This is a genomic window from Flavobacterium sp., assembly GCF_027531705.1.
Classification (GTDB): Bacteria; Bacteroidota; Bacteroidia; order Flavobacteriales; family Flavobacteriaceae; genus Flavobacterium.
Genome location: NZ_JAPZSP010000018.1, coordinates 288357 through 345579, shown reverse-complemented (window position 1 = coordinate 345579; position 57223 = coordinate 288357). Strand labels below are relative to the sequence as shown.

At 33.9% G+C, this 57223-nt stretch carries 66 protein-coding genes (2 of these 66 only partly in view); 60 read left to right on the top strand and 6 right to left on the bottom strand.

The genetic code is table 11. From position 1 onward, the window contains the following. The 13 genes from O9267_RS07390 to O9267_RS07330 form a co-directional block, all read left to right on the top strand. Window positions 1-1080, top strand: partial view of a tail fiber domain-containing protein gene (locus tag O9267_RS07390; protein ID WP_298177680.1) — the 3' end only. 2802 nt of this gene lie to the left of the window's left edge; the window shows 1080 of its 3882 coding nt (coding positions 2803-3882); its start codon lies beyond the left edge, outside the window; the stop codon is at window positions 1078-1080. Window positions 1081-1152: 72 nt separating this feature from the next. Then, entirely contained in the window at window positions 1153-1434 is a 282-nt protein-coding gene (locus tag O9267_RS07385; protein ID WP_298177678.1) for a hypothetical protein, read from the top strand. Window positions 1435-1459: 25 nt separating this feature from the next. Next, window positions 1460-3388: a sensor histidine kinase gene (locus O9267_RS07380; protein WP_298177676.1), complete on the top strand. Its 1929-nt coding sequence runs from the start codon at window positions 1460-1462 to the stop codon at window positions 3386-3388. Window position 3389: 1 nt separating this feature from the next. Further along, window positions 3390-4037, top strand: a complete 648-nt coding sequence (locus tag O9267_RS07375; RefSeq protein WP_298177675.1) for a response regulator transcription factor — start codon at window positions 3390-3392, stop codon at window positions 4035-4037. Between the two features lie 99 nt (window positions 4038-4136). Continuing rightward, complete coding sequence (locus tag O9267_RS07370; protein ID WP_298177673.1) at window positions 4137-4832, top strand: hypothetical protein; 696 nt, start codon at window positions 4137-4139, stop codon at window positions 4830-4832. Window positions 4833-4837: 5 nt separating this feature from the next. Next, window positions 4838-6133: a hypothetical protein gene (locus O9267_RS07365; RefSeq protein ID WP_298177671.1), complete on the top strand. Its 1296-nt coding sequence runs from the start codon at window positions 4838-4840 to the stop codon at window positions 6131-6133. A gap of 5 nt (window positions 6134-6138) precedes the next feature. Further along, complete coding sequence (locus tag O9267_RS07360; RefSeq protein WP_298177669.1) at window positions 6139-7038, top strand: hypothetical protein; 900 nt, start codon at window positions 6139-6141, stop codon at window positions 7036-7038. Window positions 7039-7180: 142 nt separating this feature from the next. Beyond that, a complete protein-coding gene (locus O9267_RS07355) occupies window positions 7181-7432 on the top strand; it encodes a hypothetical protein (RefSeq protein WP_298177667.1) in 252 nt (83 codons plus the stop codon). Window positions 7433-7441: 9 nt separating this feature from the next. Beyond that, complete coding sequence (locus tag O9267_RS07350) at window positions 7442-9358, top strand: sensor histidine kinase (RefSeq protein ID WP_298177664.1); 1917 nt, start codon at window positions 7442-7444, stop codon at window positions 9356-9358. A gap of 2 nt (window positions 9359-9360) precedes the next feature. Next, window positions 9361-10008 (top strand): response regulator transcription factor, encoded by a 648-nt coding sequence (locus tag O9267_RS07345; RefSeq protein WP_298177663.1) that lies wholly within the window; start codon window positions 9361-9363, stop codon window positions 10006-10008. 72 nt (window positions 10009-10080) lie between these two features. Further along, the gene (locus O9267_RS07340; protein ID WP_298177661.1) at window positions 10081-11061 is read left to right on the top strand and encodes a hypothetical protein; all 981 of its coding nucleotides are present in this window, start codon (window positions 10081-10083) and stop codon (window positions 11059-11061) included. A gap of 22 nt (window positions 11062-11083) precedes the next feature. Further along, window positions 11084-12739 (top strand): T9SS type A sorting domain-containing protein, encoded by a 1656-nt coding sequence (locus O9267_RS07335; RefSeq protein ID WP_298177659.1) that lies wholly within the window; start codon window positions 11084-11086, stop codon window positions 12737-12739. Between the two features lie 6 nt (window positions 12740-12745). Then, window positions 12746-14482, top strand: coding sequence for a hypothetical protein (locus O9267_RS07330; protein WP_298177657.1), 1737 nt, complete (start codon window positions 12746-12748; stop codon window positions 14480-14482). Between the two features lie 72 nt (window positions 14483-14554). Here O9267_RS07330 and O9267_RS07325 read toward each other — a convergent pair whose 3' ends face one another. Next, window positions 14555-14863, bottom strand: a complete 309-nt coding sequence (locus tag O9267_RS07325) for a rhodanese-like domain-containing protein (RefSeq protein ID WP_298177655.1) — start codon at window positions 14861-14863, stop codon at window positions 14555-14557. A 140-nt stretch (window positions 14864-15003) separates the two neighbouring features. Between O9267_RS07325 and O9267_RS07320 the strand changes: the two genes are divergently transcribed. From O9267_RS07320 to O9267_RS07230, 19 genes are all read left to right on the top strand, one after another. Continuing rightward, entirely contained in the window at window positions 15004-15573 is a 570-nt protein-coding gene (locus O9267_RS07320; RefSeq protein WP_298177653.1) for a TetR/AcrR family transcriptional regulator, read from the top strand. A gap of 151 nt (window positions 15574-15724) precedes the next feature. Beyond that, window positions 15725-16798 (top strand): 1,2-phenylacetyl-CoA epoxidase subunit PaaE, encoded by a 1074-nt coding sequence (gene paaE, locus O9267_RS07315; protein WP_298177651.1) that lies wholly within the window; start codon window positions 15725-15727, stop codon window positions 16796-16798. Between the two features lie 256 nt (window positions 16799-17054). After that, the gene (gene paaA / locus O9267_RS07310; protein ID WP_298177648.1) at window positions 17055-18011 is read left to right on the top strand and encodes a 1,2-phenylacetyl-CoA epoxidase subunit PaaA; all 957 of its coding nucleotides are present in this window, start codon (window positions 17055-17057) and stop codon (window positions 18009-18011) included. 77 nt (window positions 18012-18088) lie between these two features. After that, window positions 18089-18370 carry a 1,2-phenylacetyl-CoA epoxidase subunit PaaB gene (gene paaB, locus O9267_RS07305; RefSeq protein ID WP_298177646.1) on the top strand — a complete coding sequence of 94 codons (282 nt, stop codon included), beginning with the start codon at window positions 18089-18091 and terminating at the stop codon, window positions 18368-18370. A gap of 91 nt (window positions 18371-18461) precedes the next feature. Further along, window positions 18462-19214 (top strand): 1,2-phenylacetyl-CoA epoxidase subunit PaaC, encoded by a 753-nt coding sequence (paaC, locus tag O9267_RS07300; RefSeq protein WP_298177643.1) that lies wholly within the window; start codon window positions 18462-18464, stop codon window positions 19212-19214. A gap of 59 nt (window positions 19215-19273) precedes the next feature. Beyond that, the gene (gene paaD / locus O9267_RS07295) at window positions 19274-19774 is read left to right on the top strand and encodes a 1,2-phenylacetyl-CoA epoxidase subunit PaaD (protein ID WP_298177642.1); all 501 of its coding nucleotides are present in this window, start codon (window positions 19274-19276) and stop codon (window positions 19772-19774) included. Window positions 19775-19870: 96 nt separating this feature from the next. Then, window positions 19871-20656 (top strand): enoyl-CoA hydratase-related protein, encoded by a 786-nt coding sequence (locus O9267_RS07290; RefSeq protein WP_298177640.1) that lies wholly within the window; start codon window positions 19871-19873, stop codon window positions 20654-20656. A gap of 28 nt (window positions 20657-20684) precedes the next feature. Further along, window positions 20685-21839, top strand: coding sequence for a 3-hydroxyacyl-CoA dehydrogenase NAD-binding domain-containing protein (locus O9267_RS07285; RefSeq protein WP_298177636.1), 1155 nt, complete (start codon window positions 20685-20687; stop codon window positions 21837-21839). Window positions 21840-21874: 35 nt separating this feature from the next. Beyond that, entirely contained in the window at window positions 21875-22252 is a 378-nt protein-coding gene (locus tag O9267_RS07280; protein WP_298177634.1) for a four helix bundle protein, read from the top strand. 46 nt (window positions 22253-22298) lie between these two features. Beyond that, window positions 22299-22679 (top strand): hotdog fold thioesterase, encoded by a 381-nt coding sequence (locus O9267_RS07275; protein ID WP_298177632.1) that lies wholly within the window; start codon window positions 22299-22301, stop codon window positions 22677-22679. Between the two features lie 139 nt (window positions 22680-22818). Next, window positions 22819-23268 carry a hypothetical protein gene (locus tag O9267_RS07270; RefSeq protein ID WP_298177630.1) on the top strand — a complete coding sequence of 150 codons (450 nt, stop codon included), beginning with the start codon at window positions 22819-22821 and terminating at the stop codon, window positions 23266-23268. Window positions 23269-23324: 56 nt separating this feature from the next. After that, complete coding sequence (gene pcaF, locus O9267_RS07265) at window positions 23325-24533, top strand: 3-oxoadipyl-CoA thiolase (protein WP_298177628.1); 1209 nt, start codon at window positions 23325-23327, stop codon at window positions 24531-24533. A gap of 93 nt (window positions 24534-24626) precedes the next feature. Beyond that, entirely contained in the window at window positions 24627-27122 is a 2496-nt protein-coding gene (gene paaZ, locus O9267_RS07260) for a phenylacetic acid degradation bifunctional protein PaaZ (RefSeq protein WP_298177626.1), read from the top strand. A 161-nt stretch (window positions 27123-27283) separates the two neighbouring features. Continuing rightward, entirely contained in the window at window positions 27284-28036 is a 753-nt protein-coding gene (locus tag O9267_RS07255; protein WP_298177624.1) for an enoyl-CoA hydratase/isomerase family protein, read from the top strand. 73 nt (window positions 28037-28109) lie between these two features. Continuing rightward, complete coding sequence (locus O9267_RS07250) at window positions 28110-28706, top strand: transferase hexapeptide repeat family protein (RefSeq protein WP_298177622.1); 597 nt, start codon at window positions 28110-28112, stop codon at window positions 28704-28706. Window positions 28707-28745: 39 nt separating this feature from the next. Further along, window positions 28746-30044, top strand: coding sequence for a dihydrolipoamide acetyltransferase family protein (locus tag O9267_RS07245; RefSeq protein ID WP_298177620.1), 1299 nt, complete (start codon window positions 28746-28748; stop codon window positions 30042-30044). 4 nt (window positions 30045-30048) lie between these two features. Beyond that, window positions 30049-31116, top strand: a complete 1068-nt coding sequence (locus tag O9267_RS07240) for a branched-chain amino acid aminotransferase (RefSeq protein WP_298177618.1) — start codon at window positions 30049-30051, stop codon at window positions 31114-31116. A 104-nt stretch (window positions 31117-31220) separates the two neighbouring features. After that, window positions 31221-33266, top strand: a complete 2046-nt coding sequence (locus tag O9267_RS07235) for an alpha-ketoacid dehydrogenase subunit alpha/beta (protein ID WP_298177616.1) — start codon at window positions 31221-31223, stop codon at window positions 33264-33266. Between the two features lie 332 nt (window positions 33267-33598). Next, window positions 33599-34357, top strand: coding sequence for a rhomboid family intramembrane serine protease (locus O9267_RS07230; RefSeq protein WP_298177614.1), 759 nt, complete (start codon window positions 33599-33601; stop codon window positions 34355-34357). 4 nt (window positions 34358-34361) lie between these two features. On the opposite strand, the gene rlmB is transcribed toward O9267_RS07230, so the two are convergent. The 5 genes from rlmB to O9267_RS07205 form a co-directional block, all read right to left on the bottom strand. After that, complete coding sequence (gene rlmB, locus O9267_RS07225) at window positions 34362-35096, bottom strand: 23S rRNA (guanosine(2251)-2'-O)-methyltransferase RlmB (RefSeq protein ID WP_298177612.1); 735 nt, start codon at window positions 35094-35096, stop codon at window positions 34362-34364. A gap of 63 nt (window positions 35097-35159) precedes the next feature. After that, the gene (locus O9267_RS07220) at window positions 35160-36041 is read right to left on the bottom strand and encodes a hypothetical protein (protein ID WP_298177609.1); all 882 of its coding nucleotides are present in this window, start codon (window positions 36039-36041) and stop codon (window positions 35160-35162) included. Window positions 36042-36058: 17 nt separating this feature from the next. Further along, window positions 36059-37777, bottom strand: a complete 1719-nt coding sequence (locus tag O9267_RS07215) for a SusD/RagB family nutrient-binding outer membrane lipoprotein (protein ID WP_298177607.1) — start codon at window positions 37775-37777, stop codon at window positions 36059-36061. 16 nt (window positions 37778-37793) lie between these two features. Then, the gene (locus tag O9267_RS07210) at window positions 37794-40967 is read right to left on the bottom strand and encodes a SusC/RagA family TonB-linked outer membrane protein (protein ID WP_298177605.1); all 3174 of its coding nucleotides are present in this window, start codon (window positions 40965-40967) and stop codon (window positions 37794-37796) included. A gap of 97 nt (window positions 40968-41064) precedes the next feature. Next, complete coding sequence (locus tag O9267_RS07205) at window positions 41065-42723, bottom strand: hypothetical protein (RefSeq protein WP_298177603.1); 1659 nt, start codon at window positions 42721-42723, stop codon at window positions 41065-41067. Window positions 42724-43131: 408 nt separating this feature from the next. Between O9267_RS07205 and rpsL the strand changes: the two genes are divergently transcribed. The 28 genes from rpsL to rpsM form a co-directional block, all read left to right on the top strand. Continuing rightward, the gene (gene rpsL, locus O9267_RS07200) at window positions 43132-43515 is read left to right on the top strand and encodes a 30S ribosomal protein S12 (protein ID WP_007136570.1); all 384 of its coding nucleotides are present in this window, start codon (window positions 43132-43134) and stop codon (window positions 43513-43515) included. A gap of 24 nt (window positions 43516-43539) precedes the next feature. Next, window positions 43540-44016: a 30S ribosomal protein S7 gene (rpsG, locus tag O9267_RS07195; RefSeq protein ID WP_298177601.1), complete on the top strand. Its 477-nt coding sequence runs from the start codon at window positions 43540-43542 to the stop codon at window positions 44014-44016. A gap of 12 nt (window positions 44017-44028) precedes the next feature. Beyond that, window positions 44029-46185, top strand: a complete 2157-nt coding sequence (gene fusA / locus O9267_RS07190; protein ID WP_298177599.1) for an elongation factor G — start codon at window positions 44029-44031, stop codon at window positions 46183-46185. An 11-nt stretch (window positions 46186-46196) separates the two neighbouring features. Further along, a complete protein-coding gene (gene rpsJ / locus O9267_RS07185) occupies window positions 46197-46502 on the top strand; it encodes a 30S ribosomal protein S10 (RefSeq protein ID WP_011963470.1) in 306 nt (101 codons plus the stop codon). Between the two features lie 98 nt (window positions 46503-46600). Next, window positions 46601-47218 carry a 50S ribosomal protein L3 gene (rplC, locus tag O9267_RS07180; protein WP_298177593.1) on the top strand — a complete coding sequence of 206 codons (618 nt, stop codon included), beginning with the start codon at window positions 46601-46603 and terminating at the stop codon, window positions 47216-47218. Further along, the gene (rplD, locus tag O9267_RS07175; protein WP_298177591.1) at window positions 47218-47847 is read left to right on the top strand and encodes a 50S ribosomal protein L4; all 630 of its coding nucleotides are present in this window, start codon (window positions 47218-47220) and stop codon (window positions 47845-47847) included. Before rplC ends, rplD begins: the two co-directional genes overlap by 1 nt. Window positions 47848-47853: 6 nt before the next feature. Then, window positions 47854-48144, top strand: coding sequence for a 50S ribosomal protein L23 (gene rplW / locus O9267_RS07170; RefSeq protein WP_298177589.1), 291 nt, complete (start codon window positions 47854-47856; stop codon window positions 48142-48144). A gap of 9 nt (window positions 48145-48153) precedes the next feature. Continuing rightward, complete coding sequence (rplB, locus tag O9267_RS07165; protein ID WP_298177587.1) at window positions 48154-48978, top strand: 50S ribosomal protein L2; 825 nt, start codon at window positions 48154-48156, stop codon at window positions 48976-48978. A gap of 7 nt (window positions 48979-48985) precedes the next feature. Next, a complete protein-coding gene (rpsS, locus tag O9267_RS07160; protein WP_014085019.1) occupies window positions 48986-49264 on the top strand; it encodes a 30S ribosomal protein S19 in 279 nt (92 codons plus the stop codon). Window positions 49265-49270: 6 nt separating this feature from the next. Further along, window positions 49271-49684 carry a 50S ribosomal protein L22 gene (rplV, locus tag O9267_RS07155; RefSeq protein ID WP_298177584.1) on the top strand — a complete coding sequence of 138 codons (414 nt, stop codon included), beginning with the start codon at window positions 49271-49273 and terminating at the stop codon, window positions 49682-49684. A gap of 1 nt (window position 49685) precedes the next feature. Further along, window positions 49686-50447: a 30S ribosomal protein S3 gene (gene rpsC, locus O9267_RS07150; RefSeq protein WP_298177582.1), complete on the top strand. Its 762-nt coding sequence runs from the start codon at window positions 49686-49688 to the stop codon at window positions 50445-50447. A gap of 19 nt (window positions 50448-50466) precedes the next feature. After that, window positions 50467-50892, top strand: a complete 426-nt coding sequence (gene rplP, locus O9267_RS07145) for a 50S ribosomal protein L16 (RefSeq protein WP_077377761.1) — start codon at window positions 50467-50469, stop codon at window positions 50890-50892. 13 nt (window positions 50893-50905) lie between these two features. Next, window positions 50906-51097 (top strand): 50S ribosomal protein L29, encoded by a 192-nt coding sequence (gene rpmC, locus O9267_RS07140; protein WP_298177576.1) that lies wholly within the window; start codon window positions 50906-50908, stop codon window positions 51095-51097. A gap of 17 nt (window positions 51098-51114) precedes the next feature. Further along, a complete protein-coding gene (gene rpsQ, locus O9267_RS07135; protein ID WP_298177575.1) occupies window positions 51115-51375 on the top strand; it encodes a 30S ribosomal protein S17 in 261 nt (86 codons plus the stop codon). A gap of 2 nt (window positions 51376-51377) precedes the next feature. Further along, the gene (gene rplN / locus O9267_RS07130; RefSeq protein ID WP_007803649.1) at window positions 51378-51746 is read left to right on the top strand and encodes a 50S ribosomal protein L14; all 369 of its coding nucleotides are present in this window, start codon (window positions 51378-51380) and stop codon (window positions 51744-51746) included. An 11-nt stretch (window positions 51747-51757) separates the two neighbouring features. Beyond that, entirely contained in the window at window positions 51758-52072 is a 315-nt protein-coding gene (gene rplX / locus O9267_RS07125; RefSeq protein ID WP_298177574.1) for a 50S ribosomal protein L24, read from the top strand. A 2-nt stretch (window positions 52073-52074) separates the two neighbouring features. Next, window positions 52075-52626, top strand: coding sequence for a 50S ribosomal protein L5 (gene rplE / locus O9267_RS07120; RefSeq protein WP_298177573.1), 552 nt, complete (start codon window positions 52075-52077; stop codon window positions 52624-52626). A 3-nt stretch (window positions 52627-52629) separates the two neighbouring features. Beyond that, window positions 52630-52899 carry a 30S ribosomal protein S14 gene (rpsN, locus tag O9267_RS07115; RefSeq protein WP_298177572.1) on the top strand — a complete coding sequence of 90 codons (270 nt, stop codon included), beginning with the start codon at window positions 52630-52632 and terminating at the stop codon, window positions 52897-52899. A 79-nt stretch (window positions 52900-52978) separates the two neighbouring features. Next, window positions 52979-53377: a 30S ribosomal protein S8 gene (gene rpsH, locus O9267_RS07110; protein WP_298177571.1), complete on the top strand. Its 399-nt coding sequence runs from the start codon at window positions 52979-52981 to the stop codon at window positions 53375-53377. Between the two features lie 18 nt (window positions 53378-53395). Then, on the top strand, window positions 53396-53938 hold the full coding sequence (gene rplF / locus O9267_RS07105; protein ID WP_298177569.1) for a 50S ribosomal protein L6: 543 nt from the start codon (window positions 53396-53398) through the stop codon (window positions 53936-53938). A gap of 11 nt (window positions 53939-53949) precedes the next feature. Then, window positions 53950-54300 carry a 50S ribosomal protein L18 gene (gene rplR, locus O9267_RS07100; RefSeq protein ID WP_298177568.1) on the top strand — a complete coding sequence of 117 codons (351 nt, stop codon included), beginning with the start codon at window positions 53950-53952 and terminating at the stop codon, window positions 54298-54300. A 4-nt stretch (window positions 54301-54304) separates the two neighbouring features. Continuing rightward, window positions 54305-54829 (top strand): 30S ribosomal protein S5, encoded by a 525-nt coding sequence (rpsE, locus tag O9267_RS07095; RefSeq protein WP_298177567.1) that lies wholly within the window; start codon window positions 54305-54307, stop codon window positions 54827-54829. Window positions 54830-54841: 12 nt separating this feature from the next. Then, window positions 54842-55024, top strand: a complete 183-nt coding sequence (gene rpmD / locus O9267_RS07090) for a 50S ribosomal protein L30 (protein ID WP_229323194.1) — start codon at window positions 54842-54844, stop codon at window positions 55022-55024. Between the two features lie 11 nt (window positions 55025-55035). Next, on the top strand, window positions 55036-55488 hold the full coding sequence (gene rplO / locus O9267_RS07085; protein ID WP_298177559.1) for a 50S ribosomal protein L15: 453 nt from the start codon (window positions 55036-55038) through the stop codon (window positions 55486-55488). 13 nt (window positions 55489-55501) lie between these two features. Beyond that, on the top strand, window positions 55502-56836 hold the full coding sequence (gene secY / locus O9267_RS07080; RefSeq protein ID WP_298177557.1) for a preprotein translocase subunit SecY: 1335 nt from the start codon (window positions 55502-55504) through the stop codon (window positions 56834-56836). A gap of 3 nt (window positions 56837-56839) precedes the next feature. Beyond that, a complete protein-coding gene (gene infA, locus O9267_RS07075) occupies window positions 56840-57055 on the top strand; it encodes a translation initiation factor IF-1 (protein WP_007136545.1) in 216 nt (71 codons plus the stop codon). 11 nt (window positions 57056-57066) lie between these two features. Further along, entirely contained in the window at window positions 57067-57183 is a 117-nt protein-coding gene (gene ykgO, locus O9267_RS07070) for a type B 50S ribosomal protein L36 (RefSeq protein WP_002987490.1), read from the top strand. 2 nt (window positions 57184-57185) lie between these two features. Beyond that, window positions 57186-57223 carry the 5' end (the start) of a 30S ribosomal protein S13 gene (rpsM, locus tag O9267_RS07065; protein WP_298177555.1) on the top strand. It continues 337 nt past the right edge of the window, so only the first 38 of its 375 coding nucleotides appear in the window; the start codon lies at window positions 57186-57188; its stop codon lies off the right edge, out of view.

Genomic DNA, 57223 nt, shown 5'->3' with positions numbered 1-57223 from the left:
ATTGGTATAACAACTCCAAATGCTCCGATGCAATTTGCAAATACAATTGCAAATAGAAAAATTGTTTTATGGGAAGCAGCAAATAATGATCATCAATTTTATGGTTTTGGGATTAATAATAATGTATTAAGATATCAGGTTAATACTGCTTCAGACAACCACATTTTTTATGCTGGTTCTAGTGCAACTACCTCTAATGAATTAATGCGTATTCAAGGTAATGGAAACGTTGGTATTGGTTCAACAAATCCAACAAAAAAGCTGACAATTGAAAATGGCTCAATTCGACCTGCAGTTGGGAATTCACAAGACGCAGGTGTTTATTTTCCAACAAATATAGGTGGTGGAGGTGGAGACGAAGCTTTTATTCGTTATTATGTTGAATCAGGTGAGAATACAAAATTAATGATAGGTGTTAATAATGATGTTGATGATGATATTTCATTTTATCAAGGCGGTGCAGAACGTATGAATATTTATAATGGTAATGTAGGGATTGGTACTACAACTCCAGTAGCCAAATTAGATTTAACAGGTTTAAAAGCAACAGGATCAGGAACTGGTACAGGTGGTAGTAATGATAATCCATCTCAAGCGATAATACCTGCAGGAAATAATGGAACTTCAAGATTTAATGACTGGCCAGCTGGTTGGGGTGGTGGAATAAGTACCTATGATATTGTTGGAGGTTCAACTTTTATGAATGCTAACCTTATTCGTTCAGATTTTAGACTTAAAAATGATATTAAGAATATTGATAATTCTATATTCTCTAATTTTATGAAAATAAGACCTGTTACTTATTTCATGAAAGAACAAACCAAAGAAATGGAAGGTTTACAATATGGTTTTATTGCACAAGAAATTAGAGATTTGTTTCCAAGTATGGTTACTAAATCTACTGATCCAAACGGAATTATTGGTATGAACTATCAAGCATTGATTTCTCCAACAATTTATGTGGTACAGCAGCAACAAGCTAAAATTGATGAACTTCAAAAACAAGTAGATACTCAAAATGAGAAGTTATCTAAAATGGAGGAAGAATTAAAACAAATTAAACAGTTGTTGAGCAAATAAAATACGCAGTTTTTCGTATTGTTTTATCAAAGTCATTAAGTCAATTTTGTTGTTGATTTAATGACTTTTTTTATGGAATATATACTTTTACTTTTTATAGTTGTTTTGTTATTAATGGTTGGATTTCTTTCGTTTCAAAATTATAAAATGAAAGAAGAACACAAAAGCAGTATGGAAAAATTAGAAACACTTTTGGCTACTTTAAATCATAAACAATTGTATCTTAATGATAAGGTTTCTATTTCTTCCGATTATAATTCTAATCAAAAGGTTAAAGTAAAAAAACTATCGGAAGAGATTGTCAATTTACAAAAAATTTTACTTGAGATTATTTCAATTAAAAATAATGCTTAATTTTATAGTTATTTATCACTTTGTTATGAAGAGAATTCTAGGTTACCTTTTGCTTGTTTTTTCAACTTTTGCTCATTCACAAGATGTTCAAAAGCACATACAAAAACTAAAAAACGAGTTGAAAGCTAATTCAAATATCCATAGAAAAACATTACTATACAACGATTTAACTTGGGATTATATTGATGTTTCTCTAGATTCAGCACTCGTTTATGGTACTAAAGCATTAGAATTTGCCAAAAAAACGTCCGATTTTAAATTGATTTCACAAAGCTATTCTAATCTAGGAGCTGTTTATTTGAGAAAAGAGAATTTCAAAAAATCGGAGGAAGCATACAAAAAAGTAATCCAAATTAGAACAGCCAATAAAGATTATGAAGGTGTTGCCAAGGCCAAAATAAATATTGGAAACATTTATGCAAGCAAGCAAGAATATGTTCCAGCAACCAATTATTTTATTGAGGCAATTCAATTTTTTGAAGGAAGAAACGATACAATTGTATCAATGACCAAAGGAAATTTAGGATTGATTTTCTTTGAAATGAAGAACTTTCCCAAGGCAATAAAATATCTAAAAGAATCTACCTTTTTTTTAGAAAAAAACAATTTGCAACAAGGTTTGTGTCACACCTATCTATCTTTAGGTGATGTTTATTTAGAAAAAACAGATACTATTCAAGCCTTGAATAGCTATAAGATTAGCCTGTCTAATTGCAAATCTTGTAAGGATAATTTAGGAATTTCTACCTTGAGTCAACGAATTGGTTCCATTCATATGGCAAAAGGCAATTCTAAAAATGCAAAAAAGTATTATCAAGTTTCTGAAAATCTATTGAAAGAACTCAATTCCGAAATTGAGCAAACTAACTTGCTTTTGGCTAAATCTGATCAATTTAGTAAAGAAAAAAAATATAGTGATGCGTATCAGATTTTGTTGAAAATAAAGAACATTCACAAGGTTTATGATTCCGATAGATATTTGCTTGAAACCTACAAGAAACTGACTAACGTTTGTATAAATCTCAATTGGAAAGATAGTAGTCTTTATTATTTTGATGAATATGCTTCTTTGAAAGATAAAAAACTAAAATCATCTATTTTAGAACAAACTTCTGAATTGGAAACTAAGTATCAAACTGCAAAAAAAGAAAAACTATTAATTGAAAAAGAAGCCGAAAACAAAAGAAAAAACACATGGATTTTAATTATTTCTCTATTAACAATTTTCACAAGTTTGGTTGGGTTTTTAATTTACCGTCAACAAAAACTAAAAAACAAACAACAAGAGCAAGAGTTTGAACTGAAATCGGCTATTGCTCAAATTGAAACTCAAAATAAATTGCACGAACAACGCCTTTCTATTTCAAGAGATTTGCATGATAATATTGGAGCACAATTAACTTTTATTATTTCATCAGTTGATAATTTGAAATTTGCCAATAAAATTGCCGATAATAAAATTTCGAATCAATTAACCAAAATTAGCGATTTTACCAAGTCAACAATAATTGAACTTCGTGACACCATTTGGGCAATGAACACTAGTGAATTCTCATTCGAAGATTTGCGTTCCAGAATCTTCAATTTTATTGAAAAAGCAAAATCTGCCAAAGAAAATATCGAATTCAAGTTTACTATTGATGATAAATTGAAAGATATTAAACTATCCTCTTTGATTGGAATCAATCTTTACAGAACCATTCAAGAGGCAGTAAATAATTCGGTAAAATATTCCGATGGAAAGGAAATTGCTGTAAAAGTTTCAGATGTCAATAATCAAATCAAAATCGAGATTAATGACAATGGAAAAGGATTTGATTTAGAAACAACAGATTTTGGGAATGGTCTTCACAATATGAAAAAACGTATTGAAGAAGTGAATGGAGAATATGAAATTCAATCCAATCCAAATCAAGGAACAACCATAACTGTTTTATTACCTAAAAATAAGTAAGATGATAAAAGTTGCCATAGTCGATGATAATACCTTTTTGCAAAAAGCTATTCAAGACAAATTAGACTTTTTTGAGGATATTGAAATTAAATTCAAAGCTATAAATGGCGAAGAATTGATTTCAAAATTAGAAAAAAATCACAATCTCGATTTGATTTTAATGGACATCGAAATGCCCAAAATGAACGGCATCGAAGCAACAGAAATCGTCAAAAACAAATTTCCTCAAATAAAAATCATAATGCTGACCGTTTTTGATAATGATGAAAATATTTTTAAGTCAATAAAAGCTGGTGCTGATGGTTATTTTTTAAAAGAAGTTAATCCGCAAGAATTATACAACGGTATTCAAGAAACATTATCTGGTGGTGCAGCAATGACGCCTTCAATAGCATTAAAAACACTCAAATTATTACGAGAACCATTGGTTTTTGATGATTCAATTCCTAAAGAAGAAATCAGTCTCACAACAAGAGAAATAGAAGTTTTAGAACAATTAAGCAAAGGTTTAAAATACAATGCTATTGCAGAGAATTTGTTTCTATCACCTGGAACTATTCGCAAACACGTGGAAAATATCTATACCAAACTTCAGGTTCATAATAAGCTAGAAGCTATTCAAAAGGCTAAAAACAACAAATTGATTTAATCAAAATACGAATTTCTTCGTATTTCTTTACATACTTCATCAGCATAATTTTACTTCATAATTAAAAACAAAAATGTTTAACTAATTCTGAAGATTATTATGAAAAAATCACTTTTAATTTCAATGCTTTTTTTGGCATTTACTTTTCAAAACACATCGGCTCAATTTGCTGTAAAATTTAATTCGGGAATGTCTTTTTCAAAACCTGGAGATGATTTGGGAGCAGCAGCTGTAAAAGGCAAAGCATTACAACTATTTGCTGAAGGCGAATTGTCATATCATCAAAATTTTTCTAAAAACACAAAATTTGGTGTTAGAGGTGCAGTCGTTTTGGGTCAAGATTATGCTAATTTTTTGTCAAATGACAGACTTGTTGAAATGAAAACTTCGGTCACAAGTTATAAGGCAAGAATTTACCCAATCTCGTTTAGCGGAAGAAACGAAGATGGTCTTGAAAAAGCGCTTCCAAATATTAATAATGCTTTTATTGAGTACATAACTTGGATAGGTGTTTATTCTGTTTTCAATAGTTTGCACTTTGATTATGGTTCGAGTTCTGCAACTATCTTAGAAACACCTTATGTTGATACTTATAATTTTCCCGATAGAACTACAAAAAGAAACATGAAATATGTTGGTTGGGGTGTTCAACCAATAATTTTTCAGTCAGATTCTAACAAATGGATTTGCAACGCTGTTTTCGATTTTGGAAAATATTCATGGAAAAATGCTGGCGGCGGAACATCTTCTTTCAAAAGTAATCATCTAGGTTGGGGTGTTCAATATATATTTTAATAAAAATGAAAAAAATACTTTACAACCTAGTAATAGTCTTTTCTTTGACTTTAAATTCTTGTTCTTCTTCAGATGAAGAAACGAGCAATAATAGCACAAGCACAATCGCTCAAGAAATTGATCCAGCTAAAACTTTTTATGCCAATAATGGTACAACTTTCAAGTATAGATTGTATAGAGATGCTCCAATTGAAGGAAATAACGATAATTTCAATAATCATTCAGCAGAAATTTATAAGATAATTGATGATAATGGTATATTTTCTGTTTTTGCTGGATATTCACTACCAGCAATTGGGCTGGCAGGTTATGGTGCTGTTTTGAATTGTCAAGGAGATTACAATAAAGAATCGACTACCAATAATGTATTTTTACAATCTACATCTGCCAACGATGATTTTGAAATAGACACCAATTATACCCGTTTGATTTCCTATAATTCCACCAGTGGCGCACACGGATCGTTCGGTTTTGTTGGAACTCGAATATATGTGCATAGTCCAAATTTTTTTTCAGGAGCTATTTCAGCTAGTTCCAATCAAGGATATATGCACACGATAAATCACGCCAATTTCATGTTGAGTATGGGATATAATTCTGATGGTGGTTTACCGAGACTTTATCGATATAACCCAACTAATTTTTCTTGGTTAAGCTATCCAGTTCCCGGAATTGAAGTTGTACCAGGTAGCGGCACTAATATTCCATTGACTAATGATTCTTCAAAAGTTGGTAATGCCGACAAAGTTTTTTGGGCTTGGTTGAGTTACACTTCAAATCTTTCTAACGGAAAAATCAATATTATTAGCTACGACGGAAGCACTTTTAGTAATGTCACCAGTTTAGATGGAATTGGTAGTATTGGTTCAGGATGGGCTTCTGTAAACACTATTACATTACACAAAAACCCGAATAATCTAAATAATCCATATATGGTAGTAAGACGCTACAATTCTGATATTTTAGATATTTATAAATTCAATGGAACCACCATAGAGGTGGTAAAAATAGGTGTTAGTATACCAACGTCAATTCCAATTACATCAGGATCAATAAGAACTTTTAAAGAATTAAAGTTCACTGGAGATAATGTTTACTTAATTTGGGGATTTGATAAAAACTTGTACAAATTATCAGGTTCAACTTTTGTTGTTGACAGACCTAATTTAACACTTTCTGGAGAAAAAATTTCTGCAATAGAAGGATCTCCAAACGGATTGTTAGTTTCAATTGTCAAGGCTATAAACACCAAACCTCAACCCAAAACAGTTTCCGATGTAATATTAATTCCTAATAACTAATAATTATGAAAAAATTACTTTTAATAGCATTATTAATTACAGTTGTAAGCAATGCACAAATAGAAAAATACAAAGTATCTGACTATTCACTTTCTAATGATGTCAAGAACTACAATACTTTTACTTATAAATATGATGTTGAATTAGGTAAATATAAAACGGTTGAAAAACACATTTTAATTTTTGAAAACGGTTTGCTAAAAATTGATTATATTTTAGATAATTATTTAGGACGTTTTTCTCAAGTCAAATCCTACGAATATAACGATAAGAAGCAATTGATTTCCATAAAGAAAGCCGAAGACTATGAAAAGCCTCAATATTATCTTTTCAAAGAGTTTTTTTATGATAAAAACAATCTTTTAAAAGAAGTAACATATTCTGGAAATGATAAGTCGTATAAAGAGTTTACTTATGACAAAACAGATAAAGTAATCAAAACCAAAACTTTTCAAAATGAAAATGTTCTCATAGAACAATCAGATTACAAATACACTTCTCCAACCAATTATTCAATAGTGTCAATTGGATACTCTAATGGTAAAGAAGCTTCACAAATTATTGAGAAGTTTGAAAACAATCTTTTAATTTCAAAAGATATATCAGATTCATTAGGCAAAATAACCTATCAATATAAATATGATTCCAAAGCAAATAGAATTCTTTTAGACGATGGTTTAGATGAATATGAAACTAATTATGTTTACGGGAAAACCGGAGCAATCTTAAATTGTCGCGCTGTAGAATATGATGATTTTGAAGATTCACTGACCAACTTTTTCGAATTTTCAGAAGTCGTTAATAAAGATGGAAGCAAAGAAGGAAGCAAAATTTTTGATAAAGAATACGTGAAATCGTTTAATGTAAGCGTACTTTCCTATGATTTTGTGGATGATTTAAAGTAAAAGAAATTTTAAATTTCACTAAACGGCTTTTGAGAGAAAGCCGTTTTTTTATTCATAAAAATTTTTAAGAATAAGCCGAATTCCTTATTGAATTGTAGTTTCCATTTTCAATAGATTTGTTGAACGCCTAAAAAATGTAAAAATGGAAAAAATGATTGTTGTTTTTATTTTGCTAATTATTTGCTTATTATTGTATTACAAATCAATTAGTCTAAAAAAGAAATATTTTTTGGAAGCCAATAAATTTAAAAGTGAAATAGAAATTCTAAAAGTGAAAATTTTGGTTTTAGAGAAAAAATTTGATTTAGATTCTGTAGATAAGTTAGAAATTAATGAACTCTCAAGTCAAGTTTTGGAGTTGCATAAATATTTAATTGATAAACATTTAAAATAATTGAAATTTATGAGGAAGATATTATTGTTGATTATTATACCAATTTTTTGTTTCTCTCAAAATAACAATGAAATTGACAGTCTAAAAGTTATTGCTGAATCAACAAAAAATGATTCTGTTAAAGTTTCAGTTTTAAATAAAATTGCTTTTAGTTATATTTTTAATGATGAGAAAAGAGCAAAAGAATTTTTAAGAAAATCAGAAAAAATTGCGTTATCTAAAAAAATACTTTATGGGCAAAATGAAATATTAAATATTAAGGGTATTTTTCATGATATTTCAGGAAATTCAGATTCTGCAAATTATTATTTTCAAAAATCGTTAGTTTTTAGCAAAAGACATAACTTCAAAGTTATGGAAGCTCGTTCTGTTAACAATTTAGGAATGTATAATTGGAACAAAGGGAATTGGAATGAGGCATTAAGTTATTTTTTTGCAGCTTTAAAAATAAATGATAAGCTTCCAGTTGGTAAAAAAATAAACGAATCTATTTGTTATAATAATATTGGACTTATTTATCAAGAAATGAGACTTTTTGATAAAGCAATTAGTTTTCATAACAAAGCATACGTTATTCGATTAAAAGATAATCTTTATAAAGACCAAGCAATATCGTTAAACAATATTGGTATTTGTTACAGAAATAAGAATGATTATAAAAATGCAATTTTAATTTTTAATAAAGGTATTGATGTTGCAAAAAAATCAAACAATTTAATTGAATATTCTAAAATAACTGAGAATTTAGGAAGCGTTTATTTAGATTTAGAAAATTATCAGAAGGCACTTTTATTAAATTTAGAAGCAAAAAAAATAAGAGAAAAGAATGCCACATCTCCGAAAGAAGAAATTCTATTAAATACATATATTTCTTTATGTTATAATAAATTGAAAAATTACCAATTGTCGCTTAAATATTGTGATAATGCCTTAAAAATATTGAATGAAAATAAAGATTTAAAAACTTTTGCTCCAGATTTATATAAAGTAGCTGCTTCAACCAACTTTGCTCTAAATAATATTCAGAAAGGTGATGAATATATTACGTTATACTATAATTTATTAAATGAAAATTTTTCTATTGAAAATTCTAAACATGTTGCTGAGCTCGAAACCAAATACCTTACCGAAAAAAAAGAAAAACAAATTCTAAAGCAACAAGCTGAAGCCAAACAAAAAAATATTTGGTTATTACTTATTTCAAGTATTGCAATAATAGGCTTGCTTCTTTTTAGGAATCAAGTTTTGAAAACGAAACAACAAAAAAATCAAGCCAAACTTGAGAAAGAATTGCTACAAGAACAATCCAATTATAAAATTCAAGAACAAAGATTAGATATTTCAAGAGAATTGCATGACAATGTGGGTTCGCAATTAACATTTATTATATCAATTTTAGATAATTTGAAAAATGCACCAGTAAAATTTGATGAAAATAGTAGTAAAAAAATTGAAAGTGTTTCAAATTTTGCTAATAAATCTATAACAGAATTACGCGATACTATTTGGGTTTTAAATTCTAAAAGTCTTGATTTGGAAGAATTGAAAAACAAAATGCTAAACTATATAAAAGACGCAAGTGAATCGGTTGAGAATACAAAATTCGATTTTAATTTTGATGTAAAAAACAACATCCAATTGTCGTCAAAACAAGCCATAAATATTTTTAGAGTTTTGCAAGAAATTGTTAATAATGCACTAAAACACGCAAATTCAAGTCAGATTTCAGTAATTATTACTCAAAATCAAAACAATTTGGAAATGGAAATTCAAGATAATGGTATTGGATTTAACTTTGATGAAAAAAAGAAAAAATCGTTCGGTTTAACCAATATTCAAAATAGAGTTCGGGAAATAAATGGAATGCTAAAAGTTCATTCCCAACAAGATAAAGGAACTAATTATTTGATTACTATTACGCTGTAAATATGAAGAAACTACTATTAGTTGATGATAATTTTTTTCTGCAAAAAGCAATCGAAGAAAAACTTTCTGTTTTTACAGATTTACTCATTAAAGAAACCGCTTCCAATGGACAAGAGGCAATAGACGTTTTAGAAAAAAATCATATTTTCGATTTGATATTAATGGATATCGAAATGCCTATTATGAATGGTATTCAGGCAACTGAAATTATAAAAAATAAGTATCCACAAATTAAAATTTTAATACTAACTGTTTTTGAAAATGATGAAAATATTTTTAATGCTATAAAAGCAGGAGCAGACGGCTATTTATTAAAAGATGCTAAAGCTGAAAAAGTTTACCAATCTATAAATGAAATTCTCGATGGCGGTGCAGCTATGTCGCCATCTATAGCGCTCAAAGCAATGAAACTATTGAATAATCCAATGGCTATTGAAAATCCAAAAGATAAAGAAACCGTTTTGTTATCTGCTCGCGAATTGCAAGTTTTAGAACAATTATCTAAAGGTTTAAAGAATCAAGCTATTGCAGATAATTTGTTTTTGTCATTCTCAACGGTTAAAAAGCATATCGAGAATATTTATACCAAACTTCAAGCTCACAATCGAATTGAGGCATTACAAAAAGCCAAACAAAACAAGCTCTTGTAATATAAGCCGTTCGGCTAATTGATTGACTTTTACCTATTTCTAATCTTTGTATTGAACTTTAAATCAAAGATTATGAAAACAAAAGCACTTTTTAAAACCTTATTATTTATTGGTATTGTATTTACGATTTTTTCTTGTTCATCAACCGATGAGGAATCGTTAACGCCCAACAATAACAATCCAATTAATGCAGCCGAATTAAAATTGTTTGTTATTGATTCTGCCAAAATCAATACCATTTCACCATTAGGAGCAAGTGAGACCACTATTCTAAATAGAAAAGTAAACTCTAGTAGCTACATCAAACAACTTTCCATTGGACCAAATGCCGAAAAAATTGCCTATATCGATTCGCAAAATGCAGGTAGTCCTTCTTTTACAATTACAAATTCGTTACGAATTGTATATGCAAATGGGAGCAACGATACCGAATTGTTTTCTACAACAGATTATCAAATTATTGCGATTAAATATTGTACAGATGGTAAAATTCATTTTGCTAAAAGACACAACACAACCAATGCAGTAAAGTTTGGAACTATCAATGCTGACGGAACAGGATTACAAGAAGCAACTGGCTATTATGGTAGTATTGTAGACATTACAAATGACAGAAAATATATTCTGTTAGATGCCAATACATTAAGCGCTACACCAAATGTGCAGATTATAGATTTAAGCCTTGATGGTGGTGCTGGCGGACCTTATCATACTGAAAATTTTGCTGGAGTTGACCCATATCAAATAAGAGATGGAAATTTTACGCAAGATGGAAAGTATGCTGTTATCCCTTTTAAAGACGGTTCAGATATAAAAATCAGAATTATAGATATGACTACCAAAACTGCTATTACCAAAGTTATTGTTACTGGAATTACCGGTTGGGCAAGTTTAGATGTAGAATTGGCTAGCGATAGTAACAGAGGAGTTCTAACTATAATGGGTGAAAACTTTACTCCAAAAACCAAAACCTATTTATTCAAATTAAATGATACTGTGATTACTAATTTTTTAAATAATGATGACACTGTATCAAATGTTTATCCGTATTAGTAACTTAAAAAAAAGTAATGTTATGAAAAAGATATTTGCAATAGTGTTTTTATTATTAGTTACAATTCTAGAAGCTCAAACTGCAACAGTTATAAAAAATGTAACATCATCATTAAAACCAACAGGAAATTCAAACAAGGCCGATTTAAATTATGCAAAATGGAACGGAAAAGTATTTTATTCGGGCACTGGGAGCAATATTTTATGTGTTACAGATGGGACATCGGCTGGAACTATGGGGATTTCTAGTTTGGGTGGAAGTACAAATATTTCAAATATAATTCCAGCACAAGATTTTGTTTATGTAATTACAAGCGATATTACTTTTTCACCTAGTATTGCTTCTATTGATAAAATTTGGAAATCTGATGGAACAACTGCAGGAACCTCTTTAGTATATGAATTTCAAGCTGCGTCTGGATTTTCTAATGCAGGAGTTTATTATAGTGTTTCTGGACACAAAAAAAATTATTCTGTAGATGGAAATATACTTTTCTTTTCTGCATATGATAGTGTTAACGGAAAAGAAATATGGAAAACAAATGGTACTACAGCAGGGACTACCATGATAAAAGATGTGAAGTCTGGCACAGGAAGTAGTCAAGCATCGGGTTTTTGTAAAATTCAAAGCTCTATATTGTTTATTGCTCAAAGTGTAGGATTTGAAAGCAAGCTTTGGAAAACAGATGGAACAATTGAAGGAACAGAACAAATTCCTGTTGCAGAACCTTTTTACATAGTAAATCAAGATATGGCAAAGTTAGGTAATAAAGTAATTTTCTTTGCTCATAATACAGTTGATGGTTACGAGCCTTATGTGAGTGATGGAACAGCAGCTGGAACTTTTATGCTCAAAAATATAAATCCAAATGGAAATTCATTGACAACCCAAGCAATGGGATTGCATTTGAAAATGAATGGTCAATATTGCTTTTTTATAGCCAATAACGGGATTAATACATCATTATGGAGGACAGATGGAACAGCAGATGGAACAATAGAAGTGATTCCAAATGTGACAAATGGTATTAGTGATGCAGGATATTCTGCAACCGATATAGATAATATTTGGTTTATTAATTATCAAGGAACTAATGCTTCACAGCAATTATACAAATCTAACGGAACAGTTTCAGGTAGTTTACAAGTGCATTCTAATTTAAGTTATGCTCAAAATTTATCAACTTTCAATGGAGCATTATGGTTTCAAGCTAGAGATATTGGTTCTAATGCAAATGCCGAAGTATGGAAAAGTAATGGTTTGACATCTAATACACAATTAGAAATTGATGTTGATCCATTGGTTGTAATGGGAATAAAATTAAGTAGTGATCCTTTTGGTTTTTTTGAGCTTAACAACAAACTCTATTTCTGGGGTAAAGGTTCAAGTGGAAATGAAGATAACTTATATCAGTATGAAAGCTCGTTGAGTATTGATCAGAAAAGTTTCGATAACGAAATATTATTATTTCCTAATCCATCCAAAGGCGAATTTACTATTGAAACTAGCATTGAAATGGTGGGAGCAAATGTTAAAATTTATTCAATCATTGGTCAAAAAGTTAAAGAGTTCAAACTTGATTCTTTTGTATCAAAAAACAATTTAGACAAAGGAACTTATTTTATTGAAATTGAAAAAAACGGAAATAAAACAACACAAAAATTAATCGTAAATTAAACGAAAATGAAATCTAAAATAATTTTAATTCTAGTCTTATTTTTTTCAATAAATAGTTCACAAGGACAGTTTTTGAAAAAAATAACAGGTAAAAAAGAGACCGATTCAACTAAAGTTGAAAAAAATGAAAAAAAAGCGGGAGGTGGCTTTTTTCAAAAAGTTGTAGCAAAAGCAACCAAAGCTATAGGCAATGTAGCTGGCGGAACAATAGGTGCTGTAAGCACAATTGATAATCTGAACGATGTAGATGTAGTGGCTTCTATCGGAACTAATATTTATTCAAAAGATTTAGGACTTGTAGTGAATGATTTTCTTGGAGATGAATGGATAAATAATGGAGATTTTTCGATGATAATGCTTACTTCAAAAAATGATTTCAAGTTTCATAAGTATGCTGGAACAATAAAAGTAAACGGAAAAGAAATAAAACATGCTTCATACGGAGTTCATACTATTTGTGAAAATCCAAATTCTGGACCAAAAAAAATAGTTTTTGAAAAGAATGGTATCATCGAAGGATCGTTTGAAGTTCCATTGCCAAAAAACAATATCAAGTTGCTGTCAGTCAATGGTCAAAAAGCAAATGCTAATATTGATATTACCAAAGATGTGACTTTAGAGTTGTCAAATTTTTCTACTCAAAAAGATGCATTGGTTAGGGTTGATATTGTTGCCACAATGATTGGATTGCGTAGTTTATATCTGGTCGCTTATGTAAAACCTGCTGCCCAAGTTGTTATTCCATTTCAAGCATTTAGAAACATTGAAACGAGTAACAAAGGTTTTAATTTCAAAAACGCTTATATTGCTATTGCTGAACAAAGTTTAGTTAAAACAACCAACAATTCTGGCTTTTTTAAAGAACCAATCGATGCATTAACTGGATCAAACGATGGAATGTGGGTAAATGTAACCAACAAAGGAGAGCAGTTTTATGGATATAAATTAGAATCAGAAGCAAATGGTGTGAAAGTAATTACGGAAAAAGGAAATGCTGCTTTTTCTATGCCAATTAATTTAGCAAAAAAAATAGCAGTTGCTACAATGAGTATTCAAGGAACTACTTATTCTCAAGGTTCTAAAACGGATAGGTTGCAAAATACAATTACCGAAACAACTATTCAATTTCCACAAATTCCAGATGTTTGGCAAGATGAGGTATTGTCAGAAATGTATAAAAAGTTTACCGCGACTGTTTCAGAAATTACAAACGGAACTATTTTGCCTGAAACAACTATTCCAACAGTTCCATCTTACGAAAATGTGCAACAATTCTTTTTAGAAGAAAAAAACAACAACGAAGCATTTTTGAAATCATACAAAGGATTAAATCCAATAATACCATTGAGTACAGCATCAATAAGGCTACAAGGTGAAAATGCTTTATTAAACGAATCAAAATCAGATGCGTTATTAAAAATAAAAATGAATATCGAATTAAGTGAGGAAAAAGGAAAAGTGTTTATGAACCCAACTTTATTGGTTGGACTAGACGGAGCTTCCAATGGCGGTTTTAGATCATCGGTAGGAAATACAAAGTATTTTAGTATCAAATTGTTAGGGTTGCCTATAAACGTTGAAAAAGTTTTTAAGAAAAAAGGCGAAGGTTTAACAAGAGAATTGTACTCTCAAATTGTTCAAATTGATAATTTTAATAGTGCTCTTAAAAAAGCTTTAACCGAACTAAAAGAAAAAGAAACCCAAAACAAAGATTATGAAATAATTTGGAATTTACAGAAATAAAAAAAACGGCTCTGAAATAACTTCATGAGCCGTTTTTACAAATAACCAATAACTATTTTTAAATCAATACAATTACAATTTACTTTCAAGACTTTGCCAGCCACCGCCATTCATACTGTCAATTCCGTTGCTTTTTAAAATTGAGTTTGCTTGCGCACTTCTCATTCCACTTCTACAACAAACGATAACAGGTTTTTCTAATCTTTTTATTTCATTAACTTTAGAAGAAATAGTATCCAACGGAATGTTTTTCGAACCTTTAATATGACCACTTTGAAATTCTCCAACGGTTCTCACGTCAATAATAACTGCTCCTTTGTCCATAAAATCTTTCACGCTTTCCGATTTCCCACCAAAACCCAACATGCTTAATAATCCCATATTTATATTTTTAAAATTTCTATAATTTTTTAAATCTGTGTTCCAAATGAATGGATTTCTGAAGCAAAATTAAAACTATCCAATCTATATTTCAGTAACAAAAGTTACCCAAGTCAAAAAAATCTTTATATTTGGTTCGTATGAAGATTACCGACCGCAAAACCGAAATTGTAAATGTATCCGCAAAACTTTTCAAAGAAAAAGGTTACAGCGCAGTAACCATGCGTGACATTGCTCAAGCTATGGACATCAAAGCCGCAAGTTTGTATAATCACATCAAGTCCAAACAAGAAATTCTAGTTTTAATCATCATTGAAATTGCCGAAGAATTTACTTCCGTAATCGATGAAATCCTTGCTTCGAACGTCACAACCATCCAAAAAATCGAACGAGTTATACAACTTCACATCGATATTACGCTCAGAAATTCAGATGCTTTAGCCTGCCTAAACAACGATTGGATGCACTTAACCGACGATGATTTAATATATTTCATCAAAATGCGAAACGACTACGAAGAAAGTTTCCGACAAATAATCAAAACCGGAATAGCCAACGGCGAAATAAAAAACCTAAACATCGAAGTTATAATTTTCTCAACGCTATCAACACTAAGAACACTTTATCTTTGGTACGGAAAGAAAAAAAACATCAAACCCGAAGTCCTAAAAGCAACTATGATTCAAGTTTTATTAAACGGAATTGTATAAAAAGACAAGAAAACTTTGCGTCTCTGCGTCTTTGCGAGAAATAGAAAAATACTTAAAGCAAAAAAAATATAACGTTTTCGTAACATATCAAAATTTTCACTAAATTTGCATAACAAACTAACAAGTGTTAGTTAAAAATTATTCAGTGGTTATGTCAAAATTTCACAACATAAAAATTGCCGATATTTACAAGGAAACCAAAGATTGTTCAGTACTTTCTTTCGAAATCCCACAAGAATTAAAGCAAGAATTTCAATACAAACCAGGACAACATCTTACGCTTAAAGCGATGATTGACGGCGAAGATGTCCGTCGTTCCTATTCATTATGTTCGTCTCCAATCGAAGATAAATGGAAAGTAGCCGTTAAAAAAATCAATGGCGGATTGTTTTCAACCTACGTAAACGAAACGCTAAAAAGTGGCGATGTCCTAGAAATAATGCCACCAAGCGGAAAGTTCAATGTAGAAATTGACACGCAAAAAGCCAAAAATTACATAGCATTCGCAGCAGGAAGCGGCATCACGCCAATTCTGTCTATCATAAAAACACATTTAAAATCAGAGCCAAACAGCACTTTTAAATTATTTTATTTAAATCGTTCCGTAAAATCCATTATCTTTAAAGAAGAAATTGAACAACTTAAAAACGTGTATTTCAATCGTTTCGAAATTTTTCATTTCCTAACCAAAGAACATCGAGCATCCGAATTGTTTAACGGAAGATTTACCAAAGAAAAAATTCAGGTTTTAACCGAAAAAATAATTGATATTCCAGCAACCGACGATTGTTTCATCTGCGGACCAGAAGATATGATTTTTCTGCTGCGCGACGAATTAAAAGCTGCCGGATTGGATCAAGATAAAATACATTACGAGTTGTTCACTTCTGGGATTACCGAAGAAGACAAAAAACGAATTCAAAGAATTGTAGAAAATAAAGTAAACGGAACCGACATCACCATCATCGACGGCGGAAAAGAATTCCATTTCGTGATGGACGAAGCTTACGATAACATTCTAGATGGCGCATTAGCAGCTGGAGCCGATTTACCATTTGCCTGCAAAGGCGGTGTATGCAGCACGTGCAAATGCAAAGTTTTAGAAGGCGAAGTCGAAATGAAAGTAAACTACGCGCTCGACGCACACGAAGTCGCAAAAGGATTGGTTTTAAGCTGTCAAGCCGTCCCAACAACCGACAAAGTAGTGGTTGATTTTGGGGTTTAGGAGCGAATGGTTTGGGCATTTTTGCAATCCATTTTCCTGCTTTCCTTCCAAAGTCCCGATAAAAATCGGGAGCTTTTCCCTCCAATCAGGGCTAAAAAGTAAACGAATTGAATAAAATTTAGAAATATAAAACAACAAAATCTTAATGAACCTTAATAACTTAATGGTTCAAAAGAAAAAAAAACAATAATCGTTCAAAGTTACTGCAAAGTAAAGTATTACGGCGACTGAACACTGAACACTAATTCAAAAAATTATGTCAGAAAAAGAAGTAAAAAATTTAGAAGAAATCTTCGATGCACGAATTGCAAGAGACGAAAAAATCGAACCCAAAGATTGGATGCCCGAAAAATACCGTCAAACACACATTCGTCAAATTTCCCAACACGCACATTCCGAAATCGTAGGAATGCTACCAGAAGGAAATTGGATAACACGTGCACCATCGTTAAAACGAAAAGTAGCGCTTTTGGCTAAAATCCAAGACGAAGCTGGTCACGGATTATACCTATATTCTGCTTGTGAAACTCTAGGTGTATCACGCGAAGAATTATACGAACAATTGCATTCTGGAAAAGCAAAATATTCTAGTATTTTCAATTATCCAACACTAACTTGGGCCGATATGGGCGCAATTGGTTGGCTAGTTGATGGCGCTGCTATTATAAATCAAGTGCCTTTATGTTCAACTTCTTTCGGACCATACGCAAGAGCAATGGTTCGTGTTTGCAAAGAAGAAAGTTTTCACCAACGTCAAGGTTTTCAAATAATGATGACCTTAGCAGAAGGAACTCCAGAACAAAAAGAAATGGCACAAGATGCATTGAACCGTTGGTGGTGGCCAGCGTTAATGATGCTCGGACCATTAGATGCCGAATCGGTTCACACCGAACAATCAATGAAATGGAAATTAAAACGTAAAAGCAACGACGATTTGCGTCAACAATTTGTAGACCAAACAGTTCCTCAAGCTAAAATGATTGGTCTAACCATTCCAGATCCAGATTTAAAATGGAACGAAGAAAAAAAATCCTACGATTTTGGCGAAATGAATTGGGACGAATTTTGGCAAGTTGTAAAAGGCCACGGACCATGTAATAAAGAACGTATCTCTGCAAGAGTTAACGCATGGGAAAAAGGAAAATGGGTTCGCGACGCTGCAATGGCTTACGCTGAAAAACAAGCAAACAAAGAAGTAAAACAAGCAATATAAATTAGGTGTTAGGTATTGGGTGGTAGGTCTTAGAAGTTTCCTACAACCTACAACCTACAACCTACAACCTTAACACTATGAAGAATTGGCCACTTTGGGAAGTATTTATAAGAAGTAAAAACGGATTAGAACACCGCCATTGCGGAAGTTTACACGCAAGCGATGCAACAATGGCATTAGAAAACGCACGTGATGTTTACACACGTAGAATGGAAGGAGTAAGTATTTGGGTTGTTCCATCAGCACAAATCACAGCTTCAAATCCAGACGACAGCGCCGAACTTTTCGATCCTGCAAAGGACAAAGCCTACCGTCATCCAACATTCTATGAATTGCCTGACGAGTTAAAACATATGTAATTAGGTGATAGGTATTAGGTTTTTGGTATTAGGAAAAAATGAATGTCCTACAACCTACAACCTACAACCTACAACCTATAACCTTTTCAAAATGAACAAAAATTTAATTCAATACATATACGGAATTGCAGATAATTCTCTAATTCTAGGACAACGTCTCGGTGAACTTTGCGGACATGGGCCAAGTCTAGAAACCGATATTGCAATGACCAATATTTCTCTAGATTTATTCGGTCAAGTTCGAAGCTATTACCAATACGCAGCCAAATTAATTGGAGGCGATGCCACAGAAGATACAATCGCTTTCTTGAGAAAAGAAAGAGAATATAAAAACGTTTTGTTGGTCGAACAGCCCAATCAAGATTTTGCCAATTCCATTGCTAGACAGTTTCTGTTCGATGTTTATCATTTATTAGTATTAGAAGAATTGCAAAATAGTAAAGATGAAACCTTATCAGCTATAGCCAAAAAAAGCATCAAAGAAGTTTCCTATCACACAAGATTTTCTTCCGATTGGATCAGAAGATTAGGCGACGGAACAGAGGAAAGTCATAACAGAATCCAAACCGCTATCAACGATTTATGGATTTTTACAGACGAACTTTTCCACCAAACTGATGCTGATAAAGCAATGGTAACTGAAGGAATTGGAGTAGATGTAACACTTTTAAAAGTAAATTACTTTAAAAAAGTAAACGAAATTTTAGAAGAAGCAACATTGCAAATTCCAACAATTGAATACTTCCAAAAAGGAGGAAAACAAGGAATTCACAGCGAACATATGGGATATCTTTTAGCACAAATGCAATATATGCAATTAGCTTATCCGAATATGAATTGGTAGAAAATAAATTATCATTGCGAACTTAGCGTAAAAACCTTGCGCTCTTTGCGGTTAAACAAATGACAGAACAACTAACACATATCGACCAAAATCTCTTCGAAATACTAGAAACAGTATCCGATCCAGAAATTCCAGTATTATCAATAATGGAAATGGGAGTAGTGCGTTCTGCCAAAATAAAAGATGGAATTGTTGAAGTTCAAATCACACCAACCTACAGCGGTTGCCCAGCAATGGATGTAATTGGAGATGATATAAAATTAGCATTCAAACAAAAAGGCTACGAAGCCAAAGTAGAACTAATCCTATCGCCAGCCTGGACAACCGATTGGATTACGCCAAAAGGCCGATTAGCATTAGAAAAATACGGAATTGCTTCACCATTATCTGAATCAGCGGATAAAGAAGCGCTTCTAGGAAATAAAAAAGTAGTAAAATGTCCGCAATGTGGTTCATTCAACACAAAATTAGTAAGTCAATTTGGTTCCACAGCGTGCAAAGCATTTTTCCAATGCGAAGATTGCCTAGAACCATTCGACTACTTTAAATGTTTAAAATAATAAGATTAACGATTGCTGAATGTTGATTTTTGATTTATGAAGTTTAAAAGTTCTAAAATCAAAAATCGTTATTCTTCAATCTTCAATAAATAAGGTATGAGCAATAATTCAATAGAACTAAAAATTGAAAACAATATCGCGTGGATTTCACTCAACAGACCCGAAGTTTTCAATAGTTTCAATCGTGAAATGGCGTTTCTGTTACAAGAAACTCTAGATAATTGTGCAAACGATACAAATATCCGTGCAATAGTAATCACCGGAAACGGAAAAGCATTTTGCGCAGGACAAGACCTAAAAGAAGTAACCGATCCAGAATTAAATCCGGGTTTCAGAAAAATATTGGAAGAACATTACAATCCAATCATCCAAAAAATCAGAAACATCGAAAAACCAATTATTGGTGCTGTAAATGGTGTTGCAGCTGGAGCTGGAGCAAACATTGCTTTAGCTTGTGATATAGTTGTAGCTTCTGAAAATGCATCGTTCATTCAAGCTTTTAGTAAAATTGGATTGATTCCGGACAGCGCAGGAACTTTCTTCTTGCCAAGATTAATTGGTTTCCAAAAAGCAACTGCTTTAATGATGTTAGGCGACAAGGTTTCATCAGTAGAAGCTTTAAATATGGGAATGATTTATAAAATTTTCCCTACCGGATTATTCGATGAAGAAGTAATGACTTTAGCAACCACTTTAGCTCAAATGCCAACAAAAGCAATCGGTTTAACCAAAAGATTATTAAATCAATCAATGACAAATAATCTAGAACAACAACTAGCTTTAGAATCAGATTTACAAATCGAAGCAAGTTCATCCAACGATTACAAAGAAGGAGTAACCGCATTCGTAGAAAAAAGAAAACCCGAATTCAAAGGAAATTAAAGTTCCGTAGGAACGAAATATAGGTAGCATGAAAATCGCAATAATAGGTTCAGGAACAATGGGAAGTGGCATCGCGCAAGTTGCCGCAACAGCAGGTTGTGAAGTAAAAATTTACGACACCAATCTCGATGCGCTTGCCAAAAGCAAATCCAATCTCGAAAATACGCTATCGAAATTAGTAGAAAAAGCAAAAATAGACGAGCACGAAAAATCCCGAATAGAAAACAACATTTCCTACGCACACACATTAGGAGAATTATCGCATTCCGATTTAGTCATTGAAGCCATAATTGAGAATATAGAAATCAAGCGAAAATTATTTTCTGAATTAGAAAATTACGTATCGCCCGAAACCATTTTAGCATCCAATACATCTTCATTATCAATAGCTTCCATTGCTGCTTCTTGCCAAAAACCAGAACGCGTCATTGGAATTCACTTTTTTAATCCAGCACCATTAATGCAATTAGTTGAGGTAATTCCAGCGGTTCAAACCAGCGAAGAAGTGCTTCAAAAATCAGTACAAATTATCTCCGATTGGAAAAAAGTAGTGGCAGTTGCCAAAGACACACCAGGATTTATAGTAAATCGTGTCGCAAGACCTTTTTACAGCGAAAGTTTACGAATTTACGATGAAGGTGTAGCCGATTTTGCAACAATCGATTGGGCTTTAAAAACCATCGGAGGATTCCGAATGGGACCATTCGAATTAATGGATATGATAGGTCACGATGTAAATTATATCGTAACCGAAACCGTATTCACAGCCTTTTATTTCGATCCAAAATTCAAACCATCATTCACGCAAAAACGCTTATTAGAAGCAGGATTTTTAGGAAGAAAATCAGGTCGCGGATTTTACAATTACAATCAAGAATTACCAAAACCAACAGAAGATTTGACATTAGCAAAAGCCATATTCGAAAGAGTAATAGTAATGCTAATCAACGAAGCAGCAGACACATTATTCTTAAACATAGCATCATCCAAAGACATCGATAACGCCATGACAAAAGGAGTAAATTATCCAAAAGGATTACTAGCATGGGCAGACGAACTCGGAATAAATTGGTGCGTAGAAAAACTAGACGAACTCTATAACGAATACCACGAAGACAGATACCGTTGCAGTCCAATTTTAAGAAGAATGGTTAGAGAAGGAAGTAGTTTTTTAAGGAAGTAGGTGTTAGGTAGTAGGTATTAGGAAAAGAATAAATTATGGAATCAAAATTTCATTTTACATTTGAAGATTTGTTAGTTTACCAAAAAGCAATGCAATTTGGTGAATTGATTAATATTCAAGCAAAAAGTTTCCCAAAAGAAGAAAGATATGAATTAACTTCACAATTTAAAAGAGCAAGTGATTCTATAGCTTTAAATATTGCAGAAGGTTCAGGAGGAACAGATAAACAGTTCTATAATTATCTTGGAAACGCTTGGCATAGTGCTCACGAATGTGTTTCATGTAGTTCAAAGGCCTATCTAAGAAATTATATTTCTGAAGAAACAAACGAATTAAATAGACAAGTTTTATCAGAAATCACAAAAATGATTAGCAGTTTAAGAAGTATAATCGGTAAACGAATAAATAGTTAGTATGTCAGACCTAAAACCTATCCCCAACCACCTAATACCTCATAAAATGTTAAGTCAAGACGCCTACAGCCAATGGCTCGGCATCGAAATTCTCGAATGCGAAATCGGTCGTTGCAAAGTCGCCATGACGGTTCGCAAAGAAATGCTCAACAGTATGTTCAAAGCCCACGGCGGAATCACCTATTCGTTGGCAGACACCGCTTTCGGATTCGCCGCCAACACACATGGTAAATTTGCCGTTTCCATCGAAACCTCAATAAATCACATCGAAGCCGTAAACGAAGGCGATTATCTAACCGCCGAATCAGTAATAGAAAAAGTAAATAATAAACTAGGATTCAATATAATAGAAGTAAAACGAGGCGAGGAATTAGTAGCGCTTTTCAAAGGCGTAGTTTATCGCACCCAAAAAGATTGGGAAGAATAGAATAGTCAGGAGCGAATGGCTTGGGCATTTTCAGTAATAGCAATTCCTGCTTTCCGTTCCAAGTCCCGAAAAAAAAATCGGGAGCTTTCCTCTCCAATCAGGGCTAAATAGTAAATGTATTGAATAGAAAATAGAATTTATGAAGAAACTAGTATTAATAGGATTTTTAATTTTTTGGATTAATGGTTTTAGTCAGAATTCATCAGAAAATTTAAAAAAAGATGTAGAAATACAAACTGAAATTGATAGTAATGTTTATGAAATTAAACAAGGAAATTCATATTATACTAAAGATGAAAAATCAGCTATACAAGCTAAATTGATTTCAATGTCTTTAAATAAAATGCAAGAGAATATGTTGAAAAATGCTCCAGATGTTGTGGATAAAGGAAATATTATCATCAATGGTATTAATATCTTGTTTGTTAAGAAAATTTCAGAAGATAAAGCAAATATGATTTTGATATATTGTAAAGAGAATGATGAAAACTCATCAATATCTTTTGTGAGTTTTTATCCATCGGAATCTGAAAATTATTACAAACCAATCATAGAGAAAGCATTCCTTTCTGCAAAAATTAAACAATAAATATAAGTTCAAAGTTGAGCAACCTACAACCTAGAACCCACAACCTAAAACCTAAAATGGAAACATACATCATAGACGGAGTAAGAACTCCAATCGGAAGTTACCAAGGAACACTAGCATCGGTTCGTCCAGATGATTTAGGAGCATTGGTAATCAAAACCGTAGTAGAAAATAATCCAAACATTCCAAAAGAAGCTTACGACGACGTAATCATAGGTTGCGCAAATCAAGCCGGAGAAGACAACCGTAATGTAGCTAGAATGTCTCTTTTATTAGCAGGATTGCCATACACAGTTCCAGGTGAAACTGTAAACCGACTTTGTAGTTCAGGATTATCTGCCATAATCCACGCCAATCGCGCAATCAAAGCAGGTGACGGACACATCTTCATAGCAGGCGGAATCGAAAATATGACTCGCGGACCATTAGTGGTTTCCAAACCATCATCAGCTTATGGAACCGATTCAAAAATGTACGACACTAGTTTCGGATGGCGTTTTATAAATCCAAAACTAAAAGCAATGTACGGCACAGATGCAATGGGTGAAACTGCCGAAAATCTAGTAGAAAAATACGATATCACTCGTGAAGACCAAGATGCATTTGCTTTAAATAGCCAACAAAAAGCAACCGCGGCACAAACTTCAGGAAGATTAGCCAAAGAAATAGTAACCGTTGAAATCCCACAACGAAAAGGCGATGCGATTCAATTTTCAAAAGACGAATTCATCAAACCAACCACATCAATGGAAGGTTTATCCAAATTACGTCCAGCCTTCAAAAAAGACGGAAGTGTAACCGCAGGAAACGCTTCAGGATTAAATGACGGAGCTTGCGCAACAATCATAGCGTCAGAAGAAGCAGTAAAAAAATACAATCTAAAACCATTAGCTCGAATAGTAAGTTCATCCGTAGTAGGAGTAGAACCAAGAATAATGGGAATTGGTCCAGTGGAAGCCACCAAAAAAGCACTAGAAAAAGCCAATTTAACATTAGATCAAATCGACATTATAGAATTAAACGAAGCCTTCGCAGCCCAAAGTATAGCGTGCATTCGTGAATTAGGATTAAAAGACAACGATCCAAGAATAAATCCAAATGGTGGCGCTATTGCAATTGGTCATCCACTAGGAGTAACAGGAGCAAGAATAGCTTATTCAGCCGCATTAGAATTACAACTAACAGGAAAACGATACGCATTAATCACAATGTGCATAGGCGTTGGTCAAGGCTACGCAGCAATTATCGAACGCGTAGCTGAATAGCCGTTGGCTTTAGCCAATGGAAAAAATGGAAAAAAATGAAAAAAAGATTTTTATTTTAATATAAAAGCTCCGTAGGAGCGACATATTGGTAATATGAACAAAACACAACATTACGTACAAGGAAAATGGACATCCGCAACCGGAGAAGGAAAACCTTCTTTTGATGCAGTTACAGGCGAATTCATTGCAGAAACTTCTGTTGAAGGACTAGATATTCCTGCCATTTTGCATTATGGAAGAACAAAAGGAGGCGAAAAACTCCGCAAAATGACCTTCCAAGAACGCGGCAATATGATAAAAAGTTTGGCGATGTATTTAACCAAACGCAAAGAAGCATTTTACGAAATTAGTTATAGAACCGGTGCAACTCGCGTCGATTCGTGGATTGACATAGAAGGTGGTTTCGGAAATTTATATGCCAATGCTTCCTTACGAAAATTATTCCCAAATCAAGCGTATCATGTAGAAGGCGATCCAATCGATTTGTCAAAAGGTGGCCGATTTATGGCGCATCATATTTTGGTTCCTAAAAAAGGAGTAGCGATTCACATCAACGCTTTTAACTTTCCAATTTGGGGAATGTTAGAAAAATGTGCGTGCAATTGGATGGCTGGAATGCCAGCTGTTGTACTACCTGCGCCAGTTACAGCTTATTTAACCGAAGCTGTGGTTCGTGAAATTATAGCATCAAATATATTACCAGAAGGCGCATTACAATTGATTTCAGGAACTGCTAGAAACATTTTTGATACCGTTGAAAGTCAAGACGTTATCACATTTACAGGTTCGGCTACAACAGGACGATTGTTAAAAGCACATCCAAGATTAATAGAAGAATCAGTTCCGTTTACAATGGAAGCTGACTCATTAAACGCATCAATTTTAGGAGAAGATGCTATTCCGGGAACACCCGAATTCGATTTATTCATCAACCAAGCTCGAAGTGAAATCACAGTAAAAGCAGGACAAAAATGTACGGCAATCCGTCGTATGATTGTCCCAGAAAAATTGATGGATGATGTGCAAGCTGCTCTTTCAAAATCATTAGATAAAGTTTCCATCGGTGACCCAAGATTAAAAGAAGTCCGAATGGGTGCTTTGGTAAGCAAAGACCAAGTCGATGTTCTAAAAGGAAGAGTTCAAGAATTATCAAAATCAGCCAAAATTGTTTACGGTGATTTAGAAAAAACCAACATAATCGGAGCCGATGAAAAAGGCGCTTTCATTAGCCCAATTTTACTTCGCGAAGACAATCCGTTCCAAAATATAGCCGTTCACGAAACCGAAGCTTTTGGTCCAGTTTCAACAATAATGCCTTATAAAAATATTGATGAAGCCATCGAATTAGCTCAAATGGGTAAAGGTTCATTAGTGTCTTCAATCGTTACAAATTCAGACGAAATTGCTAAAGAATATGTAGTAAACGCAGCATCACATCACGGAAGAATTTTAGTATTGAATCGTGAAAATGCCAAACAAAGTACAGGTCACGGTTCGCCATTACCATTATTGGTTCACGGTGGTCCAGGTCGCGCTGGTGGCGGAGAAGAAATGGGTGGCGTTCGCGGAATCAAACATTATATGCAACGTTGCGCAATACAAGGTTCACCAACAACTTTGACCGAAATCACTGGAATTTATCAAGCGAATTCGGCTTATAAAGAAATCACGCAACATCCGTTCCAATACCATTGGGAAGACATTCAACCCGGAATGTCATTGCGAACGCATAACAGAACAGTTACCGATACCGATATCATCAATTTTGCCAACATCACTTGGGATCATTTCTACGCACACACCGATATTACTTCGCTTGACGGAAGTATTTTCAAAAAAAGAACCGCTCACGGCTACTTCATTTTAGCAGCAGCAGCAGGTTTGTTCGTCTATCCAAATAAAGGTCCAGTTGCCGCAAATTATGGGTTGGAAGAATGTCGTTTCCTTCGTCCAATTTACCACAACGATACCGTTTATGTACGTTTAACCTGCAAACAAAAAGTCGATAGAGATGTAGCTTCTGCCGAACATCCAAGCGGAATTGTAAAATGGTTTGTAGAAGTTTTTGATACTAATGATGAGTTGGTAGCAGTAGCCACAATTCTAACAATGGTTCAGAAAAAACAAGAGGTTTTCGTTGAAATGACCGATGAAAAAATAACCGAATGCATCAATAAACTTACCGAAGATACCAAACCAAGTTGGGGAATTCTAACGCCACAACATTTGTTAGAACATTTGGAACAAGGTTACAGAATTATGTCGGGTGAAATTCAGGATTTCGAAATCGCAACTCCCGAAAAGATTTTGGATAAAGTTCATAATTCGTTATATAATTACGATAAATTTCCAATGGGAACCCGATTTCCAACGATGAAAAAAGACGAATTGGAAGATTTAATCCATCCCGATTTCGAGACAGCCAAAGCCAAATTTTTTGAAGCCAGAGAAAATTATAAAACCTTTTTCAAAGAAAATCCAGAAGCCATTTTAAAGAATATGGTTTTCGGAGAAATGAATAAATACGCCTCTTATCTATTAGAAAGAAAGCATTTGAATCACCACTTTGAACAATTTAATTTAATATAAAATAATAATTTGAAGCTTATCCTGCTATCCGCTATATCTTTTCCTTTTTAAAGAAAAAAGAAAAAGGATGCCGCTACTATCAGGGCTAGGAATATAGAATAAAAAAGAAAATCCGCGTAAATCAGTTTAATCTGTGTCATCCGCGTTCAAAAAATATAATTATGTCACAAGCATACGTAAAACAAGAAATAAAAAACAACATCGCCACAATCGAGTTTTTTCATCCAGAACAAAACTCATTGCCTAGCGATATATTAGCACAATTAGCCAACACAATAACAGAAGTTGGAAATAATTCAGAAGTAAAAGTAATCATCCTAAAAAGTGGTGGCGATAGAACATTCTGCGCCGGAGCCAGTTTTCAAGAACTAATTTCCATCAACGATGCAGCAACCGGAAAAGTATTTTTCTCAGGATTTGCAAACGTAATCAATGCAATGAGAAAATGTCCAAAATTCATAATCGGACGCATTCAAGGAAAAACCGTTGGTGGCGGAGTAGGAATAGCAGCATCAACCGATTATTGTATGGCAACAAAGTTTGCAGCAATAAAATTATCAGAATTAAACGTCGGAATCGGACCATTTGTAGTTTCACCAGCCATCGAAAGAAAAATGGGAGTTTCAGCAATGTCACAAATTGCTATTGACGCTAACTCTTTCTATGAAGCCAATTGGGCTAAAGAAAAAGGTTTGTTTGCACAAGTATTTGAAAATATAGAAGAAATGGACATTGCCGTTCAAAAATTCGCCGAACATTTATGCACGTATAATCCAGAAGCAATGCTCGAAATGAAGAAAGTTTTTTGGAGAGGAACAGAAGATTGGGACAATTTATTAGCCGAAAGAGCAGCAATAAGTGGAAGATTAGTGTTGTCTGATTTTACAAAAGAAACGTTGAAGAAGTTTAAATAAGGTGGTAGGATTTAGGTTGTAGGTCTTAGAAGGAAGCCTACAACCCACAACCTACAACCCACAACCTAAAGATATGGTATACGAATTCAAAGGGTTCATCCCAGTAATACACGAAAGTAGTTTCATCCATCCGCAAGCTGCGGTTACTGGCAATGTGATTATTGGAAAAAACGTTTACGTTGGTCCAGGCGCGGCTATTCGTGGCGATTGGGGCGAAATCATTATTGAAGACGGTTGTAATGTTCAAGAAAATTGCACGATTCATATGTTTCCAGGAAAGTCAATGGTATTGAAAGCCGGAGCACACATCGGTCACGGAGCGATTATTCACGGAGCAAATATTGGTGCGAATTGCCTTGTCGGAATGAACGCCGTAATTATGGATGACGTAAATGTTGGCGATGAATGTATCATTGGCGCATTAAGTTTCATAAAAGCTGGAATGCAAATCCCAAACCGAAAAATGGTAGTAGGAAATCCAGCAACAATTATAAAAGATGTTTCCGATGAAATGATTGATTGGAAAACCAAAGGAACCGCTTTGTATCAGCAATTGCCAAAAGAATGTTACGAAACATTAAAAGCCGTTGAACCATTGCGAGAAATTCCAGCCAATCGACCATCGCAAGAAGCGTTTTATAAAACATTAGAAGAATTTAAAAAATCGTAGAGACAACGCACTGCGTTGTCTGTACAACAAAATATAAAAATGGCAATATCAGAATTCAAAATGCCCAAAATGGGTGAAAGTATAACCGAGGCAACAATAATCATTTGGTTGAAAAACGTGGGTGATTTTGTGGAAGCCGAAGAAACCATTCTAGAAGTCGCTACCGATAAAGTCGATAGTGATGTGCATGCGCCAGTTTCGGGAGTAATCACGGAAATTCGTTTTCAAAAAGATGATGTCGTTGAGGTTGGAACCGTTTTGGCATTAATAGATTCAAGTCAGCAGATAGCAGATAGCAGTTTGCAGTCAGCAGAAAAAGATCAGAAATCGGAAGTTGTTTTACCAAATAAAGTTGAAGTATCTCAACCGAAAACTGAAAACCGAAAACTGACAACCAATCCAAACGCTTTCATATCACCATTAATAATTTCAATAGCACAAAAAGAAAATCTTTCAATAGAAGAATTACAAACCATTCCAGGTTCAGGAACCGATGGACGTTTGCAAAAAAGTGATGTTTTCAACTATTTGAAGAACCGTAAATATCCTTTGAAAAGTAACCCGAAACCCGAAACTCGAAACTCGGAACCTTCTTCCTTTCCAAAACCTAAAATCAATTTCGTAGAAGGAAAAGATCGCATTGTAGAAATGGACAGAATGCGCAAGATGATTGCTGATCATATGGTGTATTCTAAGCAAACGTCGCCTCACGTAACTTCTTACATTGAAGTAGATGTCACGAATTTGGTAAATTGGAGAAACGAAAACAAAGACAAATTCCAAGAAAAGCACAACGAAAAATTAACGTTTACGCCAGTATTCGTTCAAGCTGTAGCAAAAGCTGTAGCCGATTTTCCAATGATTAATGTTTCGGTAGATGAGAAAAATATTATAGTTCACAACGATATCAATATCGGAATGGCAACCGCATTACCATCAGGAAATTTAATCGTTCCGGTGGTAAAAAATGCCAATGAAAAAGATTTAGTCGCTTTAGCAAAAGATGTAAATACTTTGGCGGAAGCTTCTAGAAATAACAAACTAAAACCCGAACAAATTCAAGGAAGTACGTTTACGATTTCTAACGTAGGAACTTTTGGAAGTTTGATGGGAACACCAATTATCAACCAACCTGAAGTAGCCATTTTAGCATTGGGAATAATAAAAAAACGTCCCGAAGTTATCACAACAGAAAAAGGTGACGAAATCGCAATCAGAAGTATGATGTATCTTTCTTTATCCTTCGACCATAGAGTAGTGGACGGATTTTTAGGAGGTTCATTCTTACGAAAAGTAGGCGATTACTTAGAACAATTTGACGCAAACACAACAATATAACATTATGGAAACAGTAATGACACAAGCAATAAAAACAACTAAAGTTTCACAATCAAGAGTTTCAGAAGTAAATCTTGAAAACATCACAATGGGAACCAATTTCACTGATCACATGTTCATATGCGATTATGAAAATGGAGAATGGAGCAATCCAAGAATTGAACCTTTGGCATTGATTCCAACTCATCCTGCAGCGATGGCTTTACATTACGGACAAGCTATTTTTGAAGGAATGAAAGCGACTTTAGGAAAAGACGGGACTCCATTATTATTTCGCCCTTATGAAAATGCAAAGCGAATGAATTTTAGTGCTGATAGAATGGGAATGCCTTCATTTCCTGAAGATTTATTTGTGGAAGCATTAAAACAATTCACCGCTTTAGAAAAAAATTGGATTCCAACTTCTACAGGAAGCGCTTTGTATTTGCGTCCGTTTATGTATGCTGATGAAGCTTTCATCGGAATGCGCGCAGCAACGAGTTTCAAATTCATCGTAATGGCATCTCCAGCTGGACCATTTTTTAGTAGAAAAATCAAATTATACGCAGAAAAAAAATATGTTCGTGCCGTAAATGGCGGAACTGGAGAAGCTAAAGCAGCCGGAAATTATGCAGCAGCAATACGTCCAACAGAATATGCGAAAGCTAAAGGTTTTGATCAAGTATTATGGTTAGACGCACAAGATTTTGAATACATTCAAGAAGTTGGAACGATGAATATTTTCTTCAAAATTGATGGAAAATTTATCACGCCAAGTTTAACAGGTTCTATCTTATCTGGAATTACCCGTATGAGTGTAATCGATTTATTAAGAAGCAAAGGATTTGAAGTAACCGAAAGACCAATAACCATTTCAGAAATTATCGAAGCATCAAAAAACGGAACTTTAGAAGAAGCTTTCGGAACAGGAACAGCAGTTGGAATTGCAATGGTAGAAGAAATTGGGAACAACGATTTATCAATTAAATTTCCAGAAGAAAATCCAGTTTCTGTAATGGTAAATGACACTTTAAATGCGATAAAAGTTCAAGATATCAAAGACGAATTTGGGTGGATTGTAGAAGCGAAATAAATTCTAAACCACTAAGATACTAAGAAGGCACAATGAACACAAAGTTAATTAAATAGTGAGCTTCGCGCTTTCCTTGTGAGCTTTGTGGTTAAATTTCAAAATAAATGTTAGATAAAAAAGTACTAGAAAAAGCATTTTCAACAATGGCAACTGCCAAAGCCATGGCGACCTTGTATGAAGATAATTTCAAAATAGTTTCTAAATACGTGCATGCAACTTCACGCGGACACGAAGCGATTCAAATTGCGATGGCGATGCAACTTTTGCCACAAGATTATGCGTTTCCGTATTATCGTGATGACGCTATGATGCTGGGAATCGGAATGCAACCTTACGACTTGATGTTGCAATTGATGGCAAAAAAAGACGATCCGTTTTCAGGCGGAAGAACTTATTATTGTCATCCGAGTTTGAAAGATGTTGATAAACCTAAAATTCCACATCAATCATCAGCAACTGGAATGCAAGCTATTCCGGCTACTGGTGCAGCGATGGGTTTTTGGTACAAAGAAAATATAGGAATTCAAGAAACTAATCAAGAAAAACCATTCGTTGTTTGTTCTCTTGGCGATGCTTCCGTAACCGAAGGAGAAATCGCCGAAGCATTACAAATGGCAGCTTTAAAACAACTTCCGATTTTGTATTTAGTACAAGATAACGGTTGGGATATTTCTGCAAATGCTGCCGAAACTCGTGCTCAAAATGCGTTTGAATACGCCAAAGGATTCCACGGAATTGAAGCCATTTCGATTGACGGAGCCAATTTTACCGAAAGTTATTTAGCGGTTCAAAAAGTAGTGAAAACAATTCGTGATGAACGTCGTCCGTTTTTGGTTCACGCAAAAGTTCCTTTATTGAATCACCATACTTCGGGTGTTCGAATGGAATGGTATCGAGACGATTTGGAAGAAGCGCAATCGCGTGATCCTTTTCCTGTTTTGATAAAACAATTATTGGAAGCTGGATTTACAAATGAAGAGATTCAAACTATAGAAAACACGGCTGTAGCCAAAGTGCAAGCCGACTTTGATAAGGCAAAATTAGCAGAAGATCCAACGCCAGAAGATTTATTTACACACGATTTTGCTCCAACACCAATCACAGAAGAAGTAGGCGAACGAAATCCAGATCGTGAAGATAAAGTTGTAATGGTGGATTGTGCGCTGTTTGCAGTAGAAGAATTAATGAAAAAACACCAAGAATGTTTGCTTTACGGACAAGACGTTGGTGGACGATTAGGCGGTGTTTTTCGTGAAGCGGCAACCTTGGCTCAAAAATTTGGAGACGAACGCGTTTTTAATACGCCAATACAAGAAGCATTTATCGTCGGTTCTACGGTTGGAATGTCGGCTGTTGGATTGAAACCGATTGTTGAGGTTCAGTTTGCCGATTACATTTGGCCAGGATTGAACCAATTGTTTACCGAAGTCAGTCGCTCGTGTTATTTATCCAACGGAAAATGGCCAGTGAGTATGATTTTGCGTGTTCCAATTGGTGCTTATGGAAGTGGTGGACCTTATCATTCGTCGTCTGTAGAAAGTGTTCTGACTAATATTCGCGGAATAAAAATTGCCTATCCAAGCAATGGTGCCGACTTAAAAGGACTTTTGAAAGCAGCTTATTACGATCCAAATCCAGTGGTGATTTTGGAACATAAAGGTTTGTACTGGAGCAAAGTAAAAGGCACCGATGCCGCCAGAGTCAACGAACCAAGCGAAGATTATATATTACCTTTCGGAAAAGCGAATATTGTTCAAGAAATTTGGGAACAAGAAACCGATGAAACCATAACCGTTATCACATACGGAATGGGCGTTCATTGGGCTTTGAATGCTTCTGCAACAATGAAAAATCAAGTCGAAATTATTGATTTGCGAACCTTGTATCCGCTTGATGAAGAAACTATCTTTAAATCGGTTAAAAAAGCCAAGAAATGTCTTGTCGTAACTGAAGAACCAACCAACAATTCCTTTGCAAGAAGTTTGGCCGGATTGATTCAAGAAAATTGTTTCAAATATCTTGATGCTCCAGTAATGGTAATCGGTTCAGAAAATATGCCTGCGATTCCTTTAAACAGCACGTTGGAGTTTACCATGATTCCTAATGTGGATAAAGTGCGTTTGAAAATGGAAGAACTTTTGAATTATTAGTTTGCAGTCTCAGTCTCAGTATTCAGTAACTGCTAACTGATGACTTTTTTAAGGAGCTATTTCCTGCTTTCCATTGCAATCTTTTATTTTTTAAAGAAAAAAATAAAAGGATTTCCATTGCAATCAGGGCTAGGGCAGTTGTTTTCAAAAGAGCTTTTTTTGAAATTCTGACTTTATTCAATACAAAACCTAACTAACCCTGATAGGAGCAATCCGCCGCGGCGGAGCGGATAGCAGGAATAGGGATTGCTAAAATGCCCAAGCCATTCGTTTCTAGTTATGACAAAATAGCAGTTTTTTATTTTTGGCTGTATTTTTGACTATTTGTAAAAATGCACGAAAACTATTTTAAATATTCGCCTTCTGTTTGGATTGTTCCAACGCTGTTGATTTTGCTGATGTGGTCGGTTTTTTATATCGATGATTCTTTTAATTTGCATTTGACGCAACTTGGTATTTATCCGAGAACTTTTTCGGGTTTGATAGGTGTGGTTTGTAGTCCGTTTTTGCATGGTAACTTGAACCATTTGGCGAATAATACTATTTCGCTATTTATTTTTACTGCAGCTTTAATCTTTTTTTACAGAGAAGTTTCGTTGAAAGTGCTGTTTTACGGAGTGCTTCTTTCGGGAATTATCACTTGGTTGATTGGTCGCGAATCGTATCACATTGGAGCAAGCGGATTGATTTATGTGATTTTTAGCTTTATTTTCTTCAAAGGATTGATGAGCCAATATTACCGATTGGTGGCTTTGTCGCTAACGATTATTTCGGTTTATGGCGGTATGTTTTGGTATGTTTTTCCGGATATTGAAAACTCAATTTCGTGGGAAGGTCATTTGGCTGGACTCCTAACAGGATTTGTTTTTGCTGTACGTTTCAAAACACCTGATTATAAAAAAGCATTGCAATATGATTGGCAACAACCCAATTTTGATCCAGATGGTGATAAGTTTTTGGAACGATTTGACGAAAACGGAAATTTTGTCAATAAACCAATAGAAGTGGAAATTGAAGAAATGGAAGAGACGAACACTTCAAATTCTGAAGTGAAAATTATTTATACTTTTAAAGAAAAAGATTCTGAATAGATAACTAACTTCTTTGTCTTACAGCTTCATATAAAAACGCGCCACAAGCCACAGAAACATTTAATGAGCCGATTGTTCCAAACATAGGAAGTTTGGCTTTCTCATCGACTATTTTTAGCACTGATGGGTTTACACCTCTATCTTCGCTTCCCATAATGATAGCAACTGGCGAATTTAAGGCTACATCATAAATGTTGTGGTCTGTTTTTTCGGTAGCGGCAACAGTTTTGATTCCGCTTGCTTGCAATAAGTAAATTGCATCTTTGATATGCTCAACTTTGCAAATAGGCACATTGAAAACCGCACCAGCAGAAGTCTTTACAGTATCTCCATTAACAGGAGCAGAGCCTGACTTTTGGACAATAATTCCATTTACGCCTGTGCATTCAGCAGTTCTGATAATAGCGCCAAAGTTTCTTGCATCTGAAATTTGATCTAAGATTAAGAATAAAGGAACTTTATTAGCAGTTAGCGTATCATCAATTAAAGTTTCTAAGTCGAAGAAACCAATAGGAGAGACGGTTGCCACTGCACCTTGATGGTTATTTGGAGTAAGTCGATTTAGTTTTTCAACTGGTACATAGGAAAAGTTGATGTCATTTCGTTTCATGACTTTCATCAAATCTTTCATCAATTCGCCCGAAGCTTCTTTTTGAATATAAACTTTATCCACAGTTGCACCTGACTGAATTGCTTCAATAATCGCTCTAATACCAAATATTTGATTTTCTTTTTCCATGGCGCAAAGATATAAAAAAACCACCAGTTTTTGGCTGGTGGTTTTGTGAATAGAATTAAATTATTATTGTTTAATTAAATTAAATGTTTGATTTTGTGAAGATCCACTATAGCTAACTTTTAAATTTATATCTCCCGTACAAGAACCAACTGTTCCATTCCCAGTTGCGTTAACAATAAACCCACCACCGTAATTTAGAGGTTCATTAGAGACCAAAGAAACTGAGTTGTTTGTTGGGTTGATAGTTACAAGATAATATGAACTGGTATTTACTAAATATGGATTTGATGTATTTAAAATTCTAAACTTAAATGTTCCGTCTGAAGGAACATATGAAACGGGTACTGTATCTCCAGCTGCATAATCAGCCCATTGATCATCAACAACAGTATAGTTACCATTAAACAATGAAGCATCATTTAGTGGACAAGATACAATATATTCTTGAAAAACCTTAAACATTGCAGAATTTGATATATCAGCTCCGAAATTTCTATCTCCGTTATCTCTGTAAATTTTAACTACTGTTCCATTTTTTAAAGTAATTTCAGCAGTAATTAATAATTTATCTGTTAGACTAACATCACTTGCCGAATTAACACTTGTGAAAGCGTTATACAAATCAGCTTTAGTTATTACTATTTGAGAAGGGAAAGATGTAATTCCTGTTTTTAGAACACCTCTTTCTTTGGTAGTTCCTTTGGTATAAAAACCTATTATATCCATCGAAGCAACATCACCCATTCCGACGCCTACTGTTAAACCAATATTAAGATCACCTCCCGAATTAAGAGCCAATAAATTAATTCCTTGATCGGTACCAGCTGTTTTGGTTATATTTGGTGTTGCACCATTTTGAAACTCTATTGCAGAATCTCCACCGTCTTTTTCACAAGAGTAGAAAACTACAATTAAAGTTGCTATTAAAAATTTTATTTTTTTCATTTCTTTAAATTTTAAAATTAATTATCCCAAAAGATTTTATATGTTGCTGGATTTTTTTGACCAGGAGCACTTGCATTCGAGTTCAATTCTGATTGTGGCCAGAATAATGATACTTGATATGGGTTATTTAATACAGTTTGAGCATCGTTTAATGGAAACGCATCACCATTATTTAATTGATATTCTTGTGTTGTGCTAAGAGGATTTGCCAAAACTGGGAAACCAGTTCTTCTGTAATCTGAATATTGATCTGTTGGATCTCCAGCAGTTGCAACCCATTTTTGTGTCATAATCACTTCAAGTTTTTTTGGTCCAACGGCAGCATTGTATTCAGCAATAACATTCGCTATAAATGTATTAACTGCTGGTGTTCCTGATAAAACAGGTACTACTTGAGTAGTTCCACTATTTGCAACAACTTGGTCAACTTTTGCAAAACTTGCAACCATAGCAGCTTGTAATTTTGCAGATGCACTTCCTGTTAATTTACCTACTTCTATAAGTTCAGCTTGAATATATAAAAACTCATCATAAGTTAAAATTCTTTTTGGAGCAATGCCTTTACCTTGGAAGAATGTTGTTGAATTAAAAGTTGCGACAGAACCACCTAAACCATCATTATATCTTCCGCCACATTGGAAAATACCAGGATAAGTATATGAGTTTTCAGCGCTCTTATCTCTATCTGGTCCAGTGCTACCAAATCTGATACTGAAAAAACCAGTAGATTTATCCCAATAATCAGCTCCTGGGTTACCTGTTGCTGTTACTCCTTGGTCTGGGGGAAATTGATTTGGTTTTAACTGATTATAGAAATAATAATTTAATCTTGGATCAGCATTGCCATTATGAATATTTGGATTCATACCTTTCATTACTTCATAAAACCATGGACTTTGATAGGCACCAAATTGTGTACTCTCATATGAATCTCTAAATAAACGATTTCTTTCAGCAGTCGGAGCAACTACGTTAAAGTGTTTAAATTCAAAATCATCTGCATTACTTTGAAAAAAGTTATTTTCTGTAATTAATGCATCAAAACCAGCTTGATCAAAGTTTGTTGCCAGTCTTGTTTGATTATAAAGTTTCAATTTTAGAGTGTTAGCAAATCTTACCCATTTATCTTTGTTCCCTGCATAAAACAAATCGTCTGCAGCTGGTTTTTTTGTACCTGCATTTGTTAGAACATCTGCTTTACCAGCATCAATTAAATCAAAAACGGCATCATAAATATCTTCTTGATTGTCAAATTTAGGAGCTATTATTCCAGCCTCTAATTGTGTTGATTGTGAAAAAGGAACATCCCCCCATAAATCGACAGCTAAAGACATTAAATATGCTTTTTGTATTTTGCCAATACCAGCATATACTAAATCACCTGATTCAGTAGATTGCTTTATTAGTGATTCAATATCTGTTAATGTTAAATATACATTATCCCAATCATTATTCATTGAAATGTCATCAACTTTTGCACCATACTGATCTGGATCTTCTCTTGTGGTCATCTGATGAGTGTAAACCGCTAGTATTTGACCACCATTTACATTAAAATCTGTTACACTTGACAAACTTACTTGTGTGTTAGTTAAAAGTAAGTTTAGAGGAGCAGTAGTAGGGTAATCAGTATCCTTATCTACATCTAAATAGTCACTACACCCTGCAATCATAGCACTCGATAATGCTACTAATGCAAATGACTTTATCATGTTTATATTATTTTGTAATTTCATTTTTTTTATTTTTTAATTAAAAGGTTAAATTGATTTTAAAACCAAAACGTTTTGCAGTTGGTGCTGCAGAAGTTTCAATACCTTGTAAAAAAGTTCCTCCGTAACTTGTTGTATCTGGATCAAAATTCGTATATTTAGGAACATTAGGTGCAAAATACCAAAGATTATTTCCCATAACGCTTAAACTAACTTGACCAAAAGGAGATTTTTCTAAAAATTTAGCAGGTAAATCATAAGTAAGGCTTATCTCTCTTAATCTAAAAACTGTTCCGTCATATACTTCTGCCTCATCAACACTATTAATTCCAAATGTATTACCACCTGCAGGAGAGAAGTATAACTCGTTCATGCTCAATTGTGTTGTGTTAGGTATTTGATTGTTATTAGCATCCAAAATTGGTGTTCCGTCATTGTTACCATAAAATCCTGGGATAATAAATGTTTTTTCTCTATCTTCAGTATCTTTAGTAACTCCTCTTCCTAACAAGGTGCTTATAGTAGATGAACTTACATCACCACCTTGCTTCCAATCAAATTGAGATCTTAATGTAAATCCTTTGTATGCTAAAGCATTTGTGAAACTCACTTTGAAATCAGCATTTGGATCTCCAATTATACCAAGTTCTGGTGATTGAATAATTCCACCTCCAGAAGGATTTATTAAATAGTTTCCATTTGCATCTCTTGCGAATTTTGTACCATAAAATACACCAAAAGCTTCGCCAGGAATTGCATATGCTACTGCATTTGGGTCTAATTGTCTTCTTTCAACTCCATCTCCAACAGTTAAAACCTTATTCTTATTTTTGCTGAAAATTGTTGTAACAGTCCATTTTAAGTCTTTGGTTTTTATTGGAATAAGTGTTAATGCTAATTCAATACCTTTATTTTCCATTTCCCCTGCATTTGTGTTAAGGTTTTCAAACCCTGAGCTTGATGGTGTTGGTAATTCTGTAATTAAATTAGTAGTCTTTCTGTTGTAAAGAGTTAAATCAACTCCAATTCTTTTGTTAAAAAACTCAAGTTCTGTTCCAAACTCAGTTTCTGTTGAGAATTCAGGCTCAACATTTGGGTCAGCAAGAAAAGAACTGTTTCCAATAGTTGACTGATTATTGAAAGCTGTGCCTAAAATAAAACTTCTTCTTGTAAATTCAGATTCAGCATCTCTTCCAATCTTAGCATAGCTACCTCTGAATTTTGCATAAGTTAGTATATCACTGTTGGTTTTTAATGCTTCAGTTAATACAAAAGAAGCGCTAATTGCTGGGTAAAAGTATGAATTGTTAGATTTTGGCAGCGAAGAAGACCAGTCATTTCTTCCTGTAGCATTTAGAAATAAGAAGTTTTTGTATGCTAAAGTTGCATCAGCAAAAACTCCGACGTTTCTTTTCTGAAATCTTTCGTCTAATAAATTAACAACAGTTTTAGTATTGTTAAGAGTAAAAATTTCTGGTAAAACTATTTCTCTACCTTCATTTGTTACTTGCGAGTTATTATTTTGTAATATATTATTTCCTAAAATTGCTTCTAATCCAAATGATTCTGATAACTTGTAATTGAAATTAAACAATAATGTAGATTCAATATCCTCATTTATAAATACATCATTTCTAATATTTCCTAAACCATTTGATGCTCTTGAAACTTTATCTCTAATTTCATTTCTGCTAAGGTTGTATCTGTTTAAACCTAATCTATAAGTTGCAGAAATATTATCATTGAATAAATAGTTTAGATTCAATCCAGCAACAGTTCTGTTAGTGTTTGTAATAATTTGGTCATTTTCCCAAGACCATAAAGGATGGTCGAATTGCGTCCCGTTTGGGGTTACTGACCCTCCCGTTACAGGGTTTACATAAGGTAAGTTTAAATCCCAGTTACGAGCTAAAAATAATGTTCTTGCAAATGATGATGAAGAGCCATTGAATTGATTTTCACCAAAGAAACCACCGATTTGTTTTGTTCTTGAATAAGACATATTACCACCCATAGTTAACTTTTTATTTAATTTAAAGTTACCGCCAACTGACATAGAAGTTCTGTCATAAGTGTTAAATGGGATATATCCATCTTGTCTTAAATCAGACAAGGTTCCACTAAAATTACCATCTTGTCCTGAATAATTAAATCCTATAGTTTTATCAATAACGGTTCCTGTTCTGAAAAGGTCTTTTACGTTATTTGGTTTAGCTTCATATTTTACTCTAGGTCCAATTTCAGGGAATGCAGCTAAAATAGGAGCCCATGTTGGAATTGTACCATCTAAAGCCACTCCTAGTGTAGGATTTGGAGTATCAAATCTTGGTCCCCATGATCCATTTGCGTTAGCGTAGATAAAGTTTGATCCAGCTCCATATGTGTTTTGGAACTCTGGTAAATTAGCTATGTTTTCAAAATATACTCCTGATCCAACTGTAACATTCAGTTTCTGAGCTTTTTTAGATTTTCCTGAGCCTGACTTTGTTGTGATAACTATTACTCCATTTGCTGCTCTTGAGCCATAAAGAGCTGCAGATGCTGCACTTTTTAGGACGTTAACACTTTCAATATCATTAGGGTCTAATGTTGAAAGCGCAGATTCATAACCACCACCACCTGTAATTTGACTAGAAGTAGTAATTTCATTTGTGCTGTATGATATACCGTCAACAATTACAAGTGGTTGAGTGTTCCCAGTTAAAGAACTAACACCTCTAATTACTATTTGGTTTGCAGCACCAGCAACACCAGTTGAAAAGTTCACATTAACACCCGCTACTTTTCCAGATAAAGATCTTACTAAGTCTGGCTCAGTATTTTCGGTAATATCTGCAGCTTTAACAGAACTAACAGAGTAACCTAAATCACTTGGCTTTCTTTTGATTCCAAAAGCCGTTACTACAACACCTTCTAGTACAACAGAATCATCAGCCATCTTAACTTTCATTCCGTTAGATGCCTTAGCTTCGGTTGTTTTCATACCAGTAAAACTGAACACTAAAGTCTGACCTTGTGTTGCAGCTACTTTAAATTTACCATCAAAATCGGTTTGTGTACCATTTTGACTTCCTTTTACAAGGACATTAACTCCTGGCAACGGCAAACCACTCTGGTCTGTTACTGTTCCGCTAACCGATTTGTCTTGCGCGAACGTTAGTTGCGCCATTAGCAATAAGAACATTGCTAAGAATCCATTAAACTTTAGTTTCATATTCTATTATTTTGAATTAGTTTGCATCAAAAGTCTTAATTATTCGTTAACATTCCAAACTTTTATTAACTTAAATTTAATATTTAACACAAATTCTTTAAAAATTCGTTTTTAGACTTATGTGAATTACTGAATTTGAGAGTTTTATAGCTTGGTTGTCTGAACTTCCATTTGCGTAAAGCAGATTGAATAAGCCGTTTTTGGTCAATAATCCTATTCCAAAACCTAATCCGTACAGGTTTCCATTAGTTTTTGATGTTTTATCTTGGTAATAACCGTAGTCAATGACAGAATGAGTGTAAAGACTTTGGCTAATAGTATATCTATATTCTGTCAAAATTGAACTAAAAAAACTACCTTGAAGACTATTTTCATTAAACCCTCTAATTGAATTTACTCCGCCAAAACGATAAAGTTCGTTAATTATATAGTTATCGCTTTGCAAAAAGAAATTTTGGCTTTTTATGCTGATGCTGTTTCTCTCATTTAAATAAAAGTTGTTTTTCAAATTTATTTCGGTAAAAAATTGTTTTTCTGTGCTGTTTAGAGTTGCTCTATTCCCAAATCCAGTTTTTATCCAAATTTTAGTTTTTTCAGGAAATAGAAGTGCGTCGTAATTGTCTCTTGGTGTTGTTTTTGAAAAATCATAATTAGTTGTGAAAAACGAATTGTTAAAATCATTCAACAAACTCGAATTTGCATTCTGAATATCATTTGATTCAGATGATTGATAGCCCAAAAATAATTTTGAATTTGAAGAAAAGTAATAACCAAGATCAATAGCAGTTTTCGTGTTTTGAAATGTGCTGTCTTGTTTAAAGATATTCAATTGCCCTTTTATCCCTAATGGACTTTTAAAAATGTATGGAAGCTCTAGTGAAGCATTAAATGTCTTTTGGTTATTTCCATCACTTTTCCAATTTAACATAAAAGTTTCACCTGATTTTAATAGGTTCACTAAATTCAAATCTAGATAACCGTTAAATTTAATTTTATTTTCCTCATTGTTGCCAAATCCAATAAAACCATCAAAGGTATTTGAGTTGCTTTTATCTAAATAAACAAAAACTTTGGTTGAGTCTTTTGTAAACAATATTTCGGGATACTTCAATTGTTTGACAAATCTGATTTTGTCAAAATCACTATTTATCTTTTTTACATGTTCTTGGTTAAAAGCTTTCTTTTTGTAATTTCGTTCGATATTTTTTTTAAAACCAATCGGAAATTTTTCAAAACCTTTAATCACAATTTCATCAAGTTTTCTGACCTTGTCTGTTTTTGTTACCAAATCACAAATAAGGTTGGAGTCACTTTTTCTAAAATTAACCAACTGTAATTTAGCAAGCGAATAGCCTTTTTTTTCAAGTTTTGAAATTGATTCTTTTAAAAAAAGTTCTGTTTTAGTGAAAGGAATAATTATGGTGTCTTTTTCTTTTTCAAAAATAAGTTTTCTTAACGCATCATCTTTACCTATATATATGTGTATAAAATCTGTTCTTTTTCCAAGATTGTATTTTACAACATTTATCGAATCATTTAATTTGCTTTGGCTGCTAATTCTATTTTCAATAAAACCAATTTGTTGTAATTCTTTTGTTAGGTTTTCAAGCTCGTTTATAATTAATTTTTCTTCCTTAAGTTTCTTTTTGTAGCCAATCGAGTCAATAATTTTTGTTTCGTTTTTGTTATTTCCAGCTATTTCTAAATGAAAATTTTGCCCAAAACAACTTAGGTTAATTAACAAAAATAAATGCAAAAAGTGCTTCACTATTTTTAAAGTTAGGAGCTAATGGCTCGGGATTTTTCAGGTTATGTATTTCCTGCTATTCGTTGCAATCTTTTCTTTTTTAAAGAAAAAAAGAAAAGGATTTCCACTACTATCAGGGCTATTTAGGTTTTGAATTGGTTGTAAAAATAACGTAAAAATCACATTTTTCTTGTGTTTTTTTATTTGTTCACAAACTGTATTGAAATAGCCATTGTCTAGTAAGTGAATGTTAAAACAAAAAGTTGTGAATGGCTATTCTTTATTCCGCTAAAAAACAAATATTTAGTTCGTAAAAAAATTAATCAATTAACATTTTTTTTATTAAAAATAATTACTACATTTGCAACCCCGTAAAAAGCGGGAATTTTATAAACAAGTAATTTTTAGTATTTAATTATGCCAACTATTCAACAATTAGTAAGAACAGGAAGAACTCAAATCACTAAGAAGAGTAAATCGGTTGCTTTAGATTCTTGTCCTCAAAGAAGAGGGGTTTGTACTCGTGTTTACACTACAACACCAAAAAAACCAAACTCTGCAATGCGTAAAGTTGCGCGTGTACGTTTGACTAATGGTAACGAAGTAAACGCTTACATCCCAGGTGAAGGACACAATCTACAAGAGCACTCGATAGTATTAGTGAGAGGCGGAAGGGTAAAAGATTTACCAGGAGTTAGATATCACATTGTGCGTGGTGCGCTTGATACATCAGGTGTAGCAGGAAGAACACAAAGAAGATCTAAGTATGGTGCTAAACGCCCAAAAGAAGCAAAAAAGTAATTTAAAAACTTTTAAGAAAAAGACATGAGAAAAAGACAGGCCAAAAAAAGACCTCTTTTACCAGATCCTAAATTTAACGATCAGTTAGTTACACGTTTCGTGAACAACTTGATGTGGGATGGTAAAAAATCAACAGCTTTCAAAGTATTTTATGATGCAATGGATATCGTAGAAGCTAAAAAGCAAAATGACGAAAAATCATCTTTAGAAGTTTGGAAAGATGCTTTAACTAACGTTATGCCTCACGTAGAAGTACGTAGTCGTAGAGTGGGTGGAGCTACATTCCAAATTCCGATGCAAATCAGACCAGATAGAAAAATTTCTATGGCAATGAAGTGGATGCTTCTTTATGCTCGTAGAAGAAACGAGAAATCTATGGCTCAAAAACTAGCTTCTGAAATTTTAGCTGCTGCTAAAGAAGAAGGTGCTGCTGTTAAAAAGAGAATGGATACTCACAAAATGGCTGAAGCAAACAAAGCATTCTCACATTTTAGATTTTAATTAGGATAAGAAATGGCAAGAGAACTTAAATATACAAGAAATATCGGAATTGCTGCTCACATTGATGCTGGTAAAACAACAACGACTGAGCGTATATTATTCTACACTGGAAAATCACACAAAATTGGAGAAGTACACGATGGTGCTGCAACAATGGACTGGATGGCACAAGAGCAAGAAAGAGGTATTACAATTACTTCTGCAGCTACAACTTGTGAATGGAATTTCCCAACTAATCAAGGTAAACTTTTACCTGAAACGTTACCTTATCACTTTAATATTATTGATACTCCTGGACACGTTGACTTTACTGTAGAGGTAAACCGTTCGTTACGTGTACTTGATGGTTTGGTTTTCTTATTTAGTGCTGTTGATGGTGTTGAGCCTCAATCAGAAACTAACTGGAGACTAGCTGATCAATACCGTGTGCCTCGTATCGGTTTTGTTAATAAAATGGATAGACAAGGTTCAAACTTTTTGATGGTTTGTCAACAAGTTCGCGACATGTTAAAATCTAATGCTGTTGCTATCACTTTGCCAATTGGTGAAGAAAATGATTTCAAAGGTGTAGTTGATTTAGTAAAAAACCAAGCTATCGTTTGGGATGATGCTGGAATGGGTGCGACTTATGAAGTTGTTGATATTCCTGCAGATATGTTAGCAGAAGTAAAAGAATACAGAGATATACTTATTGAAGCTGTCGCAGATTATGACGAGAACTTATTAGATAAGTACATGGAAGATCCTGAGTCTATCACAGAAGAAGAAATCAATGTAGCATTGAGAGCAGCTGTTATGGATATGGCAATTATTCCAATGATTGCTGGTTCTTCTTTCAAAAATAAAGGGGTTCAATTCATGTTAGATGCAGTATGTAAATACTTGCCATCTCCAATGGATAAAGATGGTATCGAAGGTATTCATCCTGATGATGCTGAACTTTTAGAAGAAGATCAAACTAAAATATTACGTAAGCCAGATGTTAAAGAGCCATTCGCAGCTTTAGCATTTAAAATTGCTACTGACCCATTCGTAGGTCGTTTAGCTTTCTTCCGTGCTTATTCAGGTCGTTTAGATGCAGGTTCATATGTATTGAATACTCGTTCTGGAAGTAAAGAAAGAATTTCTCGTATCTACCAAATGCACGCTAACAAACAAAATCCAATCGAATATATCGAAGCTGGAGATATTGGAGCAGCAGTTGGATTTAAAGATATTAAAACAGGAGATACATTGTGTGATGAAAAACACCCAATTATCCTTGAATCTATGAAATTCCCAGCGCCAGTAATTGGTATCGCAATTGAGCCTAAAACTAAAGCAGATGTTGATAAAATGGGTATGGCTTTGGCTAAATTAGCTGAAGAAGATCCAACTTTTACAGTTAGAACTGATGAGGCTTCTGGTCAAACTATTATTTCAGGAATGGGTGAGCTTCACTTAGATATTCTTGTAGATAGAATGAAACGTGAATTCAAAGTTGAAGTAAACCAAGGTGAGCCTCAAGTTGAGTACAAAGAAGCTTTCACAAGAACTGCTACACACAGAGAAACTTACAAAAAACAATCTGGAGGTCGTGGTAAATTCGGTGATATCGTATTTACATTAGGACCAGCAGACGAAGTTGATGGTAAAGTTCCTGTAGGATTACAGTTTGTTAATGCTGTAAAAGGTGGTAACGTACCTAAAGAGTATATTCCTTCTGTAGAGAAAGGTTTCCGTGAAGCTATGAAAACTGGACCTTTAGCAGGTTACCAAGTTGATAGTTTGAAAGTAACTTTAACAGATGGATCTTTCCACCCTGTGGATTCTGATGCACTTTCTTTTGAACTTGCTGCAAGAATGGGGTATAAAGAAGTAGCAAAAGCTGCTGGTGCAATCGTTTTGGAACCTATCATGAAAATGGAAGTTATTACACCTGAAGAAAACATGGGAGATATCGTTGGTGATATTAACCGTCGTAGAGGTCAAGTTAATGACATGGGTGATAGAGCTGGAGCAAAAACCATTAAAGCTGATGTGCCTTTGTCAGAAATGTTTGGATATGTTACAACATTGAGAACATTGTCTTCTGGTAGAGCAACTTCAACTATGGAATTTTCTCACTATGCAGAAACTCCTTCTAATATCTCTGAAGAGGTAATCAAAAAAGCAAAAGGTAACGCTTAATTTTTAAGAAAATGAGTCAAAAAATCAGAATAAAATTAAAATCTTATGATCACATGTTGGTTGATAAATCAGCAGAAAAGATTGTAAAAACTGTAAAAAGCACTGGAGCAGTGGTAACAGGTCCAATTCCGTTGCCAACTCATAAAAAACTTTTTACTGTGCTACGTTCTCCTCACGTTAACAAAAAAGCGAGAGAACAATTTGAAGTAATGTCATACAAAAGATTGATTGACATTTACTCATCTTCTTCTAAAACCATTGATGCTCTAATGAAATTAGAGTTGCCAAGTGGTGTTGAAGTAGAAATCAAAGTATAATTTTCAGTAATTAAACAATAAGAATAGTGATTGGTTTCGGCTAATCACTATTTACTAATGTCTAATCACTATTTTTTAATAATTAATAATTAATATTTATGTCTGGGTTAATCGGAAGAAAAATTGGCATGACTAGCATCTTTGACGAAAACGGGAAAAACATTCCTTGTACTGTTATTGAAGCTGGGCCATGCGTTGTTACCCAAGTCAGAACCAATGAGGTCGACGGGTATGAAGCGTTGCAACTTGGTTTCGATGACAAAAACGAGAAACACTCCACTAAAGCGGCTGTTGGTCACTTTAAAAAAGCTGGAACTGTTGCTAAGAAAAAAGTCGTTGAATTTCAAGGTTTTGAAACGGAACAAAAATTAGGAGATGTTATCGATGTTTCTATTTTTGAAGAAGGAGAGTTTGTAGATGTACAAGGTGTGTCTAAAGGTAAAGGTTTTCAAGGTGTTGTAAAACGTCACGGTTTTGGTGGTGTTGGACAAGCTACACATGGTCAACATAACCGTTTAAGAGCGCCAGGATCTGTTGGAGCTTCTTCTTATCCATCTAGAGTATTCAAAGGAATGCGTATGGCTGGAAGAATGGGAGGAGATAATGTAAAAGTACAAAATCTTAGAGTTTTAAAAGTAGTTTCTGAAAAGAACTTACTTGTTATTAAAGGATGTGTTCCTGGGTGTAACAACTCTTATGTAATCATTCAGAAGTAATGGAAGTAAAAGTTTTAGATAAAAACGGAAAAGATACTGGAAGAAAAGTTCAACTTTCTGATTCAGTATTCGGTATAGAGCCAAATAATCACGCAGTATATCTTGATGTTAAACAATATTTAGCAAATCAAAGACAAGGTACTCACAAAGCTAAAGAAAGAGCTGAAGTTGCTGGAAGTACTCGTAAGATTAAAAAGCAAAAAGGAACTGGAACTGCTCGTGCAGGTAGTGCTAAAAACCCATTGTTCAAAGGTGGTGGTACTGTATTCGGACCTAGACCAAGAAGTTATTCATTCAAATTGAATAAAAACTTGAAACGTTTAGCAAGAAGATCAGCATTATCTTTAAAAGCAAAAGATTCAAATTTAATAGTGGTAGAAGATTTCAATTTTGAAACGCCAAACACTAAAAGTTTCATCTCAGTTTTAAAAGCTTTAGGTTTAGAAAATAAAAAATCTTTATTCGTGTTGGGTGATTCAAATAAAAATGTATATTTGTCCTCACGCAATTTAAAGGCGTCTAGCGTAGTAACTAATTCAGAATTAAGCACTTATGCTATATTAAACGCTAATAATTTAGTGTTATTAGAAGGTTCTTTAGACGGAATTGAAGAAAATTTAAGCAAATAATAGGATATGAGTATCATAATTAAACCTATAGTAACTGAAAAAGTAACCAAAGAAAGTGAAGTTTTGAATCGCTTTGGATTTGTGGTTAACAAAAAAGCTAATAAAGTACAAATTAAGAAAGCTGTTGAAGCTGCTTATGGAGTGACTATTCTTAGTGTTAATACCATGAATGTAAGACCAGATAGAACTACAAAATACACTAAAAGTGGTCTAATCAGTGGAAAGTCAAATGCTTACAAAAAAGCAATTGTACAAGTACAAGAAGGAGAAACAATAGATTTTTACAACAATATCTAATATAAAAAGATGTCAGTAAGAAAATTAAAACCTATTACCCCGGGTCAGCGATTTAGAGTTGTGAATAGTTTTGACGCTATTACAACTGATAAGCCGGAACGCTCTTTGTTAGCGCCGATAAAAAACTCAGGAGGTAGAAATAGTCAAGGAAAAATGACCATGCGTTATACAGGCGGTGGTCACAAGCAAAGATATCGTGTGATTGATTTCAAAAAAGCAAAAGATGGGATTCCAGCTACTGTGAAATCAATTGAATACGATCCAAATCGTACAGCTTTTATCGCTTTATTAGCTTATGCTGATGGTGAAAAAACATATGTAATTGCTCAAAATGGTATGCAAGTTGGTCAGAAATTAGTTTCTGGTGCAGATGCGCAACCTGAAATTGGTAATTCATTACCATTGAGTAAAATTCCATTAGGAACTGTAATTTCTTGTATTGAGTTACGTCCAGGTCAAGGAGCAGTTATTGCTCGTTCTGCTGGTACATTCGCTCAGTTAATGGCAAGAGATGGTAAATATGCAACAATCAAAATGCCTTCAGGTGAAACTAGATTAATCTTGTTAACTTGTTCTGCAACAATTGGAGCAGTATCTAACTCTGATCATCAATTAATTGTATCTGGTAAAGCAGGTAGAACTAGATGGTTGGGTAGAAGACCAAGAACTAGACCTGTGGCAATGAACCCTGTCGATCACCCAATGGGTGGTGGTGAAGGTCGTTCTTCTGGTGGACATCCACGTTCTAGAAACGGAATACCTGCTAAAGGTTATAGAACCCGTTCTAAGAAAAATCCGAGTAGTAAGTATATTATAGAACGTAGAAAGAAATAAGTAAGATATGGCACGTTCATTAAAAAAAGGACCTTTTGTACACTATAAATTAGATAAAAAAGTTCAAGAAAATATTGAGAAAGGTAATAAAGGAGTTGTTAAGACATGGTCGAGAGCTTCAATGATTACTCCAGATTTTGTTGGACAAACTATCGCAGTTCATAACGGTCGTCAGTTTGTACCAGTTTACGTAACAGAAAACATGGTAGGTCATAAATTAGGAGAGTTTTCACCAACTAGATCTTTTAGAGGTCATGCTGGAGCAAAAAATAAAGGTAAAAAATAAGAAGCAATGGGAGTTCGTAAAAGAGAAACAGCAGATGCGAGAAAAGAGGCTAATAAGTCTATTGCTTTCGCGAAATTGAATAACTGCCCTACTTCACCTAGAAAAATGCGCTTAGTAGCGGACTTGGTAAGAGGTCAGAAGGTTGAAAGAGCACTAAATATTTTAAGATTTAGTTCTAAAGAGGCTTCAAGAAAACTAGAAAAATTGGTTTTATCTGTTATTGCCAACTGGCAAGCAAAAAACCCAGATGCTAGTATGGAAGAAGCAGCTTTATTTATTAAAGAGATCCGTGTTGATGGTGGTATGATGTTGAAAAGACTTCGTCCAGCTCCACAAGGAAGAGCACACAGAATTAGAAAACGTTCTAATCACGTTACAATCGTGTTAGGACAATTAGATAACACACAAAGCAAACAATAAGATGGGACAAAAGACAAATCCAATTGGAAATAGACTTGGTATCATCAGAGGATGGGACTCTAACTGGTATGGTGGAAATGATTATGGCGACAAAATCGCTGAAGATTATAAAATCAGAAAGTATATTCATGCTCGTTTATCAAAAGCTAGTGTATCAAAAGTAATCATCGAGAGAACTTTGAAGCTTGTAACCGTTACTATCACTACTGCTAGACCTGGTATCATTATCGGGAAAGGTGGGCAAGAGGTAGACAAGTTAAAAGAAGAACTTAAGAAAATTACTGACAAAGAGGTTCAAATTAACATCTTTGAAATCAAAAGACCTGAGTTAGATGCTTATCTAGTTGCGACTAGCATCTGTCGTCAAATTGAAAGCCGTATCTCATACAGAAGAGCAATCAAAATGGCAATCGCTGCATCTATGAGAATGAATGCAGAAGGAATTAAAGTTTTAATTTCTGGTCGTTTGAATGGTGCTGAAATGGCACGTTCTGAAGGTTTCAAAGAAGGAAGAATTCCTCTATCAACTTTCAGAGCTGATATCGATTATGCTCTTGCTGAAGCTCACACTACTTACGGTAGAATGGGAATCAAAGTATGGATCATGAAAGGTGAAGTTTACGGAAAGAGAGATCTTTCTCCGCTTGTTGGAATGGATAAAAAACAATCTGGTACAGGTGGTGGTAAAGGTGGCGATTCTCCAAGAGGAGATAGAAAGCCTTTTAACAAAGGTGGTAAACCTGACGCTCGTAAAAGAAAGTAAATTTTTAAATTAAAGAAAAATGTTACAGCCTAAAAGAACAAAATACCGTAAGGTACAGAAAGGTAAAATGAAAGGAAACTCTCAAAGAGGGCATGAACTTTCTAATGGAATGTTTGGTATTAAATCTGTTCATGAAGATGGTATGTTCCTAACTTCTCGTCAAATCGAAGCTGCACGTATCGCTGCAACTCGTTACATGAAGAGAGAAGGTCAATTATGGATCAAAATTTTCCCAGATAAACCAATCACCAAGAAACCTCTTGAAGTACGTATGGGTAAAGGTAAAGGAGCAGTCGAATATTGGGCTGCTGTTGTTAAACCAGGAAGAATAATGTTTGAAGTTGGTGGAGTTCCATTGTCAGTTGCAAAAGAGGCTTTACGTCTTGCAGCTCAAAAACTTCCAGTAAAAACAAAGTTCGTCATTGCTAGAGATTTCGAAGCATAATCTATATTATATTATGAAACAATCAGAAATAAAAGATCTTTCTGCAGCGGAGTTGCAAGAAAAACTTAGCCAGACTAAGAAAACATATGCCGACCTAAAAATGGCTCACGCTATTTCACCAATTGCCAATCCACTTCAAATTAGAAGTGTTAGAAGAACAGTTGCAAGATTAGCTACAGAGCTAAGCAAAAGAGAGTTACAATAATTGTATTCTGCTGAAAAATGGAAGAAAAAAGAAATTTAAGAAAAGAAAGAATTGGTGTTGTAACCAGCGACAAAATGGATAAATCTATTGTTGTAGCTGAAGTGCGTAGAGTAAAACACCCATTATACGGTAAGTTCGTGTTGAAAACTAAGAAATATGTTGCACACGACGAAACAAACGACTGTAACGTTGGAGATACTGTAAAGATCATGGAAACAAGACCTTTATCTAAATCTAAATGTTGGAGACTAGTTGAAATCATTGAAAGAGCTAAGTAATTATGGTACAACAGGAATCAAGATTAAAAGTAGCAGATAACACAGGAGCAAAAGAAGTTTTGACTATCCGTGTTTTAGGAGGAACGAAACGTCGTTATGCCTCTGTTGGAGATAAAATTGTAGTATCTATTAAAGATGCAACTCCTAACGGTAACGTTAAAAAAGGAGCTGTTTCAACTGCAGTTGTTGTACGTACCAAAAAAGAAGTGAGAAGAGCCGATGGTTCATACATCAGATTTGACGATAACGCTTGCGTTTTGTTGAATGCTGCTGGTGAAATGAGAGGAACTCGTGTTTTTGGTCCAGTTGCAAGAGAACTTCGTGAAAAACAATTCATGAAAATTGTATCATTAGCACCAGAAGTGCTTTAATTAGTTGCAAGATGATAAAGTTAAAAATAAAATCAGGAGATATCGTAAGAGTTATTGCTGGAGACCATAAAGGTTCTGAAGGTAAAGTTCTAAAAGTAGATCGTGAAAAGAACAAAGCGATTGTTGAAGGTGTAAATATGGTTTCAAAACATACTAAACCAAGTGCAAAAAGCCCTCAAGGTGGAATCGTTAAGAAAGAAGCTCCAATACATATTTCAAATATTTCTCTAATTGATCCTAAAACAAAAGGAACTACTAGAGTTGGAATTAAAGTAGAAGGAGATAAGAAAGTAAGATTTTCAAAAAAATCTAATCAAGTACTATAGTGATGGCTTATATACCTAGACTTAAAGAAGAATATAAGAACAGAGTAATCTCTGCTCTTAAAGAAGAATTCGGTTATAAAAACGTAATGCAAGTTCCTAAATTGGAAAAAATCGTTTTAAGCCGTGGTGTTGGAGCAGCTGTATCAGATAAGAAATTAGTTGATTATGCTGTTGAAGAAATGACTAAGATTACTGGTCAAAAAGCAGTTTCTACAATCTCTAAAAAAGACGTTGCGTCTTTCAAATTGAGAAAAGGAATGCCAATTGGTGCAAAAGTTACTTTGAGAGGTGAAAGAATGTATGAGTTTTTAGATAGACTTATTACTTCAGCTTTACCACGTGTTAGAGATTTTAGTGGTATCAAAGCTACTGGTTTCGACGGAAGAGGAAACTACAATCTTGGAGTTTTAGAACAAATTATTTTCCCAGAAATTGATATTGATAAAGTAAATAAAATTTCAGGAATGGATATAACTTTTGTTACTACAGCTAAAACAGATAAAGAAGCAAAATCGTTATTGGCTGAATTAGGTTTACCTTTTAAAAAGAATTAAGATATGGCTAAAGAATCAATGAAAGCCCGTGAGGTTAAAAGAGAAAAAACGGTAGCAAGGTATGCTGAGAAAAGAAAAGCTTTGAAAGAAGCTGGAGATTTCGTAGGTTTGCAAAAATTACCGAAAAATGCTTCTCCTATTCGTATGCACAATCGTTGCAAACTTACAGGAAGACCAAGAGGGTATATGCGTCAATTCGGTATTTCTCGTGTAACATTCCGTGAAATGGCCAATAATGGATTGATTCCAGGGGTTAAAAAAGCTAGCTGGTAAAAACAAATTTAGAGTTTTAATTGATTAAAGGTTCGGTAAATGAGTGTTTATCGAAAACCATAATCGCAAATTGATACATATGTATACAGATCCAATTGCCGATTTTTTAACAAGAATCAGAAATGCTGTCGCTGCTAATCATAAAGTAGTTGAAATCCCAGCTTCTAATCTTAAAAAAGAAATCACCAAAATTTTATTCGATCAAGGTTATATCTTGAGTTACAAATTTGAGGACAACGCTGTTCAGGGTTCAATCAAAATCGCTTTGAAGTATGATAAAGATACTAAAGAGCCTGTAATCAAGGATATCCAAAGAATTAGTAAACCAGGTTTACGTAAGTACGCAGGTGCTTCTTCTATTCCTAGAATCCTTAATGGATTAGGAATTGCTATTGTTTCTACATCAAAAGGTTTGATGACTGGAAAACAAGCCAAACAGTTAAATGTTGGTGGTGAAGTTATTTGTTACGTATACTAATTAATAAGACTAGTTAAGATGTCAAGAATAGGAAAAAATCCAGTTGCAATTCCAGCAGGAGTAACTATAGAAGTTAGTGATGCTGTAATTACAGTAAAAGGAAAATTAGGTCAACTTACACAGAATTACTCTGATGTAACTGTAAAAGTTGAAGATGGTCAAGTTCTTGTTGAAAGATCATCTGATAGTAAAGATCAAAGAGCTAAACATGGTTTGTACAGATCTTTAATCAATAACATGTTTATTGGTGTGTCAGAAGGTTTTACTAAAGAATTAGAATTAGTTGGAGTAGGTTATAGAGCGTCAAACCAAGGTCAAAAATTGGATTTAGCTTTAGGATATTCTCACAATATAGTTTTGGAGGTTGCTCCAGAAGTAAAAGTGGAAACTATTTCAGAAAAAGGAAAGAACCCAATCGTAAAATTAACATCTTTTGACAAACAATTAGTTGGTCAAGTGGCTGCGAAAATCAGAGGTTTCCGTAAACCAGAACCTTACAAAGGAAAAGGTGTTAAATTCGTAGGTGAAGTATTAAGAAGAAAAGCAGGTAAATCAGCTTAAAAAATAAGATTATGTCATTAACAAAATCTGAAAGAAGACAGAGAATTAAATTCAGAATTAGAAAGATTGTAAGTGGTACTGCTACTAAACCAAGACTTTCTGTATTCAGAAGTAATAAAGAAATCTACGCACAACTTATTGATGATGTGAATGGAGTAACTTTATTAGCTGCATCTTCAAGAGAAAAAGAAGTAGGTAAAGGTACAAACGTTGAAGTTGCAACTGCAGTTGGAAAACTTGTTGCAGAAAAAGCGGTGAAAGCCGGTATAGAAAATGTTACCTTTGATAGAGGTGGATATTTATACCACGGTCGTATTAAATCATTAGCAGAAGGCGCAAGAGCTGCCGGACTTAAATTCTAATAGTATGTCTAATAAATACAAAAACGTAGAGTTAGTTAAACCAAGTGGTCTTGAATTAAAAGATCGTCTAGTTAGTGTGAATCGTGTTACTAAAGTTACAAAAGGTGGTAGAGCATTTGGTTTTTCTGCAATTGTAGTGGTAGGTGATGAAAATGGAGTTGTTGGACATGGTCTAGGAAAATCTAAAGATGTTTCTGAAGCAATCGCTAAAGCGGTAGAAGATGCAAAGAAAAATCTAGTTAGAATTCCTTTAAGTGGTCAATCTGTTCCTCACGAACAAAAAGGTAAATTTGGTGGAGCACGTGTATTCTTAATGCCTGCATCTCATGGTACAGGAGTTATTGCTGGTGGAGCTGTTCGTTCAGTTCTTGAATCAGTTGGTATTCACGATGTATTATCAAAATCACAAGGATCTTCAAATCCTCATAATGTTGTAAAAGCAACTTTTGATGCTTTATTACAAATGAGAAGCGCTTACACAGTTGCAAAACAAAGAGGTGTTTCTTTAGAAAAAGTTTTTAAAGGTTAATTCAAGGAAATTATGGCTAAATTAGTAGTAAAACAAGTACGAAGCAAAATCAATTGCCCTTTATCTCAAAAAAGAGGTTTGGAAGCTTTAGGTCTTCGTAAAATGGGACAAGTTGTAGAGCATGATTCAAATCCTGCTATCCTTGGAATGATAAATAAAGTTAAACACTTAGTTTCCGTAGAGGAAGTTAAATAACAATTATAGTTATGAATTTAAGTAACTTACAACCTGCTGAAGGTTCTACGCACAATCAAAATAAAAGACTAGGTAGAGGTGAAGGTTCTGGAAAAGGTGGTACTTCTGCAAGAGGTCACAAAGGAGCAAAATCTCGTTCTGGTTATTCTAAAAAGATTGGATTTGAAGGTGGACAAATGCCACTTCAAAGACGTGTGCCTAAGTTTGGTTTTACAAACATTAATCGTAAGGAGTATGAAGGTGTAAATCTTGATACATTACAGTTGTTAGTTGACAACGGAATGATTAAAGATACTGTTGATATGACAGATTATATCTCTAATCGTTTAGCAACTAAAAATGAAACGGTTAAAATTTTAGGAAGAGGAGAATTAAAAGCGAAATTAAAAGTTTCTGCTCACAAATTCACTGCTACTGCAAAAGCTGCTATCGAAGCTGCTGGTGGAGAAGCTGTAACATTATAATTTTTCAAGTAACATGAAGAAATTTTTTGAATCATTAGCCAATGTTTGGAAGATAGAAGAGTTAAAGAATAGAATTCTTTGGACTCTTGGATTATTGGTTGTTTACCGTTTCGGTGCTCACGTAACTCTTCCAGGTATTGATGCTACTCAATTATCAAATTTAGCAGGTCAAACCAAGGATGGTATTGGTTCAATTCTTGATATGTTTACAGGTGGTTCTTTCTCAAAAGCTTCTGTTTTTGCATTAGGAATTATGCCGTATATTTCTGCATCTATTGTAGTTCAATTAATGGGAATTGCTATTCCTTATTTACAAAAATTACAAAAAGATGGAGAAAGTGGTAGAAAGAAAATTAATCAAATTACACGTTGGTTAACTATCGGAATTACTTTAGTTCAAGGTCCTGGTTATATCTATAATCTTTATAGAACTTTACCAAGTAACGCTTTTATATTAGGCTTTGATTCATTCTCATTCTTATTTTCTTCAGTATTGATCCTTACAACAGGTACGATTTTCGCAATGTGGTTAGGAGAAAAAATTACAGATAAAGGAATTGGAAATGGTATCTCCTTGTTAATCATGGTTGGGATTTTAGCTAGACTTCCACAAGCATTTATTCAAGAATTTACATCAACAATCACTAATAATAATGGTGGTCCGATGATTCTAGTTCTTGAAGTAATAGGATGGTTATTAGTAATCATTGCTTGTGTGTTATTAGTTATGGCAATTAGAAGAATTCCAGTTCAGTACGCTAGAAGAACAGTTTCTGGAGAATTTGAACAAGATGGAAACAGACAATGGATTCCACTAAAATTGAATTCTGCTGGTGTTATGCCGATCATTTTTGCTCAAGCTATTATGTTTATTCCTGCTGCAGTTGCTGGTTTGTCAAAATCAGAAACATCTCAGTCAATAGCTGGTGCCTTTAGTAATATGTTTGGTTTTTGGTATAATTTTGTATTTGCATTATTAATTATTGTATTTACATTCTTTTACACAGCTATAACAGTTCCAACTAACAAAATGGCTGATGATTTAAAAAGAAGTAGTGGATTTATTCCAGGTGTAAAACCAGGTATCGAAACTTCTGATTTCTTAGATAAAATCATGTCTTTAATTACTTTCCCAGGTTCTCTTTTCTTAGCACTAATTGCTATATTACCAGCTATAGTTGTAGGTTTAGGGGTTCAACAATCTTGGGCAATGTTTTTTGGAGGAACATCATTAATCATTATGGTTGGTGTTGCTATTGATACAATTCAACAAATAAACTCATACATATTAAACAAACAATATGATGGTTTAATGAAGACGGGTAAAAATAGAAAAGCAGTAGCTTAACATATGGCTAAACAATCAGCAATAGAACAAGACGGATCAATTATTGAAGCATTATCAAATGCAATGTTCCGTGTAGAATTAGAAAATGGACATATTGTAATTGCCCATATTTCAGGAAAAATGCGTATGCATTACATCAAATTATTACCAGGTGATAAAGTGAAACTTGAAATGAGCCCTTATGATTTGTCAAAAGCAAGAATTACTTATAGATATTAAAGATATTCAAAATGAAAGTAAGAGCATCAGTAAAAAAGAGAAGTGCCGAGTGCATTATCGTTCGTAGAAAAGGTAGATTATACGTAATCAACAAAAAGAATCCTAGATTTAAACAAAGACAAGGATAATTATGGCAAGAATAGCAGGGGTAGATGTACCTAAAAACAA

What these genes read in the sequence shown, in the direction of transcription:
- rpsS (WP_014085019.1), top strand. Translation starts at nt 48,986, where the DNA reads ATGGCACGTTCATTAAAAAAAGGACCTTTTGTACACTATAAATTAGAT.
- rplC (WP_298177593.1), top strand. Translation starts at nt 46,601, where the DNA reads ATGTCTGGGTTAATCGGAAGAAAAATTGGCATGACTAGCATCTTTGAC.
- ykgO (WP_002987490.1), top strand. Translation starts at nt 57,067, where the DNA reads ATGAAAGTAAGAGCATCAGTAAAAAAGAGAAGTGCCGAGTGCATTATC.
- O9267_RS07355 (WP_298177667.1), top strand. Translation starts at nt 7,181, where the DNA reads ATGGAAAAAATGATTGTTGTTTTTATTTTGCTAATTATTTGCTTATTA.
- rlmB (WP_298177612.1), bottom strand. Translation starts at nt 35,096, where the DNA reads ATGGAAAAAGAAAATCAAATATTTGGTATTAGAGCGATTATTGAAGCA.
- O9267_RS07325 (WP_298177655.1), bottom strand. Translation starts at nt 14,863, where the DNA reads ATGGGATTATTAAGCATGTTGGGTTTTGGTGGGAAATCGGAAAGCGTG.
- rpsH (WP_298177571.1), top strand. Translation starts at nt 52,979, where the DNA reads ATGTATACAGATCCAATTGCCGATTTTTTAACAAGAATCAGAAATGCT.
- rpsJ (WP_011963470.1), top strand. Translation starts at nt 46,197, where the DNA reads ATGAGTCAAAAAATCAGAATAAAATTAAAATCTTATGATCACATGTTG.
- fusA (WP_298177599.1), top strand. Translation starts at nt 44,029, where the DNA reads ATGGCAAGAGAACTTAAATATACAAGAAATATCGGAATTGCTGCTCAC.
- O9267_RS07330 (WP_298177657.1), top strand. Translation starts at nt 12,746, where the DNA reads ATGAAATCTAAAATAATTTTAATTCTAGTCTTATTTTTTTCAATAAAT.
- rpsN (WP_298177572.1), top strand. Translation starts at nt 52,630, where the DNA reads ATGGCTAAAGAATCAATGAAAGCCCGTGAGGTTAAAAGAGAAAAAACG.
- paaB (WP_298177646.1), top strand. Translation starts at nt 18,089, where the DNA reads ATGAAGAATTGGCCACTTTGGGAAGTATTTATAAGAAGTAAAAACGGA.
- O9267_RS07255 (WP_298177624.1), top strand. Translation starts at nt 27,284, where the DNA reads ATGTCACAAGCATACGTAAAACAAGAAATAAAAAACAACATCGCCACA.
- O9267_RS07370 (WP_298177673.1), top strand. Translation starts at nt 4,137, where the DNA reads ATGAAAAAATCACTTTTAATTTCAATGCTTTTTTTGGCATTTACTTTT.
- rplD (WP_298177591.1), top strand. Translation starts at nt 47,218, where the DNA reads ATGGAAGTAAAAGTTTTAGATAAAAACGGAAAAGATACTGGAAGAAAA.
- O9267_RS07385 (WP_298177678.1), top strand. Translation starts at nt 1,153, where the DNA reads ATGGAATATATACTTTTACTTTTTATAGTTGTTTTGTTATTAATGGTT.
- O9267_RS07215 (WP_298177607.1), bottom strand. Translation starts at nt 37,777, where the DNA reads ATGAAATTACAAAATAATATAAACATGATAAAGTCATTTGCATTAGTA.
- paaC (WP_298177643.1), top strand. Translation starts at nt 18,462, where the DNA reads ATGAACAAAAATTTAATTCAATACATATACGGAATTGCAGATAATTCT.
- rpsE (WP_298177567.1), top strand. Translation starts at nt 54,305, where the DNA reads ATGTCTAATAAATACAAAAACGTAGAGTTAGTTAAACCAAGTGGTCTT.
- rplP (WP_077377761.1), top strand. Translation starts at nt 50,467, where the DNA reads ATGTTACAGCCTAAAAGAACAAAATACCGTAAGGTACAGAAAGGTAAA.
- paaZ (WP_298177626.1), top strand. Translation starts at nt 24,627, where the DNA reads ATGAACAAAACACAACATTACGTACAAGGAAAATGGACATCCGCAACC.
- O9267_RS07375 (WP_298177675.1), top strand. Translation starts at nt 3,390, where the DNA reads ATGATAAAAGTTGCCATAGTCGATGATAATACCTTTTTGCAAAAAGCT.
- O9267_RS07270 (WP_298177630.1), top strand. Translation starts at nt 22,819, where the DNA reads ATGAAGAAACTAGTATTAATAGGATTTTTAATTTTTTGGATTAATGGT.
- O9267_RS07250 (WP_298177622.1), top strand. Translation starts at nt 28,110, where the DNA reads ATGGTATACGAATTCAAAGGGTTCATCCCAGTAATACACGAAAGTAGT.
- rpsC (WP_298177582.1), top strand. Translation starts at nt 49,686, where the DNA reads ATGGGACAAAAGACAAATCCAATTGGAAATAGACTTGGTATCATCAGA.
- rplF (WP_298177569.1), top strand. Translation starts at nt 53,396, where the DNA reads ATGTCAAGAATAGGAAAAAATCCAGTTGCAATTCCAGCAGGAGTAACT.
- O9267_RS07290 (WP_298177640.1), top strand. Translation starts at nt 19,871, where the DNA reads ATGAGCAATAATTCAATAGAACTAAAAATTGAAAACAATATCGCGTGG.
- O9267_RS07365 (WP_298177671.1), top strand. Translation starts at nt 4,838, where the DNA reads ATGAAAAAAATACTTTACAACCTAGTAATAGTCTTTTCTTTGACTTTA.
- rplR (WP_298177568.1), top strand. Translation starts at nt 53,950, where the DNA reads ATGTCATTAACAAAATCTGAAAGAAGACAGAGAATTAAATTCAGAATT.
- O9267_RS07220 (WP_298177609.1), bottom strand. Translation starts at nt 36,041, where the DNA reads ATGAAAAAAATAAAATTTTTAATAGCAACTTTAATTGTAGTTTTCTAC.
- O9267_RS07345 (WP_298177663.1), top strand. Translation starts at nt 9,361, where the DNA reads ATGAAGAAACTACTATTAGTTGATGATAATTTTTTTCTGCAAAAAGCA.
- O9267_RS07210 (WP_298177605.1), bottom strand. Translation starts at nt 40,967, where the DNA reads ATGAAACTAAAGTTTAATGGATTCTTAGCAATGTTCTTATTGCTAATG.
- infA (WP_007136545.1), top strand. Translation starts at nt 56,840, where the DNA reads ATGGCTAAACAATCAGCAATAGAACAAGACGGATCAATTATTGAAGCA.
- rplO (WP_298177559.1), top strand. Translation starts at nt 55,036, where the DNA reads ATGAATTTAAGTAACTTACAACCTGCTGAAGGTTCTACGCACAATCAA.
- paaD (WP_298177642.1), top strand. Translation starts at nt 19,274, where the DNA reads ATGACAGAACAACTAACACATATCGACCAAAATCTCTTCGAAATACTA.
- rplE (WP_298177573.1), top strand. Translation starts at nt 52,075, where the DNA reads ATGGCTTATATACCTAGACTTAAAGAAGAATATAAGAACAGAGTAATC.
- O9267_RS07245 (WP_298177620.1), top strand. Translation starts at nt 28,746, where the DNA reads ATGGCAATATCAGAATTCAAAATGCCCAAAATGGGTGAAAGTATAACC.
- O9267_RS07285 (WP_298177636.1), top strand. Translation starts at nt 20,685, where the DNA reads ATGAAAATCGCAATAATAGGTTCAGGAACAATGGGAAGTGGCATCGCG.
- paaE (WP_298177651.1), top strand. Translation starts at nt 15,725, where the DNA reads ATGTCAAAATTTCACAACATAAAAATTGCCGATATTTACAAGGAAACC.
- rplB (WP_298177587.1), top strand. Translation starts at nt 48,154, where the DNA reads ATGTCAGTAAGAAAATTAAAACCTATTACCCCGGGTCAGCGATTTAGA.
- rplW (WP_298177589.1), top strand. Translation starts at nt 47,854, where the DNA reads ATGAGTATCATAATTAAACCTATAGTAACTGAAAAAGTAACCAAAGAA.
- O9267_RS07340 (WP_298177661.1), top strand. Translation starts at nt 10,081, where the DNA reads ATGAAAACAAAAGCACTTTTTAAAACCTTATTATTTATTGGTATTGTA.
- rplV (WP_298177584.1), top strand. Translation starts at nt 49,271, where the DNA reads ATGGGAGTTCGTAAAAGAGAAACAGCAGATGCGAGAAAAGAGGCTAAT.
- O9267_RS07380 (WP_298177676.1), top strand. Translation starts at nt 1,460, where the DNA reads ATGAAGAGAATTCTAGGTTACCTTTTGCTTGTTTTTTCAACTTTTGCT.
- pcaF (WP_298177628.1), top strand. Translation starts at nt 23,325, where the DNA reads ATGGAAACATACATCATAGACGGAGTAAGAACTCCAATCGGAAGTTAC.
- rpsQ (WP_298177575.1), top strand. Translation starts at nt 51,115, where the DNA reads ATGGAAGAAAAAAGAAATTTAAGAAAAGAAAGAATTGGTGTTGTAACC.
- O9267_RS07350 (WP_298177664.1), top strand. Translation starts at nt 7,442, where the DNA reads ATGAGGAAGATATTATTGTTGATTATTATACCAATTTTTTGTTTCTCT.
- rpmC (WP_298177576.1), top strand. Translation starts at nt 50,906, where the DNA reads ATGAAACAATCAGAAATAAAAGATCTTTCTGCAGCGGAGTTGCAAGAA.
- O9267_RS07335 (WP_298177659.1), top strand. Translation starts at nt 11,084, where the DNA reads ATGAAAAAGATATTTGCAATAGTGTTTTTATTATTAGTTACAATTCTA.
- O9267_RS07240 (WP_298177618.1), top strand. Translation starts at nt 30,049, where the DNA reads ATGGAAACAGTAATGACACAAGCAATAAAAACAACTAAAGTTTCACAA.
- rplX (WP_298177574.1), top strand. Translation starts at nt 51,758, where the DNA reads ATGATAAAGTTAAAAATAAAATCAGGAGATATCGTAAGAGTTATTGCT.
- rplN (WP_007803649.1), top strand. Translation starts at nt 51,378, where the DNA reads ATGGTACAACAGGAATCAAGATTAAAAGTAGCAGATAACACAGGAGCA.
- O9267_RS07280 (WP_298177634.1), top strand. Translation starts at nt 21,875, where the DNA reads ATGGAATCAAAATTTCATTTTACATTTGAAGATTTGTTAGTTTACCAA.
- rpmD (WP_229323194.1), top strand. Translation starts at nt 54,842, where the DNA reads ATGGCTAAATTAGTAGTAAAACAAGTACGAAGCAAAATCAATTGCCCT.
- rpsG (WP_298177601.1), top strand. Translation starts at nt 43,540, where the DNA reads ATGAGAAAAAGACAGGCCAAAAAAAGACCTCTTTTACCAGATCCTAAA.
- secY (WP_298177557.1), top strand. Translation starts at nt 55,502, where the DNA reads ATGAAGAAATTTTTTGAATCATTAGCCAATGTTTGGAAGATAGAAGAG.
- O9267_RS07360 (WP_298177669.1), top strand. Translation starts at nt 6,139, where the DNA reads ATGAAAAAATTACTTTTAATAGCATTATTAATTACAGTTGTAAGCAAT.
- rpsL (WP_007136570.1), top strand. Translation starts at nt 43,132, where the DNA reads ATGCCAACTATTCAACAATTAGTAAGAACAGGAAGAACTCAAATCACT.
- O9267_RS07235 (WP_298177616.1), top strand. Translation starts at nt 31,221, where the DNA reads ATGTTAGATAAAAAAGTACTAGAAAAAGCATTTTCAACAATGGCAACT.
- O9267_RS07275 (WP_298177632.1), top strand. Translation starts at nt 22,299, where the DNA reads ATGTTAAGTCAAGACGCCTACAGCCAATGGCTCGGCATCGAAATTCTC.
- paaA (WP_298177648.1), top strand. Translation starts at nt 17,055, where the DNA reads ATGTCAGAAAAAGAAGTAAAAAATTTAGAAGAAATCTTCGATGCACGA.
- O9267_RS07320 (WP_298177653.1), top strand. Translation starts at nt 15,004, where the DNA reads ATGAAGATTACCGACCGCAAAACCGAAATTGTAAATGTATCCGCAAAA.
- O9267_RS07230 (WP_298177614.1), top strand. Translation starts at nt 33,599, where the DNA reads ATGCACGAAAACTATTTTAAATATTCGCCTTCTGTTTGGATTGTTCCA.